This is a genomic window from Pseudomonas sp. SJZ074 (genome assembly GCF_007828215.1).
Classification (GTDB): domain Bacteria; phylum Pseudomonadota; class Gammaproteobacteria; order Pseudomonadales; family Pseudomonadaceae; genus Aquipseudomonas.
The window spans coordinates 1-57,671 of sequence record NZ_VIUE01000035.1 but is presented as its reverse complement, the minus strand read 5'-3'; the positions used below and the strand labels follow the sequence as shown (position 1 = coordinate 57,671).

Below are 57,671 nucleotides of genomic sequence, written 5' to 3'. Positions count from 1 at the left end.
GCATGTACGCGCAGATGCGGCTTGCGCCAACGCCTTGCAATACCAGGGTACTCAGGGAGAAGCCATCGCCCAGGTCGTCCACCGACAGCGTCAGCGGGTAGTTCGTGCGTTCTTCGCTGTCCAGGGCTGTCATGCCCTGCCAGGCCGTCGTCGCATCCGCCGAGATGACGCCAGTGGCGCTGTGCCGATAGTTCAGCAAGGCACTGAACAGCGGCGCAGGAGCCGCCACGCGGCTGCAACGCTGGGCCAGGGCCAGCGAAGCGTGTTCATGAGCAAGCAATGCACTCAGCCGCCCATGGACAGCCTTGACGCCGGCCTCTACGCCCTGCTGATCCAGCATCACCCGCAAGGGCAAGGTGTTGATGAACATGCCCAGGGCCCGGTCGGCGCCTTCGCCGCCCTGCATCCGTCCCATCAGTACGGTGCCGAACACCACATCGTCGCGCCCGGACAACCGCCCCAGCACCTGCGCCCAGGCCAGATGATGAAGGCTGGCGGCACTCACGCCCATCCGCCGCGCCTGGGCCCGCAGGCGGCGACTCAAGTCGGCATCCACCTCGAGTCGTGCCTCTTCGATACCGCGACCGTCACCCTGCACCTGCTGCAAACCGAGCGGCAGCGTCGGCTCATCGACATCGCCAAGCATTTCGCGGAAAAAGACTTCGTGCTGTTCCTCACTGACCCCCAGGCGCGCCTGGGCCACATAGTTGCGGTACGGCATCGCAGCCGCCAGTTGCTCTTGGCGCCCAAGCAGGTGCATCTGCATTTCCTGCTGCACCACGTCCAGCGCGGTATGGTCCAGGGCGATGTGGTGGAACAGCAACATCGCGACCCAACGCTCATTGAGCGGATCATGGGCAAAGCGCAGGCACATCAGCGGGGCCTGGCGGATATCGAGGCGATGATGACGGGAATCGAAACGTGAATGCAGCTGGGCCACGACGTCGCCATCCGCTGCTGCATCGAACGGTTCGACACTCAGGACGGCCTTGCGCCAGACCACCTGCATGGGTTGTTCCAACCCCTCCCACAGCACCGAAGTCCGCAGAATGTCGTGGCGGTCGATCACGCCCTGCAACGCTTGCGCGAAGGCCTCCAGGCGCGGCTTGTCCTGGAACGCGAACAGCGCCTGCAGCACATAGGGATCGCCCTGTTGCGCCGAGAGATGGTGGTAGAGAATGCCGTCCTGCAGCGGGGCCAGCGGGTAGATATCCTGCACGTTGGCCGCCCCACCCGGCACCGTTGCGACGATGCAATCGATGGCCTCCTGGGTCAACGAGGCCAGGGGCAACATGTCCGGGGTAATCCGTTCGCAACCGGGAACGATGCCGTTGGCCGGCACCTGGACTTCATTGCCGCTGCCCACCGCCGCGGCCAGTGCCGCGAGGGTCGGCTGGCCGAACAGCACCCGTACATCGGCGCTCAGGCCGACCTGGCGCATCTGCTCGATCAGGTTGACCGCCAGCAGGGAATGGCCGCCCAATTCGAAAAAGTGGTCGTGACGCCCCACCCGCTCGACATTGAGGATCTGCGTCCACAACTTGGCCAGGAGCGTTTCGGTTTCGCCCACCGGCGCTTCGTAACCACGCGCCAGGATCGACGTCTGGTCCGGCATCGGCAACGCCTTGCGGTCAAGCTTGCCGTTGGCGGTCAGTGGCAAGGCATCGAGGCGCACGTAGGCAGCCGGTACCATGTAGTCCGGCAAACGGCTTTGCACATGCACGCGCAGCGCTTCGATATCCACGGTGTCGCCAGGTCGATGCAAGGTGAAATAGGCGACCAGGCGCTTTTCCCCCGGCACATCTTCGCGAATCAGCACCGCCGCGTCTTTTACGCGCTCATGTTGTGCCAGCCGGGTTTCGATCTCGCCTGGCTCGATGCGGAACCCGCGGATTTTCACCTGACCGTCGTTACGCCCCAGGTATTCGATGTTGCCATCCGGCAGATAGCGCCCCAGGTCGCCGGTGCGGTACATCAAGGCCTGCGGGTTGAACGGATCCGCGATGAACTTCTCGGCGGTCAGTTCCGGCCGGTTCAGATAGCCGTTCGCAACCCCCAGGCCAGCGATATACAGCTCACCGGTCACACCGTGGGGCACGGGCCGAAGCCGGGAGTCCAACAGGTAGACCCGAGTGTTGCCGATCGGACGACCGATCGGAATGCTGCCCGCGCCGACCGACTTGATCTCGTAGGTGGTCGAGAAGGTGGTGGCTTCCGTTGGTCCGTAGCCGTTGAGCAGATGCTGCGGTGCGCCGTGTTCCAGGACGCGGCCAATCGCGGTCGGATCGAGCACATCGCCACCGACGATCAGGTAGCGCAGTTGCCGGAACACTGCCATCAGGCTGGCGGCGTACTGGTGAAACAGCCCCGCCGTCATCCACAACACATTGACCGACTGTTCAAGCAAGAACGCTGGCAGGCGTTCCTGGGACAACAATACGTCCTGCTCCACCACAATGACGCAACCGCCATTGAGCAACGGAGCCCAGACTTCCAGGGTGCTGGCATCGAAAGCCGGGTTCGAAGCGAACGCCACGCGATCCTGCTCGTTGAAGTCGGCATAGCCGTTGTTGATGACCAGGCGGGAAATTGCCCGATGCGGCACCAACACGGCTTTCGGGGTGCCGGTAGAGCCGGAGGTGTACATGATATAGGCCGGTGCTTCGCTCGACTGCGGCGGCGAACCGTCCCAGGCCGGCAGCCCCGCCAGGTCAAGGCTATCGAGATCCACCCGGCGCACGCCATCGGCCAGGCCCTCGGTGCCGTGGGTCAATACCAGCACGGCCCGACTGTCCTGCAGCATGAACTGCTGGCGCTCCACGGGAGCGTTGATGTCCAGTGGCAGATAGACCGCCGCGCACTTGAGAACCGCCAGTTGAGCGATCAACAGGTCCAGCGAGCGCGGCAGCACAATGGCCACCGTGTCCTGGGGCCGCACACCGAGGTCAATCAGATGCCGGGCCAAGCCATCGGCTCTGGCGTTCAGTTCACGATAGGTCAGGGTCTCTCCGGCCTGTACCGCCGCCAGCGCATCCGGACGGGCCTGTGCCTGTGCCTGGAACAAGGCATGAACCGTTTGCGCCTGCGGATAAGCGCGGTCGGTGTGGTTGAATGACTGCAAGACTCGCTCACGCTCCTCCTGCGGCAGCACCGACAGGTCGTTGAGCAGTGACTCCGGGGCGCTTTCCAGTGCCGTGATCAAGTACTCGAGCGCTGCCTGCATGTAATTGCAGATGCGTTGCGCGCCGATCTGCACGCTCGCCTGCACCTCCAAGGCAAAGTCATCGGAGAAATCATCCACCGAGAGGATCAGCGGGTAGTTGGTCCGTTCCTGCGCGCTCAGGGCTTCAATACCCTCCCAGGCCTGGAGCACTTCCTGCCTGGGAACCTGGTCCGCACCCGCGCTATGGCGGTAGTTCAACAGTGCGCTGAACAACGGCGCCGGCGCCGCCACACCACTGCACCGTTGGGCCAGGGCCAGGGAGGCATATTCATGGCTGAGCAAGGCGCTCAACCAGCCATGGGTGCTTTTCACCCCGTCGCGCACACTCTGCGCGCCCACGCCCACCCGCAGCGGCAAGGTGTTGATGAACATGCCCAATGCCCGGCTCAGGCTTTCGCCGGCCTGCATGCGCCCCAGCATCACCGTACCGAACACCACCTCTTCACGCCCCGAGACGCTGCCCAGCACCTGGGCCCAGGCCAGATGGAAGATGCTTGCCGCGCTGACGCCGAGCTGACGCGCCTGCACCCGCACCCGGCGACTGAGTTCCGGGGTCAGCGGTCGGTGGTGCTCTTCAATGGCGCTACCGTCGCCCAGCACATCCTGCTGACCGAACGGCAGGGTCGGTTCGTCGACATCGCCCAGCATCTTGCTGAAAAACGCCTCGTCGGCCTGGCGCTGATCGGCCTGGCGGGTTCGCGCCACATAGTTGCGGTAGGGAATGGCCGGCTGCAATTGCCCGGCCTGCCCCATCAACCAGGCTTGCATTTCGCCCTGCACGACCGCCAACGCGGCATGATCCAGGGCCATGTGGTGGAACAACAGCATCGCAACCCAGCGTTGGTTGTCCGGGTCTTCGGCGCACACCAACGACAGCAGCGGTGCCTGGCTGAGGTCCAGGCGATAGTGGCGAGGGTCGAAACGGGCTTGCAGTTGCGTCAGGACATCACCATCGGCCAGCTCGGCGCTGATGTCCTTCACCCCCAGTCGAGCCTGGCGCCAGACCACCTGCAGCGGTGCCTCCAGGTTTTCGCGGACGATGGCGGTGCGCAGGATGTCATGGCGATCGATCACGTGTTGCAGGGCATCGACAAAATCCCCCAGGCGCTCACGACTGGCGATGCTGAAATGCGCCTGCAAGACATAAGGATCGCCTTGGAGAGCGGTCAGGTGGTGATAGAGAATCCCTTCCTGCAACGGCGCCAAGGGATAGATATCCTGCACATTGGCCGCACCGCCCGGCACGCTGGCAACGATGCGGTCAATGGCCGGCTGATCCAGCGTGACCAGCGGCAGCATTTCTGGCGTGATCCGTTCGCAGCCCGCAGGGATGGCATTGGCGGGAACCTCGACCTCACCGGGCTTGCCGGCGTCATACTCGCCGCTGTTGATCAACTCGATCAGCGCAGCCTTGTGCTCGCGCAACAGGGCCAGCACCTGCGGCTCCTTCAACGACTGTTTCCGGCCCCGTACAACGAGCTGATCGCCGTTGACCGATAGCTGCACGTCTTTTTCTTTTAATGTCGCCAACAGTTCGATCACACTCACAGGACAATCTCCATTTTTTCTGTCGTTGCCGCATATTCCGAGAGCGTGGGTTGCTCGAACAGCGTCCGTACATCCGCTTCCATGCCCTCCTGGCGCATCCGTTCCATCAGGCTGACGGCCAGCAACGAGTGCCCGCCCAGCTCGAAGAAGTGATCGTGACGGCCAACACGTTCCACGTTGAGGATTTCGGCCCACAAGCGGGCCAGAGTGATTTCGGTTTCGCCGACAGGGGCTTCATAGCCGCGGGTAATGACCGACGTCAGATCCGGTGCCGGCAGCGCCTTGCGGTCGAGCTTGCCGTTGGGGCTCAACGGCAATGCATCGAGGCGCACGTAGGCCACCGGCACCATATGGGCCGGCAGGTGCGCCAGCAGGTAGACGCGCAGCGCCTCGATGTCCGTCGTTTCGTCCGGCGAACAGGCGGTGAACCAGGCCACCAGGCGCTTATCGCCCGGCACCTCTTCGCGCACAAGGACCACGGCTTCGTTCACCACTTCGTGCTGGGCGAGCCTGGCTTCGATCTCCCCCAGTTCAATGCGGAAACCGCGGAGCTTCACCTGATCGTCGTTACGCCCCAGGTATTGCAAAGTGCCGTCGGGCAGCCAGCAGCCAATGTCGCCGGTCTTGTACAGGCGAGCATCGGCCCGCTCGCTGAACGGGTCGGCGATGAAGCGTTCGGCGCTGAGCTGCGGCAGGTTGAGGTAGCCGCGTGCCACGCCGACGCCACCGATGTGGATCTCACCGGGGACGCCCACCGGCACCAACTGGCCGTAACTGTCCAACACATGCAATTGCATGTTGCGGATTGGCCGGCCGATCGGAATCGAGCGGTTGCGGTAGGTGTCCAGATCGGGATCGACAGTGTGCCAGGCAACCACGTCGCTGCATTCGGTGGGCCCGTAGCTGTTGATGATCGCCGGCCGTGGCAGCGGCAGTTTTTCCAGCATGGCGACCTGGATCGGCTCGCCACCCAGCACCACCCGTTTCAGGCAGGCCAGTGCCGCGTGGCGGTCGGCGTCCACCAGGGCGTGGAAGGCGCTGGGGGACATGTTGAGGTGGGTAATCCCGGCCTCGGCGATCTGGGCGACGATGGCGCTCGGGTTGAACGGTTCTTCGGCCAGGTGCAACGCGGCGCCGACCATCAGTGGGGCGAGGATGTTCTTCTGGGTCAGGTCGAAGTTATACGACGAGGCCAGCAGCACCGCATCGCCGGCGTGGAAGGCCAGGTCGTCGAGGTACCAGTCCAGCAGGTTGCGCAGGCCGCGATGTTCGACCATCACGCCCTTGGGCAAACCGGTGGAGCCGGAGGTGTAGATCACATAGGCCAGGTGGTCCGGGGTCAGGTCCGTCACCTGCGGGTTGTGCTCCGGTTCGGCTTGCCACTCGCCGGCATCCAGGTCGATCAGCGGCACCGGCCCATGGGCCAACAGCCCGCGGGTCCCGGCTTGCGTCAGTACCGCAACCGGTGCGCTGTTCTCCAGCATGTAGGCCAGACGGTCGGCCGGATACGCCGGATCCAGCGGCACGTACCCCCCACCGGCCTTGAGCACGGCCAGCAGGCCGACCACCATGTCCGCGCTGCGCTCGACACAGATCGCCACCCGGGAATCCGCGTGTACGCCCTGTTTACGCAGGTAATGCGCCAAGCGGTTGGCCCGGGCATTCAGTTCACGATAGCTCAGTGATTGGTGGTCCTGCACCACGGCAACGTCATCCGGCGTGCGCAGCACCTGGGCCTCGAACAGCTCGTGAATGGCCGCAGCCGACGGCGCAACGACTTCAGTGCGATTGAACTCATCCAGCAACTTGCGGCGCTCGCCGCACGGCAGGACAGACAACTGATACAGCGGTGCATCCGGCGTCTGCTCCAGCATCCCGATCAGGCTTTCCAGCGTCTGCTGCACATAGCCGCAAAGGCGTTGCGCCCCGATGTGGGCCGGGGTCATGACGGTGAAACTGAACGCCTCGCCCTGGTCATCGACGTTCAAGGTCAATGGATAGTTGGTGCGTTCTTCACCGCTGAGCACCTGGATACCGCTCCAGGCCGACAACGCCTCGGTCGAGGTCAGTGCGCCGGTGTGGCGGTAGTTGAGCAAGGCGCTGAACAACGGCGTCGGTGCCTCCACGCCACTGCAACGTTGGGCCAGGGTCAATGATGCATGTTCGTGAGCGAGCAAGGCGCTCAAGCGCGCATGGGTCGCCTTCACGCCCGCACCGACAGCGGTCTGCCCCAGGCTCACCCGCAACGGCAAGGTGTTGATGAACATCCCCAGCGCCCGGTCGGCGCCCTCGCCGCCCTGCATCCGGCCCACCAGCACGGTGCCGAATACCACGTCGTCCTTGCCCGACACCTTGCCCAGCACCTGCGCCCAGACCAGGTGATACAGACTCGCCGCGCTCACGCCCAGCTGACGGGCCTGGGCCCGCAACCGACGACTCAGGTCCGCATCGACGTCCTGGCGGAGCTCTTCGATGCCGCTGCCATCGCCCTGCACATCCTGCAGGCCGAACGGCAACGTCGGCTCGTCGACATCGCCGAGCATATCGCGGAAGAACTGCTCATGGGCTTGGCGGCTGACACCCAGCCGCGCCTGGGCCACGTAGTTACGGTACGGCACCGAAGCCGACAAGCGTTGCCCCTGGTCGAGCATGTGCGCCTCGATTTCCGCGGACAGCACCGCCAGCGAGGTGGCATCGTCCACCAGGTGATGGAACAACAGGATGCCCACCCAGCGTTGATTTTCCGGGTCTTGCGCATAAGCGACGCGCATCAGCGGTGCCTGGCGGATGTCCAGGCGATAGTGCCGTGGATCGAAACGCTGGTGCAGTTGCGTAGCGATATCGCCGGCCATCGGGTCCAGCTGGACCCTTTCCACAACCAGCTGCGCGTTACGCCAGACCACCTGCACCGGCTCGGTCAGTCCTTCCCAGAGCACCGCCGTGCGCAGGATATCGTGGCGGGCAACGACCGCTTGCAACGCCTGAGTGAAACCCTCCAGACGCGTGAAGCTGTCGAAACCGAACAGCACATACTGCAAGTAGGGGTCACCCTGGGCTGCCGCAACGTGGTGATAGAGAATCCCCTCCTGCAATGGTGCCAGGGCATAGATGTCCTGCACATTGGCGACGCCGCCGGGCACCGTTGCGACGATGCGGTCGATGGCCTCCTGGTCCAGATCGGCCAGGGGCAGCATGGCCGGGGTGATCCGTGTGCAACCGTCCGGAATCAGATTCTCCGGCACCACGACTTCCGTGTGCCCGCCCACCGCAGCGGCCAGCGCGGCCAACGTTGGCTGACTGAACAGCACGCGCACGTCGGCGCTCAGGTCCACCTGACGCATACGCTCAATCAATTTCACCGCCAGCAACGAATGGCCGCCCAGCTCGAAGAAATTATCGTGGCGACCGATCCGCTCCAGACTCAGCAAGTCCTGCCAAATGCCGGCAATGGCGACTTCAACTTCACCTTGCGGCGCTTCATAGGCATGAGTGATCACCGAAGACAGGTCCGGTGCCGGCAACGCCTTGCGATCCAGCTTGCCATTGGTGGTCAGCGGGAAGGCTTCGAGCATCACGAAGGCACTCGGCACCATGTAGTCCGCCAATCCCTCCAACAGTTGGAGACGCAGGTCGGCAGCCGACGGTTGGGCGTTTTCCTCGGCAATCACATAAGCCACCAGGCGCTTGTCCCCCGGCTCGTCTTCGCGAGCGATGACCACCGCCTCGCTGACCCCGTCGCAAGTCGCCAGCGCCGCCTCGATCTCACCCAGCTCGATACGGAAGCCGCGGATCTTCACCTGGTCATCGTTACGCCCCAGGTATTCGATGCTGCCATCCGCGAGCCAGCGACCCAGGTCACCGGTCTTGTACATGCGGGCGTTCGGCTCATCGCTGAACGGATTTTTCAGGAAACGCTCGGCGGTCAGTTCGTCGCGGTTCAGATAGCCTCGGCTGACGCCCGCGCCACCGACGTACATCTCACCCACCACGCCCACCGGCACCGGCTCGCGCTGGGCGTCGAGCACGTACAGCTGCAGGTCGGGAATACGCCCGCCAATCGGGCTGACGCCCACCAACTGGGCATCTGCGGCAGACAGCGCACGATAGGTCACGTGCACGGTGGTTTCGGTGATGCCGTACATATTGACCAATTGCGTGCCGGCGTTGATTTCGCGGGCGTACCACGGTTTGAGGATGCCGGTTTCCAGGGCTTCGCCACCGAAAATCACCTGGCGCAGGCTGTGCTTCAGCTCGCTTTCGCCCTGGGCCGCGATCAACTGGCGGAACGCGCTCGGCGTCTGGTTCAGCACCGTGACGCCGGCCTGGCACAACAGCGCATAGCATTCCTGCGGCGAACGACTGACCAGTTGCGGTACCACCAGCAGGCGGCCGCCATGGGTCAGCGCGCCCCAGATTTCCCAGACCGAGAAGTCGAAGGCGAAGGAATGGAACAGCGCCCACACGTCCTGCGGGCCGAAGTCGAACCACGGTTGCGTGGCCGAGAACAGCCGCGCGACGTTGCGATGCTCGACCATCACGCCTTTGGGCAAACCAGTGGAACCGGAGGTGTAGATCACATAGGCCAAGTGCCGGGACGTCAGCGTCTCAAGCTCAGGGTTATGCTGCGGTTGTTGCGCGATCCCCGCTGTTTCGGGCTGATCGAGCAGCAATACGTCGGCAGACAAGCCAGGCAAATGAGCCAACAGATGCGCCTGGGTGAGCAATGCCACCGGCGCGCTGTCGTCGAGCATGAATGCCAGGCGCTCTTGAGGATAAGCCGGATCCAGCGGCACATAGCCCGCCCCCGCCTTGAGGATGCCCAACAGGCCAACGATCATGTCCAGGCCACGTTCGACGCAGATCGCCACCCGGTCATCCGGACGGATGCCCAAGGCCAGCAAACGATGGGCGAGTTGGTTGGCCCGGCTATTGAGTGCACCGTAGGTCAGCGTGCGGTCCTCGAACACCACGGCCACGGCGTCGGGTTGCGCCGCCGCCCAGGCCTCGAATTGGCCGTGGATCAATGCATCATCGGCATACACCGCATCCGAAGCATTCCAGGTCTCCAGCAACTGCCGGCGCTCGGCCTGCGGCAGCACTGTCAAGCTGCGCACCGGCGTTTGCGGGGCGCGTTCCAGGGCATCCACCAGGCTTTGCAGGGCGACCTGCATATAGCCACTGATGCGTTGGGCACCGATCTGCGCGGCCACCTGAACGGTCAGGCTGAAGTCGTCACCCAGGTCATCGATATTCAATGTCAGCGGATAGTTGGTCCGTTCTTCGCTGGACAGCATCTGCATGCCGCTCCAGGCAGACAACACTTCGTCAGTCACCTGAGTCGCGCTGTGCCGATAATTCAGAAGCGCGCTGAACAGCGGGGTTGGCGCAGCCACGCCGCTGCAACGCTGAGCCAGGGCCAGCGACGCATGCTCGTGCCCCAACAGGCCGGTCAAGCGCCCGTGGGTCATGCGGACCGCGTCACGCACACTCTGCCCGTCCACCGGCACACGAACCGGCAAGGTATTGATGAACATGCCCAGCGCCCGGTCGGCCCCCTCGCCGCCTTGCATACGGCCCAGCAATACCGTGCCGAACACTACGTCTTTCTGCCCGGTCGCCATGCTCAAGACCTGGGCCCAAGCCAGATGGACCAGGCTCGCGGCGCTCACACCGAGCAGTCGGGCCTGGGTCCGCAGACGAAGGCTCAGGACCTGACCGACCAACTCCGTCACCTCGGCGATACCGCGTCCGTCGCCCTGCACCTGGGCCAACCCGAAGGGCAGCGTTGGCTCATCGATGTCAGCCAGCATCTCGCGGAAGAACGCTTCGTGTTCCGCCTCGCTCATGCCCAGTCGGGCCTGGGCCACATAGTTGCGATAAGGCACGGCTTCAGTCAGTTGCCCGGCCTTGCCGGTCAAGTGCGCCTGCATCTCGTGTTGCACCACTTCCAGCGCGGTATGGTCCAGCGCCATGTGATGGAACAGCAGGATCGCCAGCCAACGGTCCTGGGCCTCGTCCCTGCTGTAGACCAGTTGCAACATCGGGGCACGGCGCAAGTCCAGACGGTAGTGCCGCGCATCGAAGCGGCTCGCCAGTTGCGTGGCGACATCACCGGCCGCGGCATCGGCTTCGAAGCGCTGCGGCTCCAGCAGAACCTTGCGCCAGACCATCTGCAGCGGTTCGTCCAGGCCTTCCCAGGCCACACTGGTGTGCAGGATGTCATGGCGGTCGATCACCACCTGCAGCGCTTCGACGAACGCCTCGAAGCGCTGGAAGCTGTCGAAGGCGAACTGCGACTGCAGCACATAGGGGTCGCCCTGCTCGGCGGCCAAGTGGTGATAGAGGATGCCTTCCTGTAGCGGCGCCAGCGGGTAGATGTCCTGCACGTTGGCCGCCCCACCCGGAACGGTGGCGACGATCCGGTCGATCGTCTCCTGGTCGAGGCTCACCAACGGCAGCATGGCCGGAGTGATGCGCCCACAGCCGGGCTCGATGAGATTCGCCGGCACCTCGACTTCCCTGCCGCTGCCAACGGCAGCCGCCAGTGCCGCCAGAGTCGGCTGGCTGAACAGCACGCGCACGTCGGCGCTCAGACCGGCCTGACGCATGCGTTCGATCAGGGTCACCGCCAACAGCGAATGACCGCCCAGTTCGAAGAAGTGATCATGACGACCGATCTGCTCGACCTTGAGCACTTCAGCCCAAAGTTGGGCCAAGGTGGTTTCGATCTCGCCCTGCGGAGCCGCGTATTCGCGGCTGGCATACGCCTCGGCGTCCGGTGCCGGCAAGGCGCGGCGGTCCAGCTTGCCGTTGGCGGTCAGCGGGAAGGATGACAGCACGACAAAGGCGCTCGGCACCATGTATTCGGCCAACGTGCTTGCCAACTGGCTACGCAGCGCGTGCACCGACAGGGTGATGCCCGACTCGGGGATCACATAGCCCACCAGGCGCTTGAGCCCGGTTTCGTCCTGCCGCGCCAGCACCACGGCGTCTTTTACGCCGGCACATTGACTCAAGCGGGCTTCGATCTCGCCCAGTTCGATGCGGAAACCACGGATCTTCACCTGGTCGTCGTTACGCCCCAGGTAATCCACGGCTCCGTCAGCACGCCAGCGCGCCAGGTCGCCGGTACGATAGAGCAAGGCTGTCGGATCGGCACTGAACGGGTCGGCGACGAACTTCTCGGCGGTCAGCTCGGGGCGATTCAAATACCCTTTCGCCACACCATCGCCACCGATATACAACTCGCCCGCTACACCCACCGGCACCGGCTGCTGGTTCGCATCCAGCACATAGACGCGGGTGTTGCCGATCGGATGCCCAATCGGGATACCGCCCTCGCCCACGCCCTTGATTTCGTAAGTGGTGGTGAAGGTCGTGGCTTCGGTCGGGCCATAACCGTTGAGCAGATGCTGCGGCGCGCCGTCTTTCAGCACCCGCGCGATCACCGCCGGATCCAGCACGTCGCCACCCACGATCAGGTAACGCAGTTGCTTGAACACCGGCAGCAGGCCGTCGGCGTACTGGTGGAACAGCCCGGCGGTCATCCACAACACGCTGATCGCTTGTTCGCTCAACAACGCCGCGAACCGCTCCCGGGACAGCAGCACGTCCTGATCGACCACCACCACGCAACCGCCGTTGAGCAACGGCGCCCAGACGTCGAGGGTGCTGGCATCGAAGGCCGGGTTGGAAGCAAACGCCACCCGATCTCGGGCATCGAAATCGGCATAGCCGTTGTTGATGACCAAACGGTTGATCGCCCGGTGCGGCACCAGCACGCCCTTCGGCATGCCGGTGGAACCGGAGGTGTACATGATGTACGCAACCGACTCGGCATCCTGGGTCAGCTCCAGGTTGTCGGCAGACTCGTCCAGCTCGACGATATCCAGGTCCACCCGTTGCACACCTTCTGGCACAACCATCGTGCTCAGGGTCAGCACCAATTGTGCGCCACTGTCCTGGATCATGAACTGCTGACGCTCGAGCGGTGCGTTGACATCCAACGGCACGTAGACGGCAGCACACTTGAGCACAGCCAACTGACTGACCAGCAGGTCGCTCGAACGTGTCAAGCCAATGGCCACGCTGTCGCCCAACTGAGTACCCAGACCGATCAGGTGACGGGCCAGGCGGTTGGCCCTGGTGTTGAGTTCGCCATAGGTCAGGCATTGCCCGTCATGGATAACGGCAACGGCATCGGGATGCGCTTGCACCTGTGCTTCGAACAAGCTGTGAACGGTCCTGTCCCGTGGAAAGCTGCGGGTGGTCGCGTTGAAATCCACCAGCAATTGCCGGCGTTCGGCCGACGACAGCACCGACAGGCTGTCCAGGCGCGCCGGAGGTGTCTGCTCCAGCGCCTCCACCAGGCGCTCCAGCGCGACGTTCATGTAGGTGCAGACCCGCTGTGCACCGATCTGCGGCACGGCCAGCGCCGTCAAGCCGAAACCTTCGCCCAGGTCATCCACCGACAGGGTCAGTGGGTAGTTGGTACGCTCTTCGCTGACCAGGGTTTCGATCCCTTCCCAACCGGCCAGGACCTCACTCGAATCCTCGTCCACCGCGCTGTGACGGTAGTTGAGCAACGTACTGAACAGCGGCATCGGCGCAACCACACCGCTGCAGCGCTGGGCCAGCGCCAGGGAGGCGTGCTCATGCCCCAGCAGGCCGGTCAACCGGGCGTGGGTGGCTTTCACGCCGTCACGCGCGCCCTGATCGCCAACATCCACCCGCAACGGCAAGGTATTGATGAACATGCCCAGCGCCCGATCAGCGCCATCGCCGCCCTGCATCCGGCCCATCAGCACAGTGCCGAACACCACATCCCGTTTACCACACACCTGGCTCAACACCTGCCCCCACGCCAGATGGACCAGGCTGGCCGCACCCACGCCGAGCTGGCGCGCCTGGGCTCGCAGGCGCAGACACACCGACAGGTCGACAGGCAACCTGGCCTCCTCGATATCCCGTCCATCCCCCTGTACATCCTGGAGACCGAACGGCAGGGTCGGCTCGTCCACATCACCGAGCATCTCGCGGAAGAACGCTTCGTGCTCCGCGTGACTCACCCCCAGGCGAGCCTGGGCCACATAGTTGCGATACGGCACGGCCGCCGTCAGCGGCTCGGCCTCGCCCAACAGGTGCGCCTGCATCTCGTGTCGCACCACTTCCATGGCGGTGTGGTCCAGCGCCATATGGTGGAACAGCAACATCGCCACCCAACGCTGGTTGGCCGCGTCCTGGGCGAACACCAGGCGCATCATCGGCGCCCGGGTGATATCGAGACGGTAATGCCGTGGATCGAAACGCTCCTGCAGCAGGGTAACGACATCCCCCGCCTCGGCTGCCAGCACCACCTCATCCACCGCCAGCGGCGCGTTGCGCCAGACCACTTGCACCGGCGAATCGAACCCTTCCCACACCACGCCGGTGCGCAAGATGTCATGTCGATCGATGACATGCTGCAACGCATCTGCAAAGGCCGACAGCCGATCCCGACTGCGTAGTTCGAACAGTATTTTCAGCACATAGGGGTCACCCTGCTCGGCGGCCAGGTGATGGTAATGGATACCTTCCTGCAGCGGCGCCAACGGATAGATGTCCTGCACATTGCGCGCGCCGCCCGGCACCGTTGCCACGACCCGGTCAATCGCCTCCTGATCAAGCTGGATCAGCGTGAGCATGTCCGGCGTAATCCGTTCACAGCCGGAGGCGATCAGGTTCGCAGGCACCTTGACCTCCTTGCCACTGCCGACGGCCGCGGCCAGCGCCGCCAGGGTCGGCTGGCTGAACAGCACCCGCACGTCAGCGCTCAAACCGACCTGGCGCATGCGCTCGATCAAACTCACCGCCAACAACGAATGACCGCCCAGTTCGAAGAAATGATCATGACGACCAATGCGCTCGACCTTGAGCAGGTCTTGCCAAAGCTGCGCCAACGTGGCTTCGACTTCACCTTGCGGGGCCTCATAGGCCCGTGTGGCGAGTGAATCCAGATCCGGTGCCGGCAGTGCGCGACGGTCCAGTTTGCCGTTGGCGGTCAATGGCCATGCGTCGAGGCGCATGTAGGCCACCGGCACCATGTACTCCGGCAGTTGCCCTTGCAGATGGGCGCGCAACGCCTCGATGTCCACGTCCTGCGCTTGAGTGAAGTAAGCCACCAGGCGTTTCTCGCCTGGCACGTCTTCACGGGCCAGGACCACGCAGTCCTTCACGGCATCATGTTGTGCGAGTCGGACTTCGATCTCGCCCAGTTCGATGCGGAAGCCACGGATCTTCACCTGGTCGTCGTTACGCCCCAGATACTCCACGGCTCCATCGGCACGCCAGCGCGCCAGGTCGCCAGTGCGGTAGAGCAAGGCCGCCGGATCGGCGCTGAACGGGTCGGCGACGAACTTCTCGGCGGTCAGTTCCGGACGGTTCAGGTAGCCGTTCGCTACGCCGTCGCCGCCGATATACAACTCGCCCGCCACGCCGACAGGCACGGGTTGCTGGTTGGCGTCCAGGATGTAGACGCGGGTATTGCCAATCGGACGACCAATGGGAATACCGCCCTCGCCTACATCTTTGATTTCATAAGTGGTAGTGAAGGTCGTGGCTTCGGTCGGGCCATAGCCGTTGAGCAAATGCTGCGGCGCGCCGTCTTTCAGCACCCGCGCGATCACCGCCGGATCCAGCACGTCGCCACCCACGATCAGGTAGCGCAGTTGCTTGAACACCGGCAGCAGGCCGTCGGCGTACTGATGGAACAGCCCGGCGGTCATCCACAACACGCTGACCGACTGCTCGATCAACAACGCCGCGAACCGCTCCTGGGACAGCAACACATCCTGCTCGACCATCACCACGCAGCCGCCGTTGAGCAACGGCGCCCACACATCGAGAGTACTGGCGTCGAAGGCCGGGTTGGAAGCAAACGCCACCCGATCTCGGGCATCGAAATCGGCATAGCCGTTGTTGATCACCAAGCGGTTGATCGCCCGGTGCGGCACCAGCACGCCCTTCGGCGTGCCAGTGGAACCGGAGGTGTACATGATGTAGGCAACCGACTCAGCATCCTGGGTCAGCTCCAGGTTATCGGCAGACTCGTCCAGCTCGATGATATCCAGGTCCACCCGTTGCACACCTTCTGGCACAACCATCGTGCTCAGGGTCAGCACCAATTGTGCGCCACTGTCCTGGATCATGAACTGCTGACGCTCGAGCGGTGCGTTGACATCCAGCGGCACGTAGACGGCAGCACACTTGAGCACGGCCAGTTGACTGACCAACAGGTCGCTCGAACGTGCCAAGCCAATGGCCACGCTGTCGCCCAACTGAGTGCCCAGACCAATCAGGTGACGGGCCAGGCGGTTGGCCCTGGCATTGAGTTCGCGATACGTCAGGCGTTGCTCGTCATGGACCACGGCAACGGCGTCGGGATGCGCCTGCACCTGTGCTTCGAACAAGTCATTGACGGTCCGGTGCTGCGGATAACGACGGCTGGTGGCGTTGAATCCCATCAACACTTGCCGGCGCTCGACTTGCGGCAGTACCTCCAGACTGCGCAGGCGTGTCGTGGGGCTGAACTCCAGCGCTGCGGCCAGACTGTGCAGTGCGGTTTCCATGTAGGCGCATATCCGCTGCGCGCCCACACGCTTCATGGTCTGGGCGGTCAAGGCGAAGTCTTCACCCAGATCATCCACCGATAACATCAGCGGATAGGTGGTACGTGATTCGCCGCCCAGTGTTTCGATACCCTGCCAGGCCGCGAGGGTATCCTGCCCAGCCGCCTGTTCGCTGGAATTACGGTAGTTCAGCAAGGCACTGAACAGCGGCGTCGGTGCGCTAACCGCACTGCAACGCTGGGCCAGTGCCAATGGGGCATGTTCATGCCCCAACAGGGCGGTCAGCCGACCATGCACTTCCTTGACCCCGGCCTTGACGTTCTGCTCATCGACACTGACGCGAAGCGGCAGGGTGTTGATGAACATACCCAGCGCACGGTCGGCGCCCTCGCCGCCCTGCATCCGGCCCATCAGCACCGTGCCGAACACCACGTCCTGTTTGCCGGACACCCGGCCCAGCACCTGGGCCCAGGCCAAGTGGTGCAGGCTCGCCGCGCCCACGCCTGACTGGCGGGCCAGACGCCGCAGGCGACGGCTCAAGTCGCTGTCGAGCAGTTGTGTCGCGGTCTCAATATCGTCACCGTCGTCCTGCACATCGTGCAGGCCAAACGGCAGTGTCGGCTCGTCCACATCGCCGAGCATGTCGCTGAAGAAGCCTTCATGCTCTTCACGACTCACCCCCAGGCGGGCCTGAGCCACATAGTTGCGGTACGGCGCGGGGGTGTCCAACCGGTCAGCCTGCCCCTGCAGATACGCCAGCATCTCGCGCTGCACCACTTTCATCGCCGCATGATCGAGGGCGATGTGATGGAACAACAGCATCGCGATCCAGCGCTGATCGGCCTGGTCTTCAGCGAACGCCAGGCGCATCAGCGGTGCCTGGGTGAGGTCGAGGGCAAAGTGCCGGGCATTGAAACGACTGTGCAGTTGTTCGTTGACAGTACCGGCCTGCGGATCCGCGACAAAGGCTTCCAGCCCCAGACGCGCCTCGCGCCAGACCACTTGCTGAGGTTCGTCGAGACCCTCCCAGACGATGGCGGTACGCAGGATGTCGTGGCGATCGATTACCACTTGCAGGGCCTGGACGAAATCGTCCAGAGCCTCGCGGCTGTCGAAGGCGAACTGCGACTGCAACACGTAGGGGTCGCCCTGTTCGGCGGCCAGATGGTGATAGAGGATGCCTTCCTGCAACGGCGCCAGCGGGTAGATGTCCTGTATGTTGCCCATGCCACCCGGCACTTTCGAGGCGATATGGTCGATGGCGTTCTGATCCAGGCGACTGAGCGTCAGCATGTCGGGCGTGATCCGTGTGCAACCGAGCAGGATGCCGTTGGCCGGCACCTGGATTTCACTGCCGCTACCCACCGCTGCCGCCAGCGCCATCAAGGTCGGCTGGCCGAACAGCACGCGCACGTCGGCACTCAGGCCGGCCTGACGCATCCGTTCGATCAGGCTGACGGCCAGCAGCGAGTGGCCGCCGAGTTCGAAGAAATGGTCGTGACGGCCGACGCGCTCGACCTTGAGCAGGTCCTGCCAGATCTGCGCCAGGGTGGTTTCGATTTCACCTTGGGGAGCTTCGTAACCGCGGCTGATCAGTGCGTCGTGGTCGGGTGCCGGCAGGGCCTTGCGGTCGAGTTTGCCGTTGGGAGTCAGCGGCAGTTCGTCGAGGTGTACGTAGGCCACCGGGACCATATAGGCCGGCAGTTGCGCTTGCAGGTGGCTGCGCAGGGTTTCGATGTCCACCGCTTCTGACTGGGTGAAATAGGCGACCAGGCGCTTGTCGCCTGGCACGTCTTCGCGGGCCAGTACCACCGCTTCTTTTACCGATTCATGCCGGGCAAGCCGGGCTTCGATCTCGCCCAGTTCGATGCGGAAACCGCGGATCTTCACCTGGTCGTCGTTACGGCCCAGGTACTCGATATTGCCGTCCGGCAGGTAGCGACCTAGGTCGCCGGTCTTGTACATCCGCGCGTTCGGCTCGCTGCTGAACGGATCCTTCAGGAAGCGTTCGGCGGTCAGGTCATCACGGTTCAGGTAACCCCGCGCGACACCGGCACCACCGATGTAGATTTCCCCTGGGACGCCCAATGGCACCGGTTGTTTATGTTCGTCCAGCAGGTAGAACCGGGTGTTGGCGACCGGTTTGCCGATGTGGGCGGCAAAGCCGTCCTCACGGGCCATCGACACCCAACTCGAATAGGTCGTGGTTTCCGAAGGGCCATAGAGGTTGCACAGACGCTTGACCGAAGTCTGTTCGAACAGCGCCTCCACCAGACTGCGCTTGAGGGCTTCGCCGGCCACGTTGACCGTGTCCACACCCTCGCCCAGTCCACCGGCTTCCAGCAGCGCCTTGAGCGCCGACGGTACGGTGTTGATCAGGCTGATGTCGTGCTCGCCCTGTTGCAGTTCCAGCACATTAGTGACCACCTCGATGCTGCCGCCGCTGGTCAACGGTGCAAAGCACTCATAGACCGCCAGGTCGAAGTTCAGCGAGGTCGAGAACAGGGTTTTCGACAAGGTGTTCGAGTCAAACGAACGATGGGCCCAAGTGAGGAAGTTCACCGTGTTGCGGTGTTCGATCATCACGCCCTTAGGCAGCCCGGTCGAACCGGAGGTATAGATCACATAGGCCAGATGCGACGAGGTCAACTCAGGCACCTGCGGATTCAAGACGGATTCGTCCTGCCACAAGCCGCTGTCGAGGTCGATCACCGGCATCGAGGCACCTGCCAGCAACCCGAGAGTCGCCGTCTGCGCCAACACCGCCGCCGGCGCACTGTCCTCCAGCATGTAGGCAATCCGATCCGCCGGATACGCCGGATCCAGTGGCACGTAACCGCCACCCGCTTTCAGGATCGCCAGCAATCCGACCACCATGTCGAGGCCACGCTCGACACAGATCGCCACCCGCGAATCCGGCCGAACGCCTTGCTTGCGCAGGTAATGCGCCAGGCGGTTGGCCCGTTCGTTCAGTTCGCGATAATTGAGATATCGTTCGCCATGCAGAACGGCCACATCAAGTGGAGTCCGTTGTACCTGTTCCTCGAACAGCCCATGAATGGTCTGCTCCAGCGGATATTCAGCGTCGGTGGCATTGAACGCCACCAGCAACTGCTCACGTTCCGCTTCCGGCAGAATCGGCAGATCGGCCAGCGACGAGTCAGGCGCACATTCCAACGCCTGGACCAGACTCGCCAGCGCCGCTTCCATATAGGCACAGATCCGCGGCGCGCCGATCCCGCTCACCACCTGGACGGTGAGGCTGAAATCCTCGCCCAGATCGTCCACCGAGAGCATCAGCGGGTAGTTGGTCCGTTCTTCGCCGCTGAGCACCTCAATACCGCTCCAGGCAGACGGAGCCTGGTTCGCATCGGTGTGGCGATAGTTGAGCAAAGCACTGAACAGCGGCGTCGGCGCCTCCACACCACTGCAACGCTGGGCCAGCGCCAATGAAGCATGCTCATGCCCCAGCAACGCAGTCAATCGGCCATGGGTGGCCCTCACACCTGCACGGGCAGACATCTGTCCCAGGTTCACCCGCAGCGGCAGCGTGTTGATGAACATGCCCAGCGCACGGTCGGCGCCCTCTCCGCCCTGCATCCGGCCCATCAACACGGTGCCGAACACCACATCATCGCGGCCCGACACACGGCCCAGCACCTGCGCCCAGGCCAGATGGACCAGGCTCGCGACACTCACACCGAGCCGGCGGGCCTGAATCTTCAAGTCCTGGCTCAGGCTGCCGGCGAGCGCCAACGAAGCTTCCTCGATTCCCTGTCCCGCGCCCTGCACATCGTGCAGGCCAAACGGTAGCGTCGGCTCGTCCACCTCACCGAGCATGTCGCGGAAGAAGCGCTCGTGCTCCTGTTGGCTGACACCCAGGCGAGCCTGGGCCACATAGTTGCGATAAGGCATCGCTGCCGCCAACTGCCCGGTCTGCCCGAGCAAGTGCGCCTGCATCTCCTGGCGCACCACTTCCAGCGCCGTGTGGTCGAGGGCCATATGATGGAACAGCAGGGTCGCGACCCAGCGCTGGTGACTTGCATCCTGGGCAAAACGGATGCACATCAGCGGTGCCTGACGGATATCCAGGCGATGGTGCCGGGCATCGAAGCGCGCCTGCAACTGAGCGGCGATGTTGCCGTCCTCATCCCGCAACAACACCTGCTCGACGCCCAGCGACGCCTTGCGCCAGACCACTTGCACCGGCTCGTCCAGCCCTTCCCAGGCCATGGCTGTGCGCAGAATGTCGTGGCGATCGATCACGCCTTGCAGGGCCTGGGTGAAATCGTCCAGGCGTTCGCGACTGTCGAAGGCGAACTGCGCTTGCAGCACGTAAGGGTCGCCCTGTTCAGCGGCCAGATGGTGATAGAGGATACCCTCCTGCAACGGCGCCAGCGGATAGATGTCCTGCACGTTGCGCGCGCCACCCGGCACAGTGTCCACGATGCGATCGATGGCGTCCTGGGACAGCGATACCAGCGGCAGCATGGCCGGGGTGATGTACTCGCAATCCGAAGGAATCAGGTTGGCCGGGACATTCACCTCGTTGCTCTCGCCAATGGCCGATGCCAGCGCCGCCAGGGTCGATTGATTAAACAGGATACGCACGTCGGCACTCAGGCCGGCCTGACGCATCCGTTCGATCAGGCTGACGGCCAGCAGCGAGTGGCCGCCGAGTTCGAAGAAGTGATCGTGACGACCGACGCGCTCGATCTTGAGCAGGTCTTGCCAGATCTGCGCCAGGGTGGTTTCAACTTCGCCTTGCGGGGCTTCGTAACCACGGCTGATGACCGAATCCAGGTCCGGCGCCGGCAGGGCTTTGCGGTCGAGTTTGCCGTTGGGAGTCAGCGGCAGTGCGTCGAGGTGTACGTAGGCCACCGGGACCATGTAGGCCGGCAGTTGCGCTTGCAGGTGGCTGCGCAGGGTTTCGATGTCCACCGCTTCGGATTGGGTGAAATAAGCCACCAGGCGTTTGTCGCCCGGCACATCCTCGCGGGCCAGTACCACCGCTTCTTTTACCGATTCATACCGGGCAAGCCGGGCTTCGATCTCGCCCAGTTCGATGCGGAAACCGCGGATCTTCACTTGATCGTCGTTGCGGCCCAGGTATTCGATATTGCCGTCCGGCAGGTAGCGGCCCAGGTCGCCGGTTTTGTACATCCGGGCGTTGGGCGTGGCGCTGAACGGATCCTTCAGGAAACGTTCAGCGGTGAGGTCGTCGCGGTTCAGATAACCCCGAGCCACACCCGCGCCGCCGATGTAGATTTCGCCCGGTACGCCCAGCGGTACCGGTTGCTTGTGCTCGTCCAGCAGATAGAACTGAGTGTTCGCCACTGGTTTGCCGATGTGCGCGGCAAAACCGTCCTCACGGACCATGGACACCCAACTCGAATAGGTCGTGGTTTCCGAAGGACCATAGAGGTTGCACAGACGCTTGACCGAAGTCTGCTCGAACAGCGCCTCAACCAAGCTGCGCTTGAGGGCTTCGCCGGCCACGTTGACCGTGTCCACGCCCTCGCCCAATCCACCGGACTCCAGCAGGGCCTTGAGCGCCGATGGCACAGTGTTGATCAGGGTGATGTCGTGCTCGCCGTGTTGCAGTTCCAGCACATTAGTGACCACTTCGATGCTGCCGCCTGACGTCAACGGTGCGAAGCATTCGTACACGGCCAGGTCGAAGTTCAACGAGGTCGAGAACAGCGTCTTCGACAGGGTTTGCGCATCGAACGACTGATGTGCCCAAGTCAGGAAGTTCACCGTGTTGCGGTGTTCGATCATCACGCCCTTAGGCAGCCCGGTGGAACCTGACGTGTAGATCACGTAGGCCAGATGCGCCGAAGTCAGCTCGGCTACCTGCGGATTCGAGACGGACTCGTCCTGCCAGAGCCCGCTACCCAAATCAATCACCGGCATCGAAGCTCCGGCCAACAACCCGAGAGTCGCCGTCTGCGCCAACACCACCGCCGGCGCACTGTCTTCCAGCATGTAGGCAATCCGATCCGCCGGGTACGCCGGATCCAGTGGCACGTAACCACCGCCCGCCTTGAGGATCGCCAGCAATCCGACCACCATGTCGAGCCCACGCTCGACACAGATCGCCACCCGAGAGTCCGGCCTCACACCCTGCCCGCGCAGGTAGTGCGCCAACTGGTTGGCCCGCTCGTTCAGTTCGCCATAGTTCAGACGCTGATCGTCATGCAGCACTGCCAGCGCATCCGGCGTGCGCTGCACCTGCTCCTCGAACAGCCCGTGAATAGTCTGTTCCAACGGATATTCAGCGTCGGTGGCATTGAACGCCACCAGCAACTGCTCACGTTCCGCTTCCGGCAGAATCGACAGATCGGCCAGCGACGAGTCAGGCGCACATTCCAACGCCTGGACCAGACTCGCCAGCGCCGCCTCCATATAGGCACCGACCCGCTGCGCGTCGACGCCACTCACCGCCTGGACAGTGAGGCTGAAGCCTTCGCCCAGATCGTCCACCGACAGCGCCAACGGATAGTTGGTCCGCTCCTCGCCACCCAATGCCTCGATACCTTGCCAGGCTGACGACCCTTGCAATGCGAGGGGCTCCGCCATCGAATGGCGGTAATTGAGCAGCGCACTGAACAACGGCGTCGGTGCGACCACGCCACTGCAACGCTGGGCCAAGGCCAGGGAAGCGTGCTCGTGCCCCAGTAACCCGGTCAGCCGCGCATGTGTCGCCAACACGCCATCGCGCACGCTCCGCGCGCTCACCTGCACACCCAGCGGCAAAGTATTGATGAACATACCCAGCGCTCGGTCGGCGCCCTCGCCCCCTTGCATCCGGCCCATCAGCACGGTGCCGAACACCACGTCTTCGCGACCCGATACCCGGCCCAGCACCAGGGCCCAGGCCAAGTGATGCAGACTGGCCGCGCTCACACCCAACCGACGGGCCTGACTGCGCAGACGACGGCTCAGATCGATAGCCACCTCTTGCCTGGCCTCCTCGACATCGCTGCCGTCGCCACGGACATCCTGCAACCCGAATGGCAAGGTGGGTTCGTCGATGGCACCCAGCATGTCGTGGAAGAACGCTTCGTGTTCTTCACGGCTCACACCCAGGCGGGCCTGGGCCACATAGTTGCGATACGGCACCGCAGCGCCCAACTGCCCGGCCTGCCCGAGCAAGTGCGCCTGCATCTCCTGGCGCACCACTTCCAGCGCCGTGTGGTCGAGGGCCATATGGTGGAACAGCAGGGTCGCGACCCAGCGCTGGTGACTTGCATCCTGGGCAAAACGGATGCACATCAACGGCGCCTGGCGGATATCCAGGTGCTGCCGGGCGTTCAACTGAACAGCAATGTCGCCGTTCTCATCCCGCAACAACACCTGCTCGACGCCCAGCGACGCCTTGCGCCAGACCACTTGCACCGGCTCGTCCAGCCCTTCCCAGGCCATGGCCGTGCGCAGGATGTCGTGGCGATCGATCACGCCTTGCAGGGCCTGGGTGAAATCGTCCAGACGCTCGCGGTTGTCGAAGGCGAACTGCGCTTGCAGCACGTAGGGGTCGCCCTGTTCGGCCGCCAGGTGGTGATAGAGAATCCCCTCCTGCAACGGCGCCAGCGGGTAGATGTCCTGCACATTGGCCGCGCCGCCCGGCACGGTCGCGACGATGCGGTCGATGGCGTCCTGGGTCAACGTCACCAACGGCAGCATGTCGGGGGTGATGCGTTGGCAGTCCGACGCAATCAGATTGGCCGGAACGTTCACCGCGTTGCCGGCATCGTCGCCGACAGCCGCTGCCAGCGCGGCCAGGGTCGGTTGGCTGAACAGCACGCGCACGTCGGCACTCAGGCCGACCTGACGCATCCGTTCGATCAGGCTGACAGCCAGCAACGAGTGGCCGCCGAGTTCGAAGAAGTGATCATGACGTCCCACTTGTTGCAGACCCAGCAGGTCCTGCCAGATCTGCGCCAGGACGGTTTCGGTCTCGCCTTGCGGGGCTTCGTAGCCACGGGTGATCAGTGCATCGTGTTCCGGAGCCGGCAAGGCCTTGCGGTCGAGCTTGCCATTGGGGGTCAACGGCATGGCGTCGAGCCGCACGTAAGCCACCGGCACCATGTATTCCGGCAACTGCCCTTGCAGGTGACTGCGCAAGGCTTCGATGTCCGCTGTTTCGTTCACCGGCGTGAAATAGGCCACCAGGCGTTTGTCGCCGGGTACGTCCTCGCGGGCCAGCACCACCGCTTCTTTTACCGATTCATGCCGGGCAAGCCGGGCTTCGATCTCGCCCAGTTCGATACGGAAACCGCGGATCTTCACCTGGTCGTCGTTACGGCCCAGGTATTCGATATTGCCGTCCGGCAGGTAGCGGCCCAGGTCGCCGGTCTTGTACATCCGGGCGTTCGATTCGCTGCTGAACGGGTCCTTGAGGAAACGCTCGGCGGTCAGGTCATCGCGGTTCAGGTAACCCCGCGCGACACCGGCACCACCGATGTAGATTTCCCCTGGGACGCCCAGCGGTACTGGCTGTTTGTGTTCATCCAGCAGGTAGAACTGGGTGTTGGCGACCGGCTTACCGATGTGCGCGGCAAAGCCGTCCTCACGGGCCATCGACACCCAACTCGAATAGGTCGTGGTTTCCGAAGGACCATAGAGGTTGCACAGGCGCTTGACTGAAGTCTGCTCGAACAACGCCTCCACCAGACTGCGCTTGAGCGCTTCACCGGCCACGTTCACCCTGTCCACGCCCTCGCCCAGCCCGCCGGATTCCAACAGCGCCTTGAGCGCCGACGGCACAGTGTTGATCAAGGTGATGTCGTGCTCGCCGTGTTGCAGTTCCAGCACATTAGTGACGACTTCGATGCTGCCGCCTGACGTCAACGGTGCGAAGCATTCGTACACGGCCAGGTCGAAGTTCAACGAGGTCGAGAACAGCGTCTTCGACAGGGTTTGCGCATCGAACGACTGATGTGCCCAAGTCAGGAAGTTCACCGTGTTGCGGTGTTCGATCATCACGCCCTTAGGCAGCCCGGTGGAACCTGACGTGTAGATCACGTAGGCCAGATGCGCCGAAGTCAGCTCGGCTACCTGCGGATTCGAGACGGACTCGTCCTGCCAGAGCCCGCTACCCAAATCAATCACCGGCATCGAAGCTCCGGCCAACAACCCGAGAGTCGCCGTCTGCGCCAACACCACCGCCGGCGCACTGTCTTCCAGCATGTAGGCAATCCGATCCGCCGGATAGGCCGGATCCAACGGCACGTAACCGCCACCCGCCTTGAGGATCGCCAGCAACCCGACCACCATGTCGAGCCCACGCTCGACACAGATCGCCACCCGAGAGTCCGGCCGCACACCCTGCCCGCGCAGGTAGTGCGCCAACTGGTTGGCCCGCTCGTTCAGTTCGCCATAGTTCAGACGCTGATCGCCATGCAGCACCGCCAGTGCATCCGGCGTGCGCCGCACCTGCTCCTCGAACAACCCATGAACGGTCTGTTCCAGAGGGAAATGGGCTGCGGTGTTGTTGAAGTCCTGCAACACCTGCCTGCGCTCGTTTACAGACAGGATTTCCAGATCGTTGATCGCGGATTCCGGCGCACGTTCCAGTGCCTCCACCAGGCTCGCCAGGGCCGTCTGCATGTAGGCGCCGACCTGGCGGGCATCGACCCCGCCGGCCGTCTGCACGCTCAGCAGGAAGCCTTCGCCCTGATCGTCCACCGACAACATGCACGGATAGTTGGTCCGCTCCATGACCTCCAACACCTGGGTACCGGCCCAACGCTCGACACTGTCGCCTTCCTGGAGCGGACTGTGCCGATAGTTCAGCAAGGCACTGAACAGCGGCAGCGAAGCCGGCACGCCACTGCAACGCTGGGCCAGGGCCAGCGAGGCATGTTCGTGCCCCAACAGGGCCGTCAGGCGCGCGTGGATCGCCTTGACCCCGGCGCGTACGCCCTGCCCACCCACATCGACGCGCAACGGCAAGGTATTGATGAACATGCCCAAGGCGCGGTCCGCGCCCTCGCCACTTTGCATGCGGCCCAGCAACACGGTGCCGAAGACCACGTCTTCACGGCCGGACACGCGCCCCAGTACCCTTGCCCACGCCAGGTGATGCAAGGCTGCCGCGCTCACGCCGAGTTGACGCGCCTGCTGCCGCAGGCGCCGGCAAAGATCCGGATCAAGATTCAGCTTGACCTCTTCGACGCCCCGACCATCTCCCTGGACCTCCCGCAGGCCGAACGGCAGCGTCGGCTCGTCGACATCCGCGAGCATGTCGCGGAAGAAGCGCTCATGCTGCTCACGCGACACGCCCAGCAGGGTTTGCGCCACGTAATGACGGTAAGGCATGGCCGCTTCCAGGCGGTCGCCCTCGCCATTGAGGAACGCCAGCATTTCCTCCTGCATCACGTCCAGCGCGGTGTGGTCCAGGGCGATGTGGTGGAACAGTAAAACAGCGATCCAGCGCTGGTGCACACTGTCCCAGGCACAGGCCAGACGCATCAGTGGCGCCTTGTCGAGGTCCATCCGGCAACGGCGAGGATCGAACATCCCTTGCAGTTGCGCCGCGATATCGCCCCTGGCCGGATCGAGGGCCTGCTCTTCGAGCATCAACCGGCACTGGCGCAGAACCACCTGCAACGGCGTCTCGAGGCCTTCGCGCAGCAGCGCGGTCCTCAGGATGTCGTGCCGGTCGATCACGGCCTGCAACGCTGCGACGAAGCCGTCGAGTTGCGCGCGGCTGTCCATGGCGAAAGTGGCTTGCAGCAGATAGGGATCGCCTTCTTCGGCGGCGATGTGGTGGTAGAGAATGCCCTCCTGCAACGGCGCCAGCGGGTAGATGTCCTGGACATTGCCGACACCGCCCGGCACACCGGCGACGATCCGGTCGAGGGTATCCTGGTCCAGCTTCACCAGCGGCAGCATCGACGGGGTGATCCGTTCGCAGCCGGCAACAATGCCGTTGGCCGGTACGCTCAGCTCGGCACGACTGCCCACTGCCGCTGCCAGGGCGGCCAAGGTCGGCTGGCCGAACAGCACCCGCACATCGGCGCTCAGCCCCGCCTTGCGCATCAACTCGATCAGTTTCACCGCCAGCAGCGAATGCCCGCCCAGCTCGAAGAAATGATCGTGCCGCCCCACCTGCCCGACACCGAGCACGTCAGCCCACAACCCCGCCAGCGTGGTTTCCACCTCGCCCAATGGCGCTTCATATGCACGGCTGGCGAAAGCGTCCGCCTCCGGGACCGGCAGCGCGCGGCGGTCGAGTTTGCCGTTGGGCGACAAGGGCAGTTTTTCCAGGCGCACGTAGGCCGCCGGCACCATGTAGTCCGGCAGCAACGCCTGCAAATGCGCACGCAATGCGTCGGCCTCCGGTGCCGCATCCGTCACCTGGGCGGTGATGTAGGCCACCAGGCGTTTCTCGCCGGGTTGGTCTTCACGGGCCACGACGGCCGCTTCCTTGACTCCGCCATGCTGGCAAAGCCGGGACTCGATCTCACCCAGCTCGACACGGAAGCCACGGATCTTGATCTGATCGTCGTTGCGTCCCAGGTACTCGATATGCCCGTTGGGCAAGTAGCGGCCCAGGTCTCCGGTCTTGTACAGGCGCGCCTGCTCATCGGCCGCGAACGGATCGCGGACGAAGCGCTCGGCGGTCAAGTCAGCGCGGTTCAGGTAGCCATGGGCAACGCAGATGCCGCCGATGTGGATCTCGCCGGCGACACCGACCGGAACCGGTTGCTGCTGTGGGTCCAGCAGGTAGATACGGGTGTTGGCCACCGGCTGCCCGATGGCGGGCAGCGTCGGCCAGGCGGCGACATCGTCCGGCAGCGTCAGGGCGGTGGTGACGTGGGATTCGGTCGGCCCATAGTGGTTGTGCAGGCGGCAGCCATCCAGGCGCTCGAACAACGCACGGATCTGTGGCGTGATGCGCAACTGTTCGCCAGCGGTGATGACATCCTTCAAGTCGCAGGTCAGCGGCGTGTCTTCACGCTCGCCGGCGACCGCTTCGGCCAGGGCCTGCAGGGCGATGCACGGCAGGTACAGGCGTTCGATGCGCTGTTGGCAGATATGCTCGAACAGGCGATGGAAATTCAGGCGGATGTCGGCGTGGATCAGCGACAGCTCGCCGCCGGCACACAAGGTGCTGAAGACTTCCTGGAACGCCACGTCGAAACCGAGTGCGGCAAACTGCAAGGTGCGCGCAACGGCACGCCCCTGCTGTGCGGCTTGCTCGATTTGCCACTGCATCAGGTTGACCAGGGCCCGATGCGGCATGGCCACGCCCTTGGGCTGGCCGGTGGAGCCCGAGGTATAGATGACATACGCCAGGCTGTCGGGGTTCAGGCCGCTCGACTGGGCATCCGGGTTGGTGGACGGCTGCCGGTCGATGCCGGCGGCGTCGCGATCCTCACTGTCGAGCAGCAAGGCCGGAACACCCGCCGCAGGGAAGCGTTCCTGCAGGCTGCGCTGGGTCAGCAGCACCTTCGGTGCGCTGTCTTCCAGCATGTAGACCAGGCGCTCGGCCGGGTAAGCCGGATCCAGCGGCACATAGCCGGCCCCGGCCTTGAGGATACCCACCAGCCCCGCAACCATTTCCAGGCTGCGCTCCACGCAGATCGCCACCCGGTCGTCGGCACGGATACCCCACTCGATCAAACGATGGGCGATCTGGTTGGACAGCCGGTTCAGTTCACCGTAGCTCAGGCTCTGCCCCTGATACGTCAGCGCAACGGCCTCAGGCTGAGCTTCGGCGTGGGCCTCGAACAGTTGATGGATCAGCAGCCCCGACGGGTACACCGCATCGAAGTCATTGAAGTCGCGCAGCAACTGCTGGCGTTCGTTGGCAGGGACAAAGGCCAGCGTGTGCAGCGGGGTATCGCCATCCCGGTCGAGGGCATCGGCCAATGCTTCGAGTACGGTGTGCACGTAGCCACATACCCGCTGCGCGCCGATCCCGGCCACGGTTTGCACGGTCAATCCAAACGAATCACCGAGGTCATCCACCGACAGCGACAGCGGGTAGTTGGTCCGTTCTTCGCCGCCGAGGATTTCCGCGCCGGCCCAGATTCTGGCCTGGCCCGCATCCTCGCCCGCCTGTGCCGCCACGGCGGTCTGCCGATAGTTCATCAGCGCACTGAACAGCGGCGCCGGCGCCGCAACGCCACTGCACCGCTGTGCCAACGACAACGGCGCGTGTTCGTGACCCAGCAGCGCCGCCAGGCGGCCATGGGTCGCCTGCAACGCCGCCAGTATCCCCTGGTTCCCCGCCTCGACCCGCAACGGCAGGGTGTTGACGAACATGCCCAAGGCATGTCCGGCCTCCTGCCCGCTGTGCAACCGGCCCATCAATACGGTGCCGAACACCACGTCCTGACGATTGGACAAGCGCCCCACCACCTGGCCCCAGGCCAAGTGGTGCAGGCTGGCGGTACTGACCCCCAGGCGTCGGGCCTGGGCACGTAGGCGCCGGGCAAGTCCGACCTCCAGCGACAGCGTCGCCTCTTCGATGCCGCTGCCGTCGCCCTGCACATCCTGCAGGCCCAATGGCAGCGTCGGCTCGTCCACGTCACCGAGCATCTCGCTGAAAAACGCCTCGTGTTGCTCGGGATGATTGTCCAGGCGGACCTGAGCCACATAGTTGCGATAAGGCACCGACACCGGCAGCTCCGCCGCGCGACCTTGCAGGTGCGCATCGATTTCCTTGCCCAGCATGCCGAGTGAGGTCGCGTCATCGATCAGGTGATGGAACAGCAACACCGCCACCCAACTATCGCTGACAATATCTTCGGCAAAGTGAATACGCATCATCGGCGCCTGACGCAGATCGAAGCGGGTATGGCGCGGATCGAAACGGACCTGCAACTGGCCGGAGATGTCGCCATCGGCCGGGTCCAGGGCCAGCTCTTCGACCATCAGGCGCGCCTCGCGCCAGACCACCTGCACCGGTTCGCCGAGCCCTTCCCACGCCACCGAGGTGCGCAGGATGTCGTGCCGGGCGATGACCGCCTGCAAGGCCTGCCCGAAGGCTTCCAGCTGTTCCCGAGTGCCGAAGCGTAACAGGGCCTGCAACAGGTACGGATCGCCTTCGCTGGTCGCCAGGTGGTGATAGAGAATGCCTTCCTGCAACGGCACCAAACCGTAGATATCCTGCACATTGTCCGCGCCGCCCGGTACGGTTGCGACAATGCGATCGATTTCACCCTGGGTCAGGGTCACCAGGGGCAGCATATCCGGGATAATGCGCTCGACATCCCGGGGAATCCGATTCTCCGGCACCACCACACCGCCGCTGGTGCTCGTGGCAGCGGCCAGGGTCTGCAGCGTCGGCTGGCCGAACAGCACGCCCACGTCGGCGTTCAAGTCCAACTGGCGCATGCGCTCGATCAGCTTGACCGCCAGCAGCGAGTGGCCGCCCAGCTCGAAGAAACGGTCGTGACGCCCCACCTGCTCGACGCCCAGCAGCTCGGCCCACAACGCGGCCAGGGTGATTTCCACCTGACCCACCGGCGCTTCATAGCTACGACGGGCAAACGCCTGCGAATCGGGAGCCGGCAGCGCCTTGCGGTCGAGCTTGCCGTTGGTGGTCAGCGGGAAGGCGTCGAGCATCACGAAGGCACTCGGCACCATGTAGTCCGCCAGCGAGCCCAGCAGCTCGCTGCGCAACTCGCCCGCAGACACGCAGGCGCCGTCTTCGGCAAGCACATAGGCCACCAGCCGCTTGTTCCCCGGCTCGTCTTCCCGGGCGATCACCACCGCCTCGCGCACTTTTGCGCAGGCCGTCAGCCTCGCTTCGATTTCACCCAGTTCGATACGGAAACCGCGGATTTTCACCTGTTCATCGTTGCGCCCCAGGTATTGCAGTTCGCCGTTGTGCAGCCAGCGACCGAGGTCGCCGGTACGGTACATCCGTGCGTTCGCACCGGTGTCGAACGGATCGGGCAGGAACCGCGTTTCATTGAGCTCCGGCCGGTTCAGGTAGCCTCGCGCCACACCGGCGCCCCCTACGTACAACTCGCCCTCCACGCCCTTGGGCACCGGCTTGCCGTACTTGTCCAGCAGGTACAGGCGCAAATCGGGAATCCGCTTGCCGATCGGGCTGACACCGATCAACTGGGCATCGGCCGCTTGCAGCGCACGATAGGTCACATGCACCGTGGTTTCGGTGATGCCATACATATTCACCAGTTGCGTACCGGCATTGATTTCCCGGGCGTACCACGGTTTGAGGATGCCGGTTTCCAAGGCTTCGCCACCAAAGATCACCTGGCGCAGGCTGTGCTTCAGCTCGCTTTCGCCCTGGGCCGCGATCAACTGGCGGAACGCGCTTGGCGTCTGGTTCAACACCGTGACGCCCGCCTCGCACAACAGCGCATAGCAATCCTGCGGCGAGCGGCTGACCAGTTGCGGCACCACCAGCAGGCGACCGCCGTGGGTCAGCGCACCCCAGATTTCCCAGACCGAGAAGTCGAAAGCGAAGGAATGGAACAGCGCCCACACGTCCTGTGGGCCGAAGTCGAACCAGGATTGCGTGGCCGAGAACAGCCGCGCGACGTTGCGGTGCTCGACCATCACGCCTTTGGGCAGGCCGGTCGAGCCCGAGGTGTAGATCACATAGGCCAGGTGATGGGACGCCAGGGTACCGATATTCGGATCGTGCCGTGGCTGCTCGGCAAACCCCGCGGCTTCTGGCTGATCGAGCAGCAGCACCGGGACGGCCGGCGCAGGCACCTGGTCTTGCAGCGCTGCTTGGGTCAGCAATGCCACCGGCGAGCTGTCTTCGAGCATGAAGGCCAGGCGGTCCAGGGGATAGGCCGGATCCAGCGGCACATAACCGGCGCCGGACTTCAGGATACCCAACAGGCCAACGATCATGTCCAGGCCGCGTTCGACGCAGATGGCCACCCGGTCATCCGGGAACACACCCAGGGCCAGCAGCCGATGGGCGACCTGGTTTGCCCGGGTATTCAGTTCGCCGTAGGTCAGGGTCTGTCCTTCATGGATCACCGCCACCGCGTTCGGCTGTGCGGCGGCCCGCGCTTCGAACAAGCCATGGATCGTGCGGTCGTGCTCATACCGCTGCGCATCGCTCACGTTCCAGGCCTGGAGCAGACGGGCTTCAGCCGGTGTCGGCAGGACAAAGTCCCGGATCGGCAGCGTATCGTCGCCCAGTCCCTGCTCCAACACGTGGACGAAGCGCTCGGCCATCGCCTCGATTTCATCGGCCTGCAGGAATGCCTGGTTGTAGATCCAGTGCACCCAGGCATTTTTCTCGTTGGGGTTGGTCCGGAAATGGATCGCCAGCGGCATCTGTTCCTGGCCGTTGGAACTCTTCACCGAATAGGCCGTGGCATCGCCGAACCGGTATAGATAGTTCTCTTCCTCGTAGGAGAACGACACATCGAACAGCTGCGCACGATTGTCACGCCGCAGCTCCAGAGAGCGATGAATGTCGCTTAGAGGGAACCGTTGGTAGCGATAGTCCTGCTTGAGCGCGCGCGCCACCTCCTGGATCAGCTCGCCGAACGACAGGTCATCGGCGAATCTCAGGCGCATGGCACTGACCTGGGTGAACAACCCCACGGTCTGCTTGAAGGTCGGATTGGAGCGATTGAGGATCGGCAGGCCCACCACCAGCTCGTCACGCTGGGTCGTGCGAACAAAGTACACGTACAACGTCGCCAGCAGCACCGGGAAACGCGAGACCTGATGGGTCAGCGCCAGGGCATCGATCCGCTCGTTCAGCATCTGTGGGAACGGCGTCATGGCATGGGCGCTGGGCACCACGGGCTCGACGTAGCGATCACGGTAACGGGCGGTGAACAATGGGTCCGGCACATCATCCCGGTATTTGTCGAGCCAGTAGGCCTGGTCCCGCTGGAAACGGTCCGAGTCGTGGTAACGGGCATCATCCTCGATGAACCTGGCATAGGACGGTGCCGACAGGTCGGGCTCGCGGTTTTCCTCCAGCGCGTTGTACAGGTCACTGAGGGACGCGAGCATCAGGTTGATGCCCCAGCCGTCCTGGATAATGTGGTGCAGGTTGACGACGAAATAGAACGAAGCGTCGTTGAGCTTGATCAGGTAGAAGCGAAACAGCGGCCCTTTTTCGAGCTCAAATGCCACTTCCAGCCCCTGTTGCACCCAGGTCTGGGCCGCGGTCTGCGGTTCGGGGCGATTGGAGAAGTCGATCAGCGGGACCCGCACCTCCAGCGACTCGACCAGGGTCTGCATGGGCACGCCGTCGCCACCGACGTCGCAGTGCAGGACCGTGCGCAAGGCATCGTGCTTGCGAACCAACAGTTCGACTGCCTGCTGGATACGATCAGGGTCGACGACGCCCTGGATATGAAGGTAGCCACCCATGGTGTACAAGGGCGAGTCGCCCTTGGTCATCTGGTCCAGCCAGATATCCCGCTGGGACGCCGTCAGCGGATAGGTTGCTGCAAGCTCCAGGGACTGGTTCATACCCGGCCTCCTGTCACTTGCACGCCGGCAGGCTCTGGATTCCGGCTGGTCAAGCGCCCCATGGCGACAACATCACCCACAGCAAAGAAAAATGTCATACGTTCCTTCTCAGATATTTGTCAGTGCTGCCCGGGGCAAACGCAACAGGGCACGCCTGGAGTTAATGATGCAGATCCGCACAGACAGCCGGCGCCACCCGGCAGAGTTCCACTGCTGTCGGGTGCGGGTTGGTGTCAGGCGTCGTTCACAGGTTGGCAGGGGTGTTGTCGCTACAACATCGCCAGCCGGACGGTGCAGTCAGAACAGCCATTCAGGCGCGCTTGTCGCGAATGGCGCAGTTGATATCGGAGACGATGTGCCCGTCCGCCAGCTTGATGATCCGGTCAGCCAGCTGGAAGTACTGGTCGTCATGGGTAATGATCAGCACCGTCTTGCCGCGCCGCTTGAGGTCGGGCAGCAGCTCCTCGTAGAAGAACTTCTTGAACGGCGGGTCCTGGTCGGCGGCCCATTCGTCGAGCACGTAGACCGGCCGGTCCTCCATATAGGCACACACCAGGGCCAGGCGTTTCTGCTGGCCATAGGACAAAGCCTTCAGCGTCGAATAGCCGTGCCCTTCGATCTTGATCTTGTCGGCCAGCCCGAGGGTTTCCAGGTACTTGTTCGCCAGGTCCGGGCTGCCCTCCTCTTCGTCGGGACCGATCAGGCGGTTGAACAGATGGAAGTCCGAGAACACCGCGGAAAACAGATCGCGGTAGTCACTGCGGCTCTCGTCGGTAATCGTCAAGCCGTCGAGCAGCACCTCGCCGCTTTGCGGGATGTAGAGCCCGCATAACACCTTGGCCAGGGTGCTCTTGCCGCAACCGTTGCCGCCCACGATGTAGATCAATTCACCCGCCTGTACCGTCAGGTCGATGGGGCCCAGGGAGAAACCGCTTCCGGCATGCGGGTCCTGATAATGCATCCGCACGCCCTTCAACTCGATGCTGTCCCAGGTCTTCTTGTGCTCGAGCAGATGCACCTTCGGCGCTTCCACCGCAACGGGCTCGGGATGTGGATCGTTGATCGCGAAACCGAATTCCGCGAGCCGGGTACAGGCGACCCGACCCGCCGCCAGCACCGGCATCGCCCCCACCAGCAGCGAAAGCGGCCCCATGATGTAGAGCACCGCCAGCACGCTGGCGGTCATCACCTTGGGATCGACCGTGCTGACCAGCGGCGCGGCGAACAGCAGGCAGCCAATCAGCAGTGACAGGGTGAACTGGCCCACGTTATCGGCGGCGGTGTACCACAGGCGTTCGACGAAGTTGTAGCGCGCCACCCGGGTCGAAGACGCCTCGATGGCGGAACGGCCGAACCAGCGACGACGGATGCCGTTGAGCTTGAGTTCCTTGAGGCCGAACACCAGGGCATGGGTATATTCGTTGAACGCGGTGAACTCGTCCCGAACCCGATTGGTGGACCTCACGCCGCTGGCGAAGAAGAACAGGTACAAGCCCACGCCCAGGACCATCAGCGAAACCGTCAAGGCCAGGACCACCCACGACAGGTACGCCAGGTAGGCGATACCGAACAGGAAGACCGTGGTTTCCACCAGCACCGTGGGCATGACGATCAGCGTCGTGTTCAGCTGCGGGATGTCGTTGGTCAGCATGGTCAGCACGTTGGGCGGGCCGCGCCGGTCCACCTCTTCCAGCGGCGTGGCGAGGATCTTGCGACACAGTGCGATGCGCAACCGGGTCATGATCCGCATGCTGGCGTAGGCCGGAAACAGCGCGGCACCGTTGCGCAGGATCAGCGCTACGGCACTGAGCCCGACAAACCAGTACAACGCCTGCATGCGATCGCCTTCGTTATGGATGGCCTGGTTGATCACACTCACCACCGCGATGGACGCGACCCCGCTGATGACACCACAAATCAAGGTGAAGAACGTCAGCCAGGGGTGGTTGCGCCACAGCAGGCGCATGACCGAACCCGGCTTGGGTTTCTTCTCTTTCTGGTTTTTCATGGGTTGCTATCCTCGAATGAACTCGCGATATGGCTCAGGCCGGCTGCCAGACGTCGTCCCGGGCGGTCATCTCGCCCATCGCCACGACAATCAGGCGCGGTTCCTCGTAAGGATCGCGAGCATGGGCGGCCAGCATGTTGTCGAGCATGACCACGTCGCCCTTGCGCCAGTCGAACCTGACGGCGCAGGCCTCATAGGCGTCGCCGACCAGGGTCATGACCTCGTCTTCAATCGGTGTTCCGTCGCCGTAACTGACCATGCGCGGCAAACGGTCGGCGCCGAACATGTCGAGCAGGTCTTCGCGCATTTCTTCACCGAGGCAGAACGGATGGTGCAACTGCACCTGGTTGAAAAACGCCGCCTCGCCGGTCTGCGGATGACGGATCACCGCCGGGCACAGGGTGCGCACTTGCAGGCTGTCACCGTCGAGCCATTCGAAATCGGTGCCCTGCTCACGGCAGCGCCGTTCGACTTCGCCACGATCGGTGGTACCGAAGAACGATTCCCAGCTCGGCTCGACGCCGGCGGTGAAGGTGCGGCTGTACGTCAGCCCCTTTTGTTCGAAGCGGGCCACCACCTCGGCAGGCAGGTGCCGTAGCACTTGCCGGATGTCCGCCAGCGGCGTCGCGCCGCCGACCCGGGAAGGCTGTTCGCAATAGAACCATTGCTTGCGTGGCCAGCTTTCCAGGTGCGAGCTCTCGTTGTGGTAGAGGATCATTTCCCGCTCGGGATAAGGCGTGGAGCGGTAGACGTTACGTCCGCCCTCCTTCTTCGGCAGGTCGCCGTAACTGCCATGCAAGCCGGGAGACAAGGCTTCGGCAAATGCTTCGAAAGCCGCCACCGAGGCGAGGTCGAAACCACGAAACAGCACCGCGCCATGACGGCACAACAAGGCCTCGATGGCCTCGCGATGAGTGGCGGCCCATGCCGATGGATCCAGACCAGGGGCGATCGCTTCGATCACCACCGGCAGGCTCAGGCCATCGGCCAGCAGCGACAATCGGACCTGCCCATCGACTGGCTGACCGGGCCAGGAAAGCGAATTCGCCGTCCCGTCATCGCTCATCACGGGCGAAGCGTTAGTTTGAAGACTCATGCATCACTCCTGAACCACGGATCCGCGGATCCACGTCTACGGGGCAAAACCAATGCGCCCCACTGTCGGGCAAGGATAAAAACACTGATCCACGGTGATGTCTGGCACCGCAAACCGGGACAGACCCGATACACCCGGTTACACCGTCGCAGTCGACGTTCATCCCAAAGCGCTTTGTCCCCATTTCCCGCGACAGACGCCGGCACGAAGTCGGTGCTGAAATGCGGCAGCTGCGAATCGCACAGGCGCATTAAACGATCCCGTGGGCCGCAGTGACGTCTCGAGTGCAACGGTTTTCGCAAATGCGCAAATACGCTGCACCTGGCAATCAACAGGAGCGTTAGTCATGCCGATTAAGAACACTGGCGGATCGGTCAACCCCGCGCCAGCCCCTCTCACGCCCGGTGCATTCCTGCATGAAATCTTCACTGCCCGGGCCCGTGAATTTCCCGAGCGAACGGCCGTCTCCGACGCCACCCGGGCGCTGAGCTACGCGCAACTCGACGCGGCCTCGTCGCAACTGGCCGCCCGTCTTCGCCAGGAAGGCGTCAAGGACGGCATGCTGGTCGGGATGTGCCTGACACGCAGCGTCGACCTGGTCATCAGCCTGCTGGGCATCCTCAAGGCCGGCGGCGCCTACGTCCCGGTCGACCCGCAATACCCGGGCAAGCGCGTCGAACACATCGTGCGCGACAGCGGCCTGAGCCTGATCATCGGCGCACCCGCCGAGCTGGCGCAGAGCGCGTCCGTGCGCGCCCTGCCCCTGGCCGATCTGTTGGCCGGCCCGGCGCTGGAACCGATTGCCGAGGTCGACCGCCGCAACCCCGACCAGGCACCGGCCTACGTCATCTACACCTCCGGCTCCACCGGCGAACCCAAGGGTGTGCTGGTCGCCCACGGCAACGTCAGTCGCCTGTTGGAAAGCACCCAGCGTGAATATGCTTTCAACGAGCACGACGTCTGGTCGATGTTCCACTCCATCGGCTTCGACTTCTCGGTCTGGGAAATCTGGGGCGCGCTGGCCCACGGCGGCCAGGTCGCCGTGGTGCCTTACGATGTATCGCGCTCGCCAACCGCCACCCGGCAATGGCTGGTCGACCGCGGCGTGACTGTCTTGAGCCAGACCCCATCGGCCTTCCGTGGCCTCGATGAGGCTGACCGCCAGGCCAAGACGCCACTGGCGCTGCGCTACGTGGTATTCGGCGGTGAGGCCCTGCCGGCCACCGTGCTGCGGCCATGGGTCGAACGCCACGGCGACCAGAAGCCTGCATTGATCAACATGTACGGCATCACCGAAGCCACGGTGCACACGACCTTCAAGCGCGTGCTGGGTCAGGACCTGGAAAGCGCCGCCATGGTATCGATCGGTGCCCCACTGGATGGCTGGCGCCTGAACCTGCTCGATGCCGACCGGCAACCCGTGCCCCAGGGCACCGCCGGTGAGCTGTACATCGAAGGCGCCGGCGTGGCGCTGGGTTACCTGAACCGCCCGGCCCTGAACAGCGAGCGCTTCGTGCAACTGCCGGGAACTTCGAACCGCGCCTATCGCACCGGCGATCTGGTGGTGCTGGGCGATGACGGTGAGTACCGCTACGCCGGGCGTTGCGATGAGCAACTGAAGATCCGCGGTTTCCGCATCGAACCCGGCGAGGTCGAAGCCTGCCTGCAGAGCAGCCCCGCCGTGGCCACCGCTCATGTGACCGGTCACGATTACGGCGACGGCGACTGGCGCCTGGTTGGCTACGTGGTACCGGCCCAGGGCGTGGATGCCTGGACCGAACAGGTCCGCGGCGAAGTCGCCGCACTGGTGGCCGCCAACCTGCCGGACTACATGCGTCCTTCGGCCTACATCCCCCTGGCGCAGCTGCCGGTCACCGATCACGGCAAGATCGACAAGCAACGCCTGCCCTCTCCCGAATCCGTAGAAGCCACCGTGCAACACACGGCCGACGGCCTTACCGAACAGGAGCAGTTCGTGCTCAAGGTCTGGTCGCAGGACATCGGCCTGAAGAACATTGGCCTGAACGATGACTTCTTCGATTTCGGTGGTACCTCCCTGGCACTGATTCGCTCCCTGAGCACCTTCAAGGCCCACTACAAGGTCAACCTCGACCCCGGTGTGCTGGCCAACGGTGCAACCGCCAAGGTATTGGCCGACTGCATCCAGCGCTCCCTTGTCCAAGCCCATTGACCGAAAAGGAACAGCCCATGAGCAAGAAATTCGCCTTGACCCCGGAAGAACGCGCGTCCTTCGAGAAGAACGGTTTTATCGGTCCTTTCGACGCCTATACCCCCGAAGAAATGAAAGAAGCCTGGAAACGCACCCGCCTGCGCCTGCTCGATCGCAGCGCCGCGGCCTACCAGGACCTGGATGCGATTTCCGCCGGCACCAACATTGCCAACTATGATCGCCACCTGGATGACGAATTCCTCGCCAGCCACATCTGCCGTCCGCAAATCTGCGACCGCGTCGAAAGCATCCTCGGCCCGGATGTACTGTGCTGGCGCACCGAGTTCTTCCCCAAATACCCGGGCGACGAAGGCACCGACTGGCACCAGGCCGACACCTTCGCCAACGCCTCGGGCAAGCCGCAGATCCTGTGGCCGGAGAACGAAGACTTCGGCGGCACCATCACCGTCTGGACCGCGTTCACCGACGCCAACATCGCCAATGGTTGCCTGCAATTCATTCCCGGCACCCAGAACAGCATGAACTACGACGAAACCAAGCGCATGGCCTACGATCCCGAAGCCAACAACAGCACGGTGGTCAAGGATGGCGTGCGCCGCGGCTTCTTCGGCTACGACTATCGCCAGTTGCAGATCGACGAGAACTTCAAGCCTGACGAATCCGCCGCCGTACCGATGCAGATGAAGGCCGGCCAGTTCATCATTTTCTGGTCGACCCTGATGCACGCCTCCTACCCCCACAGCGGCGAGTCCCAGGACATGCGCATGGGCTTCGCCTCGCGCTATGTGCCGTCCTTCGTGAAGATCTATCCGGACTCCGACCACATCGAGGAATACGGCGGTCGCATCAGCCTTGAAAAATACGGCGCGGTCCAGGTGATCGGGGACAAGACCCCGGAATACAACCGCCTTGTCACCCATACCACCCGAGGCAAGAAATTCGAAGCGGTCTGATTTTTCAGTGCCATAAGACAGTGGCATGCGCAACGTGCCTGACAGGAGTCCCCCAATCCATGACTATTTCCACCGACGCAGCAACGCGCCTGTGCGAGACCGTGAGGATGCTTAGGCACCTTGCCATCCATCTGCCCGGTCCCATTTGCCTGAGCTTTCTCGCTCAGGCAAATGAGCCGCCCATCGACCAGGCCTCCCCCAGCGTGAGAGCCACGGAACGGGCGGTGAGCGCCACCTTTGCACGCATCGGCGTCAAAGCCGTGCAGTACTTGCACGATGGCGAGGCGCAGCTGTCTTCCTTCGAGATGTTTATCAGCAAGAAAATCTGCCAGGCGCTGGATTTCTCCTATGACCACTTCGACGAGTTCGAAAGCGTCAGGGAATTCGGGCGCCTGGTCAGACACTTCGATTTCAGTGGTTCGGTGCCCGAGGTCGAGACCGTGCACCTGATCACCCGCGACAACGTTGCGTTGTCGGTGCATGCCAGCACCGATCAGAACCGCCCGGCTATCGTCCTGGCATTGCCCTGCGGCATGCCGTTCGACCTGTGTCGCGACTGGTTCAATGCCCTGAGCGAGCGATTCTTCGTGGTCACCTGGGAAACCCGGGGGCTGTTCGGTTCCTGCACCTCGTTCGACCAACTCTCCGTGGACACCGATGCCCAGGTCGGCGACCTGATCAACGTGATGAACCACTACGAGCTGCCCAATGCGCACTTGATGGGGATTTGCGGCGGCGCGGTGATCGCGTTGAGCGCGGCCGCCATCCACCCTGAGCGGGTGAACTCCCTGAGCCTGTGGCACGGCGACTACAACCTGGGCGACAACAGCCTGCGCACCGCCCATCAGCAGAATTTCGAATGGCTGATGGAATCGGCCGCCGTCGACCGCAACGAAGCCAGCGACTTGCAAGCGTTGTTCCTGGACCAGGCGACACTGGCGACCATCCCGGATTCGATCGCCCATGCGGCGCTCTACCCCTACGTCAACGAAGAACTGTTCTACCGTTATGCGCGGCTTAACGATGCATTGAACAAGACCGAGCTGCAGTCACGGCTGGAACAGATCAGCGTGCCGACCCTGGTGGTCGCCGGCGACGCCGACGAAACCACCCACATCGGCGGCTCCCAGCGCATTGCCGAGTCCATCAGCGATGCACTGCTGCACGTGGAGAGCAACGGCAGCCACCTGGCGTTCTTCGAATCGACCCACCGTTCGAAACAGACCGCCTTCCGCTTCCTTGAATCGACCCTGGAGTCGGTGGCTGTCTGAGCTGCAAGACAGGGGCCTGTCCTGATGCAAGCTTTGCTCCCACAGGTTTTGCACCGCTAACTGGCATCAGGCTCTGCCCGCCTTTGGACTCATGGCCTGAGCACGGTGCCAACCATTGAGGTCGGCGCTCGGTGGTCGGACATGCATTGTGCTCAAGGCGTGCTGACCAGGCTCCGACTCTTGCCATCTCTCGCAGGCATTGAAAAGCCCCGATACCGCACGGTACCGAGGCCAGGCGCCTGCACCGACAGGCGCTATTTTTTCAGCGAGTCATACGCCTCCAGGGTGCGTAACGAATAGATGTAGGCAGCGCCCGCGTTGAGCGAGACTGCGGTTGCCAACGTAGCCGCCACCTCTTCGCGGCTCGCTCCAGCCTTGATCGCCGCGTCCGCGTGAACGGCGATGCATCCGTCACAACGGGTGGTGACTGCGACGGCAATCGAAATCAACTCTCGGGTTTTCGCATCCAGTACCTCGTTTTCCGCGGAGGCCTCGCCAAGGGCCATGTAAGCCTTGACCATTTTAGGGTTGCTCCTTCCGAGCGCACCGAAAGCCTTCTGAATGGTGGGTAGCAGTTCGGACCAGTTATTGAACATCGCATGACTCCTGAGCAAGTTGGTGTACTGTTTCGACAGGCTCAGTTTCCCTCCAGGGCGTGATTCGGTTTTGTCCGATCCGCTCAGATTTTTATGCGAAGCACTCAAATGAATTCGATCGATAAACTCATTAGCTTGGCCAACGTGCGGGGCAGCGTGGATCTGCGGTGTCAGTTCCAAGGCGACTGGGCACTCGATCACCAGCAGGAAGCCTTGGGGAAAGCGCCCTATCACATTGTCCTGGCGGGAGAATGCCGGGTCGAACTTCCAGACGGCCAGCGCCTGCCAATGCGAGCGGGAGACATCCTGCTCCTGCCCCGTGGGGCACCGCACCTGCTGCATGGCATCGGCAAAACGGCCAAGCCGGGTACCCCGCGGCTGGTTCCCGGTGGAACTCTGCCGCTTTACCGCATCGGCCGCGGGAGCACGGACCTGGACATGCTTTGCGGGACCTTCCACTACAATCGCGCTTCCCTGTTGTTCAGCGCCCTCCCCGAACACCTCGTGATACCCAGTGCAGCTCTCCCTGCAAGCGCACCCTTGCCGGCACTGGTCGACATGTTGCGAGGTGAAGCCGATAACGAGCAGGTCGGCGCACACTTTTTACTCGATGCCTTGTCCCAGGCGCTGTTCACCTTGATCCTGCGCGCTCACCTCGCAAGCCACGGCCAACACACCGGCACCCTGGCCCTGTTGGCCGATAAGCGCCTGGGCCGAGCCTGGCAGTCGATGCTGGCGGAGCCGGGCCATGAATGGACAGTGGACGCGCTGGCCGAGATTGCGAGCATGTCCCGTGCAACATTCATGCGGGCTTTCGTGCGGGTCGCCGGCGTTTCGCCTTGGGTCTTGTTGACGCAGGTTCGAATGGAACTGGCTTTCAGCCTGCTGAGCCATTCGCACCTGGGATTGACTGACATTGCCTCCCAGGTGGGGTATCAATCCCAGGCGGCTTTCAGCAAGAAGTTCAAGGAGGTATATGGTAAGGCGCCGGGGCGGGTGCGGCGTGGGATGTAATTGATCGCCTGGGTACAACGCTACATTAATAATGCGCAGGAGCAGCAATGACGGAACAGTCAAAAGGAATCGGGCTAGTCGACGACCTCGACTCGCCTGAGGCACTGGGTTTTACCGCCTGGGCTCGTGTATGGACGGAGCTTGGGGTCAGATGCGCGTCGCAAGAGACGCACGAAAAACTCATTCGGCACTACGACGAGCCACACCGCGCATACCACAACCGCCAGCACCTGGCTGAGTGCCTCCGGGTGCGTCGACTCCTCAACGCGGCCTGCCAGGCCCCCGCCGAAATCGACCTCGCGCTGTGGTTCCACGACGCGATCTACGACCCCCTGCGCAGCGACAACGAACTGCGCAGCGCCCAATGGCTGGATGAGGTGGCAAGTGATAGCGGCCTGGGCGACGAAACGCGCCGCAGGCTTTACGACCTGGTCATGGTGACCCGACACGACAGCGCCCCGCAGTCGCTAGACGAGGCGGTGTTGGTGGACACGGATCTGGCGATCCTTGGTGCATCGTTCGAGCGGTTCGAGGAGTATGACCAACAAATCCGCCGCGAGTACCTGCACGTGCCGATGTCTATATATCGCCGAAAGCGACGCCAGATCCTGGAGGGCTTTCTAGCGCGCGGCCGCATTTACACAACCGCACCCTATTTCGACGCGTTCGAACAGCAGGCACGTGTAAATCTTACACGCGCCATCGATCGTCTCGATTGAGACCGGATCGGCGCAGCGGCATCGTTGCCGACTTCCATGTGCATCGGTTGCACACCGCCCCCGGTAAGAACAGCCCGTTGCAGTGGGCAGACTTGAAAACTACCACGGCACCGGTTTGTTCCACTGTCAGCACAACCGCTTCTGGTAATAGAACCGGGCATGCCCCGGCGGATAATTCACAAGGCGTCCAAATTCGGAATAACCCAGTTTTTGATAGAACTCCGGCGCCTGAAAGCTGAAAGTCTCCAGCCAGATGCCGACGCAATGCTTTTCCTTTGCCACGTCTTCTGCCATGCGCATCAGTCGTTCGCCGATACCCTGACCGCGCATCGACTCGGGAACACTGACAAGATCGATGAGCAGCCACCGATAAGAAATCTTTCCATACAGCCCCCCAATGACTTCATCGCTACCCGGGGCTCGTAGCAACAGGGCGAAGGTTTCGTGGGCATCGTCCCCACCATTGGCCAGGTTATGGGCCAGCAGCGGGTTCAATATTCCCAACCGCTCTGATTCGGTCACATTTTCTGAAAGTTGAATTTGCAAGGACATGCGCTCTCCCTGAGCGATAAGCAAGCGGGTCAGTAAGGTAGCTCATTTCTGCCGGACAGAAGGCTCGGGCTATCTGATCATTCTCAAAAAAACCACAAACAGCTCACAGAATTTTCATCCGCTCTGGCCAACCCTGTAATGGCTGGCAAAGAGCCAGCTCTCGAAAGGCGTTACGTGGTTAGCCACACCGGAGCCAAACATGAATCTCAGATCGCTCAATATCGCACGCAGAGCTGCATTCTGCTTCGGTGTCATCACTTTGCTTTTGATCGGGCTGGGAGCCTTCTCCTACGTTCAAGTCGGCGAGTTGCGTTCCGCAGAACAAAACATAGAAGAAAAATCACTGCCTAGCATCCAAGTGGTCGATGACATCCAGATTGCGCTTCTGCACGCACGCCTCGAGAGCATCAGGATGCTGGGCAGCACCGATCCTTCAGTCAAAAGCGCGTCGCAAGCCAAAGTACGGAAAGCCATGGAGACCCTGCAGTCTCGCAGCGAATACTATCGGCAGAATCTGATTACAAGCGATAAGGACCGCGCGCAGCTCGATGACGCTTAAGCCGCGATGAACACCTACATCGATGGATTGAAGCAAGTCATCGCAATGGACGCTTCCGACCATGACAAGGCCGCTGCCTTCGCCAACTCCGAACAGGCCAACCGCGCCACTGCCTATCAGGAAAAACTCACGCTCATGCGCGAGCTGAACGCAAAAGAGACGGAGCAGTCAGGCGCCATTGCAACGGCAGTGTATGACCATAGCGTCAACGTCCTGATGATTGTTGTAGTCGTTGCGCTGATCCTCACGGTCTTCCTCGCTATCGCCTTGACCCGCAGCATCGTCGATCCGATCAACACCTCGCTGAAGCTGGCTGAAGACATTGCCGAAGGCGATCTGACCCGGCAGCTTGAGGTTACCGGGAAAGACGAAGCCTCCCGCCTGATGCAGGCGCTCAACATCATGTCGCAGAAACTGCGGCGAACGGTTCTGGAGATTTCCGGTGCGTCTACGCAACTGAGCACTGCCGCCGTCGAAATGACGTCCATCACTGAAAGCGCCGACCGGACATTGCAGCAACAGAACAGCGAAATCGAGCAAGCCGCCACTGCAGTCAACGAGATGAGCGCGGCCGTTGAGGAAGTGGCTCGCAACGCTACGTCTACCTCCCAGGCAGCCCAACAGTCGAGCCTGTCGGCAGACCTGGGCAATGAACGTGTCACTGAAACCCTGGCAGCCATGCGTAACCTGACGAGCCTGGTGGAAGGTTCATCCGCACAAGTGCTGGCGCTGGCGGGCCAAGCCCAGGACATCAGCAAAGTGTTGGGCGTCATCAGGGGCATTGCCGAGCAGACCAATCTCCTGGCATTGAATGCCGCCATCGAGGCGGCTCGGGCAGGCGAGCAAGGTCGAGGCTTTGTAGTGGTTGCCGACGAAGTGCGCGCCTTGGCGCACCGTACGCAAACCTCCACCCAGGAAATCGAACAGATGATCGCGGCGATCCAGGCGGGCTCTTCTGCCACGGTGGAATCAATGCACAAAAGCACCCAGGAGGTGCATAGCACCCGGAAAACCGCAGAAGGCGCCGGGCAGTCCTTGCAACAAATCACCCATGCCGTACTGGAGATAAACGAACGCAACCTGCAGATCGCAACAGCATCCGAGCAACAGGCGCATGTGGCACGCGATGTGGATCGAAGCCTGGTCAGCATTCGCGACTTGGCGGTGCAGAGCAGCGAGGGAACCCGTCAAACGCTGATTGCCAGCAACGAGCTGTCGCAACTTGCGGTGAACCTGAACAATCTGGTGCTGCGGTTCAGGACGTAACGGCCCTGCTGTCTTTTCTGAAAGCCCCTGATGCCAGGACGAGACTCTCCCTCTCAAGGGAGAGCCCACCCGCGATGACGTCGGTTCAGCCGACGATGAGGTCGGCTGCCCCACATCCTCTACGAACAGGCTGCCCCCGCCCCACCAGGTACACCTCACGCCGCCATGTGCTTCTCGCGATAGAACTCAAGATAAAGCACGGTGCGATGAGCCCGGGAAGCGTTGACGGCGAAGTGGTCGAGGGAGCCGTCGAAGATCACCAGGTTGCCGTTGGTGCTCTGGTTGAAGCTGCCATTGACGTTGAGATAGGCGTAGTTCTGGGTGGTCGGGGCATCAATGGTCAGTTGCATGTGCAACAGGCCTTCTTCCCAAGTGCCGGTATGCGAATGGGTGCCGAGGAAAACGTTGGGCTCCATGCGCAGCAACGCGCAGAGCTTGATCCCGGGGATCTTGCTCAGCAGGTCGATGGTCCCGGGCATGGCGGCGCGGGCATAGGGGATCGGGGTGTCATAGGCGACCAGGCCGTATTGGGTCCATTCCGGCATGACGTCCATGTCGTCACCCCAGCCCCAGAGCCAGCCATACTCACCGCCGGCCTCCATGTGCGCGGCCACTTCATCGACGATCTCGGTGATCGACTTGCCCACGCGGTTGATGGTCAGGGTCGGTGCATCGAGAGCCAGGAACTCCTCGCGGATTATTTCCCAGTTGTCGGCAAGGTTCTTGAGGTGCGGAAAACGGCTGGAATCATAAAACGACGGGCGCATAGGAGCTCCTTTTGTTGAGGGTTGTCGATTCCGATGGCGACGAGGGGCACAGCGGACCAGCCTGGGAAGGTTGACCCAGCGGGCCCGGCCTGTCTGTCACGGGAATCCGGTACAGCGTCACAGCGGGTCGACCTGCGGGCCGTCGACCATCCGTGCCATGGCCATCGGCGTGGGCGCCTCGTCCAGGCGACGCATCGGTCCGTAGAGCAGGACGCTCAGCGGCAGCAGCGCGAACAACGCCCCGGCGACCACAAATAGCATCCCCACCCCACGCCCCGGGCCTGTCCCCAGCCACCGTCCGATCGAATCGGCGTACAGGCCGCCGGGCATCAACGCCGGCTGGAACCAATGGTCGACCAGGAAGCCGCCGACGATGACGGCCAGGCTGGTGGCGGCAATGGTCAGCATGCTGATCAAGGCAAACACACTGGCGCGGCTGCCGGCGGGGATCCTGCGCATCCACAGTGCGTTCACGCTGGCATCGGCGATGCTCGCCATGGTGATCGCGACGAAGGCCAGGGCGCAGTAGGCCACGGCCTGCGAAACCATCCCCAGGGCAACGACACACCCCGCCAGCAACAGGTCGGCCACCGCCACCATCGCCATCAACCGGCGCGGATTGCCCATGGAAATCAACAGCCCCGCACCGGCCAGGCCGCCCAGGGCCGCCCAGGTATAGGCCATGCCCAGTACCTGGCTGCCCAGGGTCGACAACAGCAACGGCGTCATCATCAGCGTCGCCAGGGCCAACAGCGCGCTGCGCATCATGGTGTACACCAGCAGCCCGGCCATCAGGCGCTCGGCGACGAAGAACTTCAGCGCCGCGGCGACATTGCCCAGGGCGCCGCCGAACACCGTACCCTTGGCTATCGCGTCGTGGTGGGCCGCCAGCGGCCGCACATGGGAAAACGCCTTGATCACCAACAGGGTGCCGGAGCAGAACGTCACCAGATCCACGGCCAGGATCGTCACCAGCCCGGCCTTCGCCATGATCGCCCCCGCCAAAAGAGGCGCCACCAAGGCCGAAGCGTTCTTGCTGATGCTGATCAATCCCGAGGCGCGGGTGAATTTATCCGGGGCGACAATCGTGCTGACGGCCGCCTGGTACGCCGGCTTGCGGAAGGCGCTGACAATCGACGCCAGGCAATTGAAGATGTACAGGTGCAACGGCTCCAGCCGCTCGAACCAGAGCAACGCCATGACGCCCAGCAACAGCACCGCAAGGCTGACATCGCAACAGACAATGATGACCCGGTGACTGATACGGTCCGCCAACCCTCCCGCCAGCGGCAGGAACAGCACCGCCGGCAAGGTGGCCGCCAGCACCACGTTGGCGAACGCCACCGCCGAGCCGGTGTGGGTGTACACCCACACGCCGAGGGCGAACTCCATCAGCGCCGTGCCGATGACCGCCAGAGACTCGCCGCACCAGAGGAAATAGAAACCCCGCCCCAGATCGAAGCCCCGGCGGTCGCCCACCAGGCTCATGTGCGCACATCGCGGGACGTGGCCACATCGACCAGCTTGCTCATCAGTCGATAGACCATGGAATACGCCACCGCGCCGAGCACTAGCGGCGCATAGCGGGAAAACAGATAGGTGCGCAACACCCGTCTGGCGATGGGCGAGCTGATGTTGCCGCTGACATGCAGAGGCGTCGGGAACGTGGCCGCGACCGTGGCGCCGAATGCATCGTCCATCGACTGGACCGCATGCCACCAGTAGACCGGGATGTACAACGCATCCCCCGGCTCCACCACCGTGCGCAGGGCACGCAGGTCCAGCGTTCCGGGGAAACGCCCGGTATCGATGTCGTACAGGTAGCCCGCTTCTTCGATCACCGGTCGCAACGCCCGCCAACTCTTCTCGTCCGGCGGCAGCAGCAGGACCTCCTTGGCCCCCACCACCTGGGCCATGAACGTCTCGTCGGTGACATGGAAGTGCCAATCGGTGTAGGAGTTGCGATACAGGAAACTGCGATGGGGAGGATAGGCCCGGGTCTTGCCTAACTGAGGCATGAACGGCAGGCCACCGACGTCCTCCTTCAACCGCTCGATGGCCGAACCTTCGGAGAAACGGCAACTGTCGGCCACTAGCGGCGAGTCGCCCTCCCCCAGGCTGTCGAGAAACTCATGGAACGGCATGTCCCGGTAGACCGTGTTCGCATACTCGGTCAGCTCCGCCTTGACCTTGGGATTGGACCAGCCGATGACCTCCGAGACGATCTGCGAGCGGACCACCACGTTACTGTTGTGGGAGTGAGCCTTGAGGTAGTCCAGGCGATTCCACTTGTGGAAGGCCGGCCAGTGCCGCACGGCATTCTTGATCAGGCAAGGCCGGTTGCGATTGACGTAGCGGCGGGTGAAATCCTCTTTGGAAATCGCCAGCGCATCGATCACTTCGACCGCCCCTGCCTGCGGGTGGTTGGGAAAACGGGACAGGCTCCAGAACTTGGAAACCGGACGTTCCGATTCGGCGGTCAGTGGCATGTTCAACCCTCGCAAACTCACTCAGGGTCGTTGGTATAACAGACTCGCGCGACCACGCCCAAGCGCCGCAAAGCCGCGTTTCCCGTCGTTGTCCCTGCTTCCCATGACAGACATCGGGAAACGGATCCTCTAATTTTTTCCCACCTTGTGAAGGGACATCAGGCGTGACCGCACGGCAGGACGGCCCATCGACAGCCGCACCACAGCCCCCAACGCCCCCTCGCATCAGGCGCCTGCCTACGGCCCCGATGTCCCTATACACGACCATTTGCATCCGCCGATTGGCAGTCGCCCAGGCCTTCATGCACCGCCATTCGAACGGAGACAAACCTCAATTGATTCTGCCTGCAGGTGCTCCGAAATGGATTCGTCGACCGAAATGCTGCCCACGCAAGACTGCGCCACCCACGAATTGGCCTCCGTCCAGCAGGGCATCTGGCTCGACCAGATCGCGCACCCGGACCTGCCCTACTACAACATCGGCATGTCTCTGGAGATCAAGGGTGAAATCGACATTCCGCTGTTCGAGAAAGCCATCGAGCTGGTCGCCAACAACCACGACGCCCTGCGGCTGAGCTTCAGCCATGAAGGCGGCATCGGCCGCCAGCGGGTCTTGCCCAAGGTCAAGGTCAAGCTGGAGGTGGTGGAGTTCACCGAGGCCGAAGCCGATGCCGGCCTGGCGATGGAATACCTGCGCAACGCCTTCCGCCAGCCGTTCCCGGAACTGACCGGCCAACTCTGGGAAGCGCGCATGGTGCGTTGTGGCCCGAACCGTCACTACTGGCTCAACCGTTACCACCACCTGGTCACCGACGGTATCGGCGTGGCGCTGATCGGCCATGCCGTGGGTGCGGCATACAATGGTTTGCTGGCCGGCAACGACGAAGTCGCCCAAGGACATTCCTACCTGTCGTTCCTGGAGGACGACCGCGCCTATCTGCAATCATCACGCTACGAGCGCGACCGCGAGTTCTGGCAGGAAACCTACGCGCAGTTGCCGCCGTCGCTGCTGCAACGCCGGGCCGACTTCAAGACCGGCCAGGCCAATGAACTGGCCCCCAGCGCGCAAGTCCAGGCGATGCTGCCGCGGGCGCTGTACAACGCCCTGACGGAGTTCGCCAGCGAGCGCAGCCTGTCGGTGGCCCACGTGCTGATCAGCGTGGTCGCCACCTATTTCTGCCGTACCGTGGGCGTCGATGAGATGGTCATCGGCATGCCCGTGCACAACCGCACCAACGCTCGCACCAAGGAAACCGCGGGGATGTTTTCCTCGGTGAGCCCGATTCGCTTGCCCGTCGACCTCGACGCCTCGCTGCTGGACCTGATGCACGCCGCCGGCGGCCAGCTGCGCCGCTGCTACCGCCACCAGCGCTTCCCGATTGCCGAGCTCAACCGCATCCTGCGCCTCGCGCAAACCGGGCGTCGGCAGCTGTTCGACGTTTCGCTGTCATTCGAAAGCCTGGACGGTGACGACCAGTTCGGCGGCACCTCCTCCACCGTCATCACCATGGACAACGGCTACGAACAGACGCCCATGGCAATCTTCGTGCGTGACTATCACCCGTTCGAAGACGTGCATCTGGATTTCAACTTCAACACCGCCTACTACAGCGTGGAAGAAGCCCGGCTGCTGCAACAGCGCATCGTCTCGATGCTCGAAGCGGTGCTTGAGCAGCATGACACGCCGGTGGGCGACTATCCGCTGATGAGCGCGGCCGAACGCCAGCGCCTGCAAGTCGAGTTCAATGCCACCGCCCGCGAATATCCGCGGGATGTGTTGATCCACACCCTGTTCGAACAGCAGGTCGAGCAACGCCCTCATCACTGCGCCGTGCGCGGCGACAGCGGACCATTGCTCAGCTATGAACAACTCAACCGCCAGGCCAACCAGCTCGCCCATCGCCTGATCGAACTCGGCGTGAAGCCGGATGCCAGAGTGGCCGTGTGCCTCAAGCGCAGCCCGGAAATGGTCGTCGCCCTGCTGGCCGTGCTCAAGGCCGGCGGCGCCTATGTGCCCATCGACCCGGACCTGCCGAGTGCGCGCCAGGCCTATATGCTCGAAGACAGTGCCCCCCGTGCTGTACTGAGCAGCCACGCCTTGCTGAACCAGTTGCCGCCATTGAATATCCCGGCGCTGGCGCTCGATGACGAGGACGCCCTGAGCGCCCTTCCCACACACAATCCGGATTCCCAGGCGCTTGGCCTGACGCCGCGGCACCTGGCCTACGTGCTCTATACCTCGGGCTCCACCGGTACCCCGAAAGGGGTGATGAACGAACACCTGGGCGTGGTCAATCGCTTGCTGTGGGCCCGGGACGAGTATGGCGTCGACGCCAGCGACCGGATCCTGCAAAAGACCCCGTTCGGTTTCGACGTGTCGGTCTGGGAATTCTTCCTGCCCTTGCTGGCCGGTGCCGAGCTGGTCATGGCCCGTCCCGGCGGTCATCAGGAACCGGCTTACCTGGCCCAGGTGATGCGCGAGGCGAGCATCACCATGCTGCACTTCGTGCCGTCGATGCTCGACCTGTTCCTGGAGCACCCCGACAACCGCGACTTCCCCGAACTGCGTCGGGTGCTGTGCAGTGGCGAAGCCCTGCCCCGTGCCCTGCAGCGGCGTTTCGAACGGCAACTGGCAGGCGTTGAACTGCATAACCTGTACGGTCCGACCGAAGCGGCCATCGACGTAACCGCCTGGCACTGCCGCCCCAGCGATCCCGGCGAAAGCGTGCCCATCGGCAAGCCGATTGCCAACATCCAGATGCACGTGCTCGACGCCCGTGGCAAACCGCAACCGTTGGGTATCGCCGGAGAAATCCATATCGGCGGCATCGGCGTGGCGCGCGGTTACCTCAACCTGCCGCAACTCAGCGCCAAAAGCTTTATCGCCGACCCGTTCAGCGATGCCCCGAACGCGCGCCTGTACAAGACCGGTGACCTCGGTCGCTGGCTCGCCAACGGCGCGCTGGAGTACCTGGGCCGCAATGACTTCCAGGTGAAGATCCGCGGTTTGCGCATCGAGATCGGCGAAGTCGAAGCGGCCCTTGCCCTGTGCCCCGGCGTCCGCGAAGTGGTGGTCATCGCCCGGGAAGACATCCCCGGCCAACCCGAGAGCAAGCGCCTGGTGGCCTATGTCTGCGGTGAACCGGTGCCTGCCGAACAGCTGCGCAGCGCCCTGCTCAAACACCTTCCCGAATACATGGTACCCAGCGCCTTCGTACACCTGGACGCCCTGCCCCTGACCGCCAACGGCAAGCTCGACCGCCGCGCCCTGCCCGAGCCCGGTCAGGACGCCCTCGCCAGCAAGGTCTACGAGGCACCGCAAGGTGACACCGAAGTCGCCATCGCCGAGATCTGGAAAAACCTGCTGCACCTGGATCAGGTCGGCCGTCACGACGGTTTCCTCGAACTGGGCGGCCATTCCCTGCTCACCGTGCAATTGCAAGCCCGCCTGCACCAGGACCTCGGTGCCGAGATCGACCTGCGCACCCTGTTCGCCCAGACCTCCCTGAGCGAACTGGCCCGACACGTCGAACAGGCCGGCCAGTCCCGGCTCCAGGCGATTGCCGTGGTCTCCCGCGAGCAGCCGCTGCCGCTGTCCCTGGCCCAGCAGCGCTTGTGGTTCCTCGATCAACTGGACCATGCCGCCAGCGTCGCCTACCACATGCCCGCCGCCCTGCACCTGCGCGGCAGCCTGGACCGGGACGCCTTGCAACGGGCCCTGGACCGCATCGTCGCCCGCCACGAAAGCCTGCGCACCACCTTCGAGCGCCAGGACGGCGAAGTGCGCCAACGTTTCGCCTCGGCCGACATCGGCTTCGCCCTCGTCGAGCATGACCTGCAAACCCTGGACGCCGAGGCCCGGCAACAGGCCGTCGAACAGCTGTCCCAGGAAGAAGCCCGCGCGGCTTTCGACCTGAGCGCCGGCCCGCTGATTCGCGGACGCCTGCTGCGCCTGGCCGATGACGAGCACATCCTGCTGGTGACCCAGCACCACATCGTCTCCGACGGCTGGTCGGTGGCGGTGTTGATCGGTGAATTCAATGCGCTGTACGCCGCGTTCAGCCAGGACCGCGAAGATCCGCTGCCGCCCCTGGCCTTGCAATACGCCGACTACGCCGCCTGGCAACAGCAGCACCTGCAAGGCGAGCGCCTGCAAGCCCAGACGCAATTCTGGAAGGAACACCTCACCGGCGCTCCGGCGCTGCTGGAATTGCCGTCCGACCATCCACGGCCCCAGGTGCAAAGCTACCAGGGCGCCGCACTGGCGCTGCAACTGCCCGCTCCGTTGAGCGCGCGCCTGCGGCGTTTCAGCCAGCAGCGCGGCCTGACCCCGTTCATGACCCTGCTGGGGGCCTGGTCGATCCTGCTGTCGCGCCTGAGCAATCAGGCGGAAGTCGTGGTCGGCACGCCCGTCGCCAACCGTCCACGCCGTGAAACCGAAGCGTTGATCGGCTTCTTCGTCAACACCCTGGCCCTGCGCATCGACGTGCAGGCCGATAGCCCTGTGGAACAACTGCTCGAACGCATCAAGGCCACCACCCTCGACGCCTACGGCCATCAGGACCTGCCGTTCGAACAAGTGGTCGAAGCCCTGCAACCGGAGCGCAGCCTCGGCCACAGCCCGCTGTTCCAGGCCATGCTGGTGCTCGGCAACACGCCACAGGACCAGGCCCTGGAATTGCCAGGCTTGAGCCTGAGCCCACTGGCCCAGCCCACCGGCACCACCCAGTTCGACGTGAGTCTGTCCCTCAACGATGACGGCGAAATCATCAGCGGCCAGTTCGAGTACGCCACCGATCTGTTCGACGAAGCCACCATCGCCCGCTGGGGCCGGCACCTGCTGCACCTGCTCGATGGGATGCTCGACGACGCCACGCAGCCGGTAGCGACCCTGCCGTTGCTGGATAACCAACAACGCCGGCAACTGCTCGGCGGTTTCAACCAGACCCATGCGCCGTTTGCCGAAGGCATGCTGCTGCAGGAATGGTTCGAACAACACGTACAGAAGCGTCCCCAAGCCATCGCCGTACAGGCCGAAGGGGTCAGCCTCAGCTATGCCGAACTCAACACCCGCGCCAACCGCATCGCCCATCGCCTGATCGCCGCGGGCCTGCGCCCGGATGAACGGGTCGCCTTGCTGGTGGAACGCAGCCCGGAAATGATCGTCGGCATCCTGGCCATTCTCAAGGCCGGCGGCGCCTACGTGCCGCTGGACCCGAACTATCCGCAGGATCGCTTGCAGCACATGCTCGACGACAGCACCCCGCGGGTCCTGCTCACCCAGGGCTACCTGATCGAAACCATGGCCGAACAACTGCCGGCGCTGCACATGCCGCAGCTGTTGCTGGACGACTCGACTGATGGCGATGACAGCAATCCAAGGGTCGAAGGCCTGACCTCCCGGCACCTGGCCTACGTCATGTACACCTCCGGCTCCACCGGCAAGCCGAAAGGCGTAATGCTCGAACACCGCTCGGTGTGCAACCAGATCGGTGCCCTGCAGGAACGCTACGGCCTCAATCCCCAGGATCGCATCCTGCAATTCGCCACCATGACCTTCGACATGTCGGTGGAAGAGATCTTTGGTGCCTTGCTGTCCGGCGCCACCCTGGTGCTGCGCAGCGATGCCTGGATCGCCGGCACCGCAGCCTTCGCCGCGCTCTGTGAGCAGTACGCAATCAGCGTCGCCAACCTGCCGACCGTGTTCTGGCAACAGGTCGCCCGGGACGCCCATGTCACCCTGCCCGCTTGCCTGCGTCAGTTCATGATCGGTGGCGAAGCAGTGGGCAAGCAGGCCGTGAGCCTGTGGTTCGCCCGCGCCGGCCATCGCCCGGCGCTGTTCAACGCTTATGGTCCGACCGAAGCCACGGTCAACGCCTCGATCCGCCGTATGGAAAGCGACCACGACGATTTCCGCTCCATCGGCAAACCGCTGCGCAACACCCAACTGCACGTGCTCGATGCGCTCGGCGAGCTGGTCCCCATGGGGGTCGCCGGGGAGATTCATATCGGCGGCGTCGGTGTCGCTCGCGGTTATCTCAACCGCGAGGCACTGACCGCCGAGCGGTTCATCGCCGACCCGTTCAACACCGACCCGGACGCACGCCTGTACAAGACCGGCGACCTTGGCCGCTGGTGCGCCGACGGTACACTGCAGTACCTGGGACGCAACGACGATCAGGTGAAGATCCGCGGTTTCCGCGTGGAGCTGGGGGAGATCGAAGCCGTCCTCGCCGGGTGCGCCGGTGTCCGCGAAGCGGTGGTGGTTGCCCAGGAAAGCAAACCGGGGCAGTCCGACAGCAAGCGCCTGGTCGCCTACTTGTGTGGCGAGCCGGTGCCGGTGGAGCAATTGCGTGCCGCACTGTTGGCGGCGCTGCCCGAGTACATGGTGCCGAGCGCCTTCGTCCAGCTTGAAGCACTGCCGCTGACCCCCAACGGCAAACTCGATCGCCGGGCCCTGCCCGCACCGGGCCAGGAAGCGTTCGCCAGCCGCGCCTACGAGGCACCATGGGGCGAGATCGAACAGATCGTTGCCAACGTCTGGCAGGACTTGCTGGGCCTCGACAAGGTTGGCCGTCACGACCGTTTCTTCGAACTCGGCGGGCATTCGCTGCTGGCCGTGAGCCTGATCGACCGCTTGCGCCAGCACGGCTTGAGTGCCAGCGTACGCACGGTGTTCACTGCCCCCAGCGTGCGGGAAATGGCCCAGGCCCTGAGCCGCAGCCAGGACACACCGTTCCTCGCCCCGGCCAACCGGATTCCGGATGGCTGCACTGCGCTGACACCCGACATGCTGCCGCTGGTGGAACTGAGCGAGGCCGAGCTCGAACGCATCGTCGCCGCCGTTCCGGGCGGGGCCGCCAATATCCAGGACATCTACCCGCTGGCCCCGTTGCAGCAAGGGATTCTGTTCCATCACCTGCTGGGACACGAAGGCGATGCGTACCTGGTCCGCTCGCTGATCGAATTCGACAACCACGCACGTCTCGAGGCCTTTGTCGGTGCCTTGCAGCAGGTGATCGACCGCCACGACATCCTGCGCAGCGCCGTGCATTGGGTCGGCCAGCCGCAGCCGGTGCAGGTGGTGCAACGCCGGGCCACGCTGCCGCTGCAGCACATCGCCCTGGCCGCCGATGAAGACCCGCGCGCTCAACTGGAACGCCTGAGCGATCCCCGGCACCTGCGTCTGGACTTGCAGCAGGCGCCGCTGATGCGCGCCTGTATCGCCCGGGTCCCGCACTCCGAACGCTGCTTGCTGGCGCTGCTCGACCATCACATGATCAGCGACCATGTGTCCCTGGGCATCGTCCTCGAAGAAGTCCAGGCTCTGTTGCACAGCCAGGGCGACAACCTGCCGCCGCCGATGCCTTACCGGGAATTCGTCGCCCAGGTCCTCGCGACACCGCCCCAGGCCCATGAAACCTATTTCAGCCAGCGCCTGGGCACTGTCGACGAACCCACCGCGCCGTTCGATGTGCTGGATGTCCAAGGTGACGGCAGCCAGGTCGCCGAAACCAGCGTGCGTCTCGATCCCGTCCTGAGCCAGCGGATCCGCGCCCAATCGCGCACGGCCGGCGTCACGCCAGCCGTGTTGTTCCACATCGCCTGGGCCCAGGTACTCGCCCGCTGCACCGACCGCGACGACGTGGTGTTCGGCACCGTGGTCGCCGGCCGCCTGCAAGGCTCGGTGGGTGCCGACCGGGCGCTGGGGGTGTTCATCAATACCTTGCCGGTGCGGGTCCGACTGGCCGGGTTCGGGGTGGCCGCGCTGGTGGACGAAACCTACCGCGACCTCAGCGAACTGCTGAACCACGAACAGGCCTCCCTGGCCCTGGCCCAACGCTGCAGTGGCGTCGGCGCCGGCCTGCCGCTGTTCACCACGCTGCTCAACTACCGCCATCAAACCGACGGCGGTTCGCTGGCCAATGCCGATCAGGTCCTGGCCTGGGACGGTGTGCGCTTCCTGAGCAACGAAGCCCGCACCAACTATCCGATTGAAGTGGCCGTGGCGGATGAAGCCGATGATTTCTCCGTGACCGCCCAATCCATCACCGGCATCGATCCACAACGCATCGCCGCCTACCTGGGCCAGGCCGTGGCCGCGCTGGTGGACGCCCTGGAGCAGGCCCCTGACCGTCTCGCCAGCAGCCTCGACGTGCTGCCCGTCGGCGAACGCCAGTTGCTGCTCGAAGACTTCAACCACACCGCTCGCGATTTTGGCCCGGCGCAACCGATCCACCAACTGTTCGAAGCCCAGGTGCAGGCCAACCCCGACGCCGTGGCCCTGGTCTGCGAAGACCGCCAGTTGAGCTATCGCCAACTCAACCGCCGCGCCAACCACCTGGCCCGGCAACTGCTTGAACTGGGCGTG

Annotated in this window: 17 protein-coding genes (1 of these 17 running past the window's edge); 8 read left to right on the top strand and 9 right to left on the bottom strand. The window is 63.4% G+C overall.

Annotated features, from left to right (window positions below):
- The 4 genes from FBX99_RS25570 to FBX99_RS25555 all read right to left on the bottom strand — a co-directional run.
- On the bottom strand, positions 1-4,771 hold part of the coding region annotated (locus FBX99_RS25570) for a non-ribosomal peptide synthetase (protein ID WP_178112071.1) (this coding region is incomplete at its 3' end). Its footprint begins 3,402 nt before the window's first position; 4,771 of 8,173 annotated nt are visible.
- On the bottom strand, positions 4,768-33,819 hold the full coding sequence (locus FBX99_RS25565) for a non-ribosomal peptide synthase/polyketide synthase (RefSeq protein WP_145133297.1): 29,052 nt from the start codon (positions 33,817-33,819) through the stop codon (positions 4,768-4,770). The genes FBX99_RS25570 and FBX99_RS25565, both read right to left, overlap by 4 nt.
- 310 nt (positions 33,820-34,129) lie before the next feature.
- Entirely contained in the window at positions 34,130-35,827 is a 1,698-nt protein-coding gene (locus FBX99_RS25560; RefSeq protein WP_144929923.1) for a cyclic peptide export ABC transporter, read from the bottom strand.
- 34 nt (positions 35,828-35,861) lie between these two features.
- Positions 35,862-36,923 carry a TauD/TfdA family dioxygenase gene (locus tag FBX99_RS25555; RefSeq protein ID WP_145133295.1) on the bottom strand — a complete coding sequence of 354 codons (1,062 nt, stop codon included), beginning with the start codon at positions 36,921-36,923 and terminating at the stop codon, positions 35,862-35,864.
- Positions 36,924-37,269: 346 nt separating this feature from the next.
- On the opposite strand from FBX99_RS25555, the gene syrB1 reads away from it, so the two are divergent.
- The 3 genes from syrB1 to FBX99_RS25540 are packed head-to-tail and all read left to right on the top strand — an operon-like array spanning position 37,270 to position 41,338.
- Positions 37,270-39,114 (top strand): syringomycin E biosynthesis L-threonine--[L-threonyl-carrier protein] ligase SyrB1, encoded by a 1,845-nt coding sequence (gene syrB1, locus FBX99_RS25550; protein ID WP_144929921.1) that lies wholly within the window; start codon positions 37,270-37,272, stop codon positions 39,112-39,114.
- Positions 39,115-39,131: 17 nt separating this feature from the next.
- Positions 39,132-40,067, top strand: a complete 936-nt coding sequence (gene syrB2 / locus FBX99_RS25545) for a syringomycin E biosynthesis L-threonyl-[L-threonyl-carrier protein] 4-chlorinase SyrB2 (protein WP_047701003.1) — start codon at positions 39,132-39,134, stop codon at positions 40,065-40,067.
- Positions 40,068-40,126: 59 nt separating this feature from the next.
- Positions 40,127-41,338: an alpha/beta fold hydrolase gene (locus FBX99_RS25540; RefSeq protein ID WP_144929920.1), complete on the top strand. Its 1,212-nt coding sequence runs from the start codon at positions 40,127-40,129 to the stop codon at positions 41,336-41,338.
- A 254-nt stretch (positions 41,339-41,592) separates the two neighbouring features.
- Here FBX99_RS25540 and FBX99_RS25535 read toward each other — a convergent pair whose 3' ends face one another.
- The gene (locus FBX99_RS25535) at positions 41,593-41,934 is read right to left on the bottom strand and encodes a carboxymuconolactone decarboxylase family protein (RefSeq protein WP_047701000.1); all 342 of its coding nucleotides are present in this window, start codon (positions 41,932-41,934) and stop codon (positions 41,593-41,595) included.
- Between the two features lie 108 nt (positions 41,935-42,042).
- Between FBX99_RS25535 and FBX99_RS25530 the strand changes: the two genes are divergently transcribed.
- Complete coding sequence (locus tag FBX99_RS25530) at positions 42,043-42,948, top strand: AraC family transcriptional regulator (protein WP_144929919.1); 906 nt, start codon at positions 42,043-42,045, stop codon at positions 42,946-42,948.
- A 47-nt stretch (positions 42,949-42,995) separates the two neighbouring features.
- Entirely contained in the window at positions 42,996-43,667 is a 672-nt protein-coding gene (locus tag FBX99_RS25525) for a hypothetical protein (RefSeq protein WP_145133293.1), read from the top strand.
- A 126-nt stretch (positions 43,668-43,793) separates the two neighbouring features.
- Here the strand turns inward: FBX99_RS25525 and FBX99_RS25520 are convergent, their stop codons facing one another.
- On the bottom strand, positions 43,794-44,219 hold the full coding sequence (locus FBX99_RS25520; RefSeq protein WP_144929917.1) for an N-acetyltransferase: 426 nt from the start codon (positions 44,217-44,219) through the stop codon (positions 43,794-43,796).
- A gap of 199 nt (positions 44,220-44,418) precedes the next feature.
- Here FBX99_RS25520 and FBX99_RS29700 point away from each other — a divergent pair, with 199 nt between their 5' ends.
- Together FBX99_RS29700 and FBX99_RS25515 are read left to right on the top strand one after the other, a co-directional pair.
- Positions 44,419-44,778 carry an MCP four helix bundle domain-containing protein gene (locus FBX99_RS29700; RefSeq protein WP_371921431.1) on the top strand — a complete coding sequence of 120 codons (360 nt, stop codon included), beginning with the start codon at positions 44,419-44,421 and terminating at the stop codon, positions 44,776-44,778.
- Positions 44,779-44,784: 6 nt separating this feature from the next.
- Complete coding sequence (locus tag FBX99_RS25515) at positions 44,785-46,044, top strand: methyl-accepting chemotaxis protein (protein WP_371923896.1); 1,260 nt, start codon at positions 44,785-44,787, stop codon at positions 46,042-46,044.
- Positions 46,045-46,199: 155 nt separating this feature from the next.
- Here the strand turns inward: FBX99_RS25515 and FBX99_RS25510 are convergent, their stop codons facing one another.
- From FBX99_RS25510 to FBX99_RS25500, 3 genes are all read right to left on the bottom strand, one after another.
- Positions 46,200-46,811, bottom strand: a complete 612-nt coding sequence (locus FBX99_RS25510; protein WP_144929916.1) for an aspartyl/asparaginyl beta-hydroxylase domain-containing protein — start codon at positions 46,809-46,811, stop codon at positions 46,200-46,202.
- 117 nt (positions 46,812-46,928) lie between these two features.
- Positions 46,929-48,299, bottom strand: a complete 1,371-nt coding sequence (locus FBX99_RS25505) for an MFS transporter (RefSeq protein WP_144929915.1) — start codon at positions 48,297-48,299, stop codon at positions 46,929-46,931.
- Complete coding sequence (locus FBX99_RS25500) at positions 48,296-49,300, bottom strand: cupin-like domain-containing protein (RefSeq protein ID WP_144929914.1); 1,005 nt, start codon at positions 49,298-49,300, stop codon at positions 48,296-48,298. The genes FBX99_RS25505 and FBX99_RS25500 overlap by 4 nt, the downstream gene beginning before the upstream one ends.
- A 361-nt stretch (positions 49,301-49,661) precedes the next feature.
- Between FBX99_RS25500 and FBX99_RS25495 the strand changes: the two genes are divergently transcribed.
- A partial coding sequence (locus tag FBX99_RS25495; RefSeq protein WP_145133291.1) for an amino acid adenylation domain-containing protein occupies positions 49,662-57,671 on the top strand: 8,010 nt, incomplete at its 3' end.

Bases quoted from the DNA above. Each gene is read 5' to 3' on its own strand.
- FBX99_RS25565 (WP_145133297.1), bottom strand. From the start codon at position 33,819: ATGAACCAGTCCCTGGAGCTTGCAGCAACCTATCCGCTGACGGCGTCC.
- FBX99_RS25560 (WP_144929923.1), bottom strand. From the start codon at position 35,827: ATGAAAAACCAGAAAGAGAAGAAACCCAAGCCGGGTTCGGTCATGCGC.
- FBX99_RS25555 (WP_145133295.1), bottom strand. From the start codon at position 36,923: ATGAGTCTTCAAACTAACGCTTCGCCCGTGATGAGCGATGACGGGACG.
- syrB1 (WP_144929921.1), top strand. From the start codon at position 37,270: ATGCCGATTAAGAACACTGGCGGATCGGTCAACCCCGCGCCAGCCCCT.
- syrB2 (WP_047701003.1), top strand. From the start codon at position 39,132: ATGAGCAAGAAATTCGCCTTGACCCCGGAAGAACGCGCGTCCTTCGAG.
- FBX99_RS25540 (WP_144929920.1), top strand. From the start codon at position 40,127: ATGACTATTTCCACCGACGCAGCAACGCGCCTGTGCGAGACCGTGAGG.
- FBX99_RS25535 (WP_047701000.1), bottom strand. From the start codon at position 41,934: ATGTTCAATAACTGGTCCGAACTGCTACCCACCATTCAGAAGGCTTTC.
- FBX99_RS25530 (WP_144929919.1), top strand. From the start codon at position 42,043: ATGAATTCGATCGATAAACTCATTAGCTTGGCCAACGTGCGGGGCAGC.
- FBX99_RS25525 (WP_145133293.1), top strand. From the start codon at position 42,996: ATGACGGAACAGTCAAAAGGAATCGGGCTAGTCGACGACCTCGACTCG.
- FBX99_RS25520 (WP_144929917.1), bottom strand. From the start codon at position 44,219: ATGTCCTTGCAAATTCAACTTTCAGAAAATGTGACCGAATCAGAGCGG.
- FBX99_RS29700 (WP_371921431.1), top strand. From the start codon at position 44,419: ATGAATCTCAGATCGCTCAATATCGCACGCAGAGCTGCATTCTGCTTC.
- FBX99_RS25515 (WP_371923896.1), top strand. From the start codon at position 44,785: ATGAACACCTACATCGATGGATTGAAGCAAGTCATCGCAATGGACGCT.
- FBX99_RS25510 (WP_144929916.1), bottom strand. From the start codon at position 46,811: ATGCGCCCGTCGTTTTATGATTCCAGCCGTTTTCCGCACCTCAAGAAC.
- FBX99_RS25505 (WP_144929915.1), bottom strand. From the start codon at position 48,299: ATGAGCCTGGTGGGCGACCGCCGGGGCTTCGATCTGGGGCGGGGTTTC.
- FBX99_RS25500 (WP_144929914.1), bottom strand. From the start codon at position 49,300: ATGCCACTGACCGCCGAATCGGAACGTCCGGTTTCCAAGTTCTGGAGC.